This is a genomic window from Myxococcus xanthus, assembly GCF_013116825.1.
GTDB classification, from domain to species: Bacteria; Myxococcota; Myxococcia; order Myxococcales; family Myxococcaceae; genus Myxococcus; species Myxococcus xanthus_B.
Map to the genome: position 1 here is coordinate 1 of NZ_JABFNS010000077.1, position 43,996 is coordinate 43,996.

Annotated in this window: 36 protein-coding genes and 3 pseudogenes; 22 read left to right on the top strand and 17 right to left on the bottom strand. The window is 70.4% G+C overall.

Annotated features, from left to right (window positions below):
- Positions 1–368: 368 nt before the first annotated feature.
- On the top strand, positions 369–1,475 hold the full coding sequence (gene dnaN, locus HNV26_RS22030) for a DNA polymerase III subunit beta (RefSeq protein WP_171440462.1): 1,107 nt from the start codon (positions 369–371) through the stop codon (positions 1,473–1,475).
- Between the two features lie 101 nt (positions 1,476–1,576).
- Positions 1,577–2,887, top strand: coding sequence for a hypothetical protein (locus HNV26_RS22035; protein WP_171440463.1), 1,311 nt, complete (start codon positions 1,577–1,579; stop codon positions 2,885–2,887).
- 111 nt (positions 2,888–2,998) lie between these two features.
- On the opposite strand, the gene HNV26_RS22040 is transcribed toward HNV26_RS22035, so the two are convergent.
- Complete coding sequence (locus HNV26_RS22040) at positions 2,999–4,264, bottom strand: DUF1990 family protein (protein ID WP_171440464.1); 1,266 nt, start codon at positions 4,262–4,264, stop codon at positions 2,999–3,001.
- Positions 4,261–4,893 (bottom strand): DUF1990 family protein, encoded by a 633-nt coding sequence (locus HNV26_RS22045; protein WP_171440465.1) that lies wholly within the window; start codon positions 4,891–4,893, stop codon positions 4,261–4,263. Before HNV26_RS22045 ends, HNV26_RS22040 begins: the two co-directional genes overlap by 4 nt.
- Before the next feature lie 119 nt (positions 4,894–5,012).
- On the opposite strand from HNV26_RS22045, the gene HNV26_RS22050 reads away from it, so the two are divergent.
- Complete coding sequence (locus tag HNV26_RS22050; protein ID WP_253816893.1) at positions 5,013–5,306, top strand: hypothetical protein; 294 nt, start codon at positions 5,013–5,015, stop codon at positions 5,304–5,306.
- A gap of 5 nt (positions 5,307–5,311) precedes the next feature.
- On the opposite strand, the gene HNV26_RS22055 is transcribed toward HNV26_RS22050, so the two are convergent.
- Entirely contained in the window at positions 5,312–6,421 is a 1,110-nt protein-coding gene (locus HNV26_RS22055) for a DNA alkylation repair protein (RefSeq protein WP_171440467.1), read from the bottom strand.
- Positions 6,422–6,463: 42 nt separating this feature from the next.
- On the opposite strand from HNV26_RS22055, the gene HNV26_RS22060 reads away from it, so the two are divergent.
- A complete protein-coding gene (locus HNV26_RS22060; protein WP_171440496.1) occupies positions 6,464–8,533 on the top strand; it encodes a PAS domain-containing sensor histidine kinase in 2,070 nt (689 codons plus the stop codon).
- 40 nt (positions 8,534–8,573) lie between these two features.
- Positions 8,574–9,716: a DNA replication/repair protein RecF gene (recF, locus tag HNV26_RS22065; protein WP_140859988.1), complete on the top strand. Its 1,143-nt coding sequence runs from the start codon at positions 8,574–8,576 to the stop codon at positions 9,714–9,716.
- Between the two features lie 2 nt (positions 9,717–9,718).
- Here recF and HNV26_RS22070 read toward each other — a convergent pair whose 3' ends face one another.
- A complete protein-coding gene (locus HNV26_RS22070) occupies positions 9,719–10,108 on the bottom strand; it encodes a hypothetical protein (protein ID WP_171440468.1) in 390 nt (129 codons plus the stop codon).
- Between the two features lie 317 nt (positions 10,109–10,425).
- Here HNV26_RS22070 and HNV26_RS22075 point away from each other — a divergent pair, with 317 nt between their 5' ends.
- From HNV26_RS22075 to HNV26_RS22090, 4 genes are read left to right on the top strand one after another with little or no spacing between them, the layout of a single operon-like run.
- Entirely contained in the window at positions 10,426–10,929 is a 504-nt protein-coding gene (locus HNV26_RS22075; RefSeq protein WP_171440469.1) for a hypothetical protein, read from the top strand.
- The gene (locus HNV26_RS22080) at positions 10,926–11,732 is read left to right on the top strand and encodes an MlaE family ABC transporter permease (protein ID WP_171440470.1); all 807 of its coding nucleotides are present in this window, start codon (positions 10,926–10,928) and stop codon (positions 11,730–11,732) included. Before HNV26_RS22075 ends, HNV26_RS22080 begins: the two co-directional genes overlap by 4 nt.
- A 6-nt stretch (positions 11,733–11,738) precedes the next feature.
- Positions 11,739–12,557: an ABC transporter ATP-binding protein gene (locus tag HNV26_RS22085; protein ID WP_171440471.1), complete on the top strand. Its 819-nt coding sequence runs from the start codon at positions 11,739–11,741 to the stop codon at positions 12,555–12,557.
- Positions 12,554–13,762, top strand: a complete 1,209-nt coding sequence (locus tag HNV26_RS22090) for an MlaD family protein (protein WP_171440472.1) — start codon at positions 12,554–12,556, stop codon at positions 13,760–13,762. The genes HNV26_RS22085 and HNV26_RS22090 overlap by 4 nt, the downstream gene beginning before the upstream one ends.
- On the opposite strand, the pseudogene HNV26_RS38545 reads toward HNV26_RS22090, so the two are convergent.
- Positions 13,759–13,956: pseudogene (locus tag HNV26_RS38545) on the bottom strand (double-CXXCG motif protein); the annotation flags it as partial. The gene HNV26_RS22090 and the pseudogene HNV26_RS38545 sit on opposite strands and share 4 nt — an antisense overlap.
- A gap of 60 nt (positions 13,957–14,016) precedes the next feature.
- Positions 14,017–14,202 (bottom strand): annotated as a pseudogene (locus HNV26_RS39495) (TIGR02269 family lipoprotein); the annotation flags it as partial.
- A gap of 180 nt (positions 14,203–14,382) precedes the next feature.
- On the opposite strand from HNV26_RS39495, the gene HNV26_RS22100 reads away from it, so the two are divergent.
- From HNV26_RS22100 to HNV26_RS22135, 8 genes are all read left to right on the top strand, one after another.
- A complete protein-coding gene (locus HNV26_RS22100) occupies positions 14,383–15,759 on the top strand; it encodes a hypothetical protein (protein ID WP_171440473.1) in 1,377 nt (458 codons plus the stop codon).
- Between the two features lie 223 nt (positions 15,760–15,982).
- Positions 15,983–17,278, top strand: a complete 1,296-nt coding sequence (locus tag HNV26_RS22105) for a M20/M25/M40 family metallo-hydrolase (protein ID WP_171440474.1) — start codon at positions 15,983–15,985, stop codon at positions 17,276–17,278.
- Between the two features lie 200 nt (positions 17,279–17,478).
- Entirely contained in the window at positions 17,479–18,639 is a 1,161-nt protein-coding gene (locus tag HNV26_RS22110) for a pyridoxal-phosphate-dependent aminotransferase family protein (RefSeq protein WP_171440475.1), read from the top strand.
- A 212-nt stretch (positions 18,640–18,851) separates the two neighbouring features.
- Positions 18,852–19,463 (top strand): DUF2378 family protein, encoded by a 612-nt coding sequence (locus HNV26_RS22115; RefSeq protein ID WP_171440476.1) that lies wholly within the window; start codon positions 18,852–18,854, stop codon positions 19,461–19,463.
- A gap of 2 nt (positions 19,464–19,465) precedes the next feature.
- Positions 19,466–19,645 carry a hypothetical protein gene (locus tag HNV26_RS38550; RefSeq protein ID WP_253816895.1) on the top strand — a complete coding sequence of 60 codons (180 nt, stop codon included), beginning with the start codon at positions 19,466–19,468 and terminating at the stop codon, positions 19,643–19,645.
- 152 nt (positions 19,646–19,797) lie between these two features.
- Positions 19,798–20,166 carry a response regulator gene (locus HNV26_RS22125; RefSeq protein WP_171440477.1) on the top strand — a complete coding sequence of 123 codons (369 nt, stop codon included), beginning with the start codon at positions 19,798–19,800 and terminating at the stop codon, positions 20,164–20,166.
- Positions 20,167–20,267: 101 nt separating this feature from the next.
- On the top strand, positions 20,268–22,415 hold the full coding sequence (locus HNV26_RS22130; RefSeq protein ID WP_171440478.1) for a cation:proton antiporter domain-containing protein: 2,148 nt from the start codon (positions 20,268–20,270) through the stop codon (positions 22,413–22,415).
- A complete protein-coding gene (locus HNV26_RS22135) occupies positions 22,415–23,233 on the top strand; it encodes a helix-turn-helix domain-containing protein (RefSeq protein WP_171440479.1) in 819 nt (272 codons plus the stop codon). Before HNV26_RS22130 ends, HNV26_RS22135 begins: the two co-directional genes overlap by 1 nt.
- Before the next feature lies 1 nt (position 23,234).
- Here HNV26_RS22135 and HNV26_RS22140 read toward each other — a convergent pair whose 3' ends face one another.
- Positions 23,235–23,990 (bottom strand): GNAT family N-acetyltransferase, encoded by a 756-nt coding sequence (locus HNV26_RS22140; protein ID WP_253816898.1) that lies wholly within the window; start codon positions 23,988–23,990, stop codon positions 23,235–23,237.
- Positions 23,991–24,091: 101 nt separating this feature from the next.
- Between HNV26_RS22140 and HNV26_RS22145 the strand changes: the two genes are divergently transcribed.
- Both HNV26_RS22145 and gyrB read left to right on the top strand, forming a co-directional pair.
- Positions 24,092–24,550 carry a hypothetical protein gene (locus HNV26_RS22145; protein WP_011550408.1) on the top strand — a complete coding sequence of 153 codons (459 nt, stop codon included), beginning with the start codon at positions 24,092–24,094 and terminating at the stop codon, positions 24,548–24,550.
- 157 nt (positions 24,551–24,707) lie between these two features.
- Positions 24,708–27,155, top strand: coding sequence for a DNA topoisomerase (ATP-hydrolyzing) subunit B (gene gyrB / locus HNV26_RS22150; protein WP_171440481.1), 2,448 nt, complete (start codon positions 24,708–24,710; stop codon positions 27,153–27,155).
- Between the two features lie 274 nt (positions 27,156–27,429).
- Here the strand turns inward: gyrB and HNV26_RS22155 are convergent, their stop codons facing one another.
- Positions 27,430–30,183: a protein kinase domain-containing protein gene (locus tag HNV26_RS22155; protein WP_171440482.1), complete on the bottom strand. Its 2,754-nt coding sequence runs from the start codon at positions 30,181–30,183 to the stop codon at positions 27,430–27,432.
- 211 nt (positions 30,184–30,394) lie between these two features.
- Here HNV26_RS22155 and HNV26_RS22160 point away from each other — a divergent pair, with 211 nt between their 5' ends.
- From HNV26_RS22160 to HNV26_RS22170, 3 genes are all read left to right on the top strand, one after another.
- Positions 30,395–31,579, top strand: a complete 1,185-nt coding sequence (locus tag HNV26_RS22160) for a hypothetical protein (RefSeq protein WP_253816900.1) — start codon at positions 30,395–30,397, stop codon at positions 31,577–31,579.
- Entirely contained in the window at positions 31,576–32,679 is a 1,104-nt protein-coding gene (locus tag HNV26_RS22165; protein WP_171440484.1) for a metallophosphoesterase family protein, read from the top strand. The genes HNV26_RS22160 and HNV26_RS22165 overlap by 4 nt, the downstream gene beginning before the upstream one ends.
- Before the next feature lie 96 nt (positions 32,680–32,775).
- Positions 32,776–33,300 carry a hypothetical protein gene (locus HNV26_RS22170; RefSeq protein WP_171440485.1) on the top strand — a complete coding sequence of 175 codons (525 nt, stop codon included), beginning with the start codon at positions 32,776–32,778 and terminating at the stop codon, positions 33,298–33,300.
- 69 nt (positions 33,301–33,369) lie between these two features.
- Here the strand turns inward: HNV26_RS22170 and HNV26_RS22175 are convergent, their stop codons facing one another.
- From HNV26_RS22175 to HNV26_RS22215, 9 genes and pseudogenes are all read right to left on the bottom strand, one after another.
- Positions 33,370–34,542, bottom strand: a complete 1,173-nt coding sequence (locus tag HNV26_RS22175; protein ID WP_141588471.1) for a zinc-dependent alcohol dehydrogenase — start codon at positions 34,540–34,542, stop codon at positions 33,370–33,372.
- 11 nt (positions 34,543–34,553) lie between these two features.
- The gene (locus tag HNV26_RS22180; protein ID WP_171440486.1) at positions 34,554–35,372 is read right to left on the bottom strand and encodes an SRPBCC family protein; all 819 of its coding nucleotides are present in this window, start codon (positions 35,370–35,372) and stop codon (positions 34,554–34,556) included.
- Between the two features lie 266 nt (positions 35,373–35,638).
- The gene (locus tag HNV26_RS22185; RefSeq protein WP_171440487.1) at positions 35,639–37,018 is read right to left on the bottom strand and encodes a beta-helix domain-containing protein; all 1,380 of its coding nucleotides are present in this window, start codon (positions 37,016–37,018) and stop codon (positions 35,639–35,641) included.
- Positions 37,019–37,039: 21 nt separating this feature from the next.
- Positions 37,040–40,237 carry a TonB-dependent receptor gene (locus HNV26_RS22190; protein ID WP_171440488.1) on the bottom strand — a complete coding sequence of 1,066 codons (3,198 nt, stop codon included), beginning with the start codon at positions 40,235–40,237 and terminating at the stop codon, positions 37,040–37,042.
- Positions 40,238–40,314: 77 nt separating this feature from the next.
- Positions 40,315–40,740: an ExbD/TolR family protein gene (locus HNV26_RS22195; RefSeq protein WP_171440489.1), complete on the bottom strand. Its 426-nt coding sequence runs from the start codon at positions 40,738–40,740 to the stop codon at positions 40,315–40,317.
- An 11-nt stretch (positions 40,741–40,751) separates the two neighbouring features.
- Complete coding sequence (locus HNV26_RS22200; protein ID WP_011550419.1) at positions 40,752–41,159, bottom strand: ExbD/TolR family protein; 408 nt, start codon at positions 41,157–41,159, stop codon at positions 40,752–40,754.
- A complete protein-coding gene (locus tag HNV26_RS22205; protein WP_171440490.1) occupies positions 41,143–41,895 on the bottom strand; it encodes a MotA/TolQ/ExbB proton channel family protein in 753 nt (250 codons plus the stop codon). The genes HNV26_RS22200 and HNV26_RS22205 overlap by 17 nt, the downstream gene beginning before the upstream one ends.
- A gap of 45 nt (positions 41,896–41,940) precedes the next feature.
- Positions 41,941–42,650, bottom strand: a pseudogene (locus tag HNV26_RS39355) (energy transducer TonB).
- A 56-nt stretch (positions 42,651–42,706) separates the two neighbouring features.
- The coding region (locus HNV26_RS22215) for a glycosyltransferase family 87 protein (protein ID WP_253816902.1) at positions 42,707–43,996 on the bottom strand (1,290 nt) is incomplete at its 5' end.

The window sequence follows — 43,996 nt, forward strand, 5'->3', positions numbered from 1 at the left end:
GCTGTGTATAAGAGACGGGTCATGGTGGGCGTTCCGTTCTCGCTGGAGGGGGGGCCATTCTCGCTCGCCGGTGGCGAGGACGTCGCGGCGGGCGGCTTGCTACATCCGGAGACGAAGCCTAGGACAAGGGCGGCGAGCACCAGCGAGCGGCTGTTCATGACGGGCTCCAGGGGAGGAAAGAGGCGCCAGTGTGCTCCGGCTCGCTGCCAGGGGCCAGTCTGTCTCGCGAATTGGTGACTGGCGGTCAGTTGCAGGTGGACATTGATGCTCCCGCGTCGCTCAGGGTTCGTTGACGGAGGGGAGTGCAGGGGCTACATCCGGCCTCGTAGATCGGCCTTCGCGGCCGAGACCCGTAAGGACGCCCTCCGATGGAATTCCGCATCGCCGCCGACGAGCTGAAGAAGGCCCTCTACCGCGCCCAGGGCATCGTGGAGCGCAAGACGACGATGCCCATCCTGGCGAACGTGCTCGTCACCGCGAACAAGGGCGGCATCACCGTCACCGCGTTCGACCTGGACATCGGCGTCGTGTCCGAGCACCCGGCCGAGGTCATCAAGACGGGCGCCGTCACGCTGAGCGCCAAGTACGTCTTCGACATCGTCCAGAACCTCCCGGACGCGCAGGTCACGCTGAAGAAGCTGGCCAACAACTACGTGGACATCTCCAGCGGCTCGGCCCACTTCAAAATCGTGGGCATGGCGGCCGAGGAGTACCCCAAGCTGCCGAAGGAAGAGAACGCGCCCCTGGTGCAGGTGGGGGGCAACACGCTGCTGGAGATGATCAAGAAGACGCAGTTCGCCATCTCCAGCGACGAGACGCGCTACATCCTCAACGGCGTCTTCTTCGAGCCCCAGTCCACGGGCAAGGTCCGCATGGTGGCCACCGACGGCCACCGGCTGGCGCTGGTGGAGCGCGAGCTGCCGGGCGACTTCAAGCTCAAGAGCGGCGTCATCATCCCCCGCAAGGGCCTGATGGAGCTCAAGCGCCTGCTGGACGAGGCGCCGGACGCGGAGTGCTACCTGGGCTTCGCGGAGAACTCGGCGCTGTTCAAGAAGCCGGGCCTCACCATGGTGATGCGCCTCATCGACGGCCAGTTCCCGGAGTACCAGCGCGTCATCCCCAAGGAAGGGGAGAAGGTCGTCCTGGTGCCCAAGGTGCGCCTCCTGGAGAGCCTCAAGCGCATCGCCCTGCTGTCGGCGGACAAGAGCAACGCGGTCCGCATCGGCCTGGAGGAGAACCAGCTCATCATCACCGCGAGCAACCCGGACCTGGGCGAGGCCAAGGACGTGCTGGAGCTGGCCTACCGCGGCAACGGCATCACCATCGGCTTCAACGCGCGCTACCTGATGGATGTGCTCGCCGTGACGGAGACGGACGAGGTCTCCTTCGAGCTGGGTGACGAGCACAGCCCGGGCGTGCTCCACGCCCCCGGCGACCGGAGCTTCACCGCCGTCGTCATGCCCATGCGCGTGTGAGCCGGGTGGGCCCCCTCGAGCGGGCCCGCACCGTTCACTCGCGACGCGTCGGCCCCCTGGGGGGGCCTGACACCCGGCCAGTGCCTTCCTATGGTGAGGGCATGGCCACGCACCCGGACAACCTGCGCGCCCGGCTGGAGGACCGCGCGGACCTCCTGGAGGCCACGCGGCTTCGCTATCGCGCCCTACGCGGCATGCTGGCGTCCTTCTTCTGGAAGCAGCGGGTGCGCTCGGAGTTCGAGCTGCTGCTGGAGGTGGCGCGCGCGCAGGCGGAGGTGGACGCCACCCTGGCCGCGCTGAAGCGCCGCGCCGCCGCGGAAGGGTGGCCGGCGAACGCCGCGCCCATGAAGCTGATGCGCGAGGTGGAGCGCCTGCGGGAGGACGTGCGGCGCGTGGCCTTCAAGCGGCTGCCCGCGGAGGGCCGGCCCGCGACGCTGGGCGAGGCGCTGCTGAAGTTGGAAGAGACGGTGCTGGAGGCGGGGCCGCTCCTGGGGCGGCACATCTGGGCACGGGCGGTGGAGTTGTTGCCGCGCAACCTGCCGGAGCTGCGCGCCGCGTGCGCCGCCGCGGAGGTGTTCGAGCGCGTCTTCAAGCGGCCCGCGCCGGAAGGGGTGCTGCCCTTCACGGTGGAGGAGGCGGAGGCGCTTCAGCGGGCCTTGCCGCTGGCGGAGACGGCGCTGGCGGCGCTGTGGCAGCGGCTGGAGCACTTCGATACGCGGGGGCAGGTGAAGGGCTTCCTGCAGGCCCGCGTCTCGCGCGCGCCGCAGCGGGTGCCTCGCAGCGGACCGGAGCTGCTTCTGCACGCGGCCTTCTGGCGGGGCGTGGCTTGGGCGCGGCTGCGCGCCTCGTTGGAGGAACGGCTGGCCCCGGTGGTGCCCGCGGACGCCGAGGTGCCGGCGCTGTTGGTGTGGCTGGCGGCGCGCGAGGGGCGCTTCGAGCGGGGCGCGGAGCCTCGGATGGGCGGGCCGGGGCTGGTCGCGTCCGAGGCGTCTGGCTCGCAGCCGCGGACGGGCGGGGCCGTAGGGTTGCGCGGCGTGGGCGGGGAGGTGCGGCTTCCGGCCTGCGAGGTTTTTGGCGAAGGGCGCGCCGGGCTCTTCGAGCTGGCCGCGCAGCTGGCCGCGCTGTCTCGCGAGCGTCCCGTGGGCACGTGGGATGAGGAGACCGCGTGGGCGCGGCTGTGGAACGCGGCGCAGCGGGCTCGGGGCGAGCAGGGCGAGGACGTGGAGCGGCTGCGGGACGCGCTGCGGCTGTTCATCCTCCTTCGCGGCCAGGGACAGACACCCGCGCGCCTGTTCTCTCCCGAGCGGGCGCGGGTTCCCACGGTGGAAATCGGGGCCGACGCGGGGGCGGCCGTGAAGGACCTTCCCGCGCTGGTGCATGCGGCCCGCGCGGCGGCGTGGCGCGGGCGCTAGGCCGCGGCGCGGGGGCCCGCGGCTGGCCGTGTCGGGCTTGCTTTCGCGGGTGCCTGTGGCCGCGCGGCGGCGTGGCGGAGACGCTCGCCACCGCGTGCGGGGCCGAGACATTCACGCGGGCGACAGCGTGGCCTGATGCCCGCTGACGGGGAGCAGCCGCGAGGCCAGTCCCGCGAGGAGCGCGTCCTCTGTCAGGGCCACGGCCACGTCCGGAACGCCCAGCTTCTTCGTGGCGGTGCGCCGCAGTGAATAGAAGGCCCAGCTCGATGCCAGCGCCGCCAGGGCGCCCAGGGCCGCCGCCGCGAGCCGCCCGCCGCGTTGGCGCTCCGTCGTCACCGAGGCCGCGGCCAGGGCGCCCGACAACATCCGGCCCGTCAACGGCACGGCGGCGACACGCGGGGGCGCCATCGGCAGCTTGTCCACGACGAGCTCACCCACGGCGAGCAGGCCCAGCACGCGTGGCGTCCACGGATGCGCCAGGGCTCGGGCGAGCCGGTCCTCGCTGTCGGGCGGTGTCTTCGTCAGCCAGCGGCTCGCCAGCGCCGGCGCGCTCATGCTCCGCATTCCCGCCAGCACGCCCAATCCCAGGGCCCTCAACCCGTGTCCTCGATTCATGGCTTCTATCTCCTCCTCCAACTGCGTTTCTCGCCGCCCTGGCGCCCGCTGCGCGAAGAACTGCACCGGGGCCGTTCCCAGCGCATGGCCGGAGTGCGCCAGCCGGCCGTGGCTCGCGAGCTGACCGACGAGCTCCGGGTGCTTCAACGCCAGCTCGCGCACCCGCACGTGCGTCAGCCGGTGCCACGCGCGCTGATAGCGTGGAGCCACCATCGCGAAGCCCAGCCGGCTCCACCAATTGGGGAACTGGCCGGGACGCCAGGCCGCCTCGATGTGGAAGCGCACCTCGCCGCTCTCGTGCTCCTTCTTGAGCAGGAACCACTCGCGCCCGGCCTCGATGTGTCCATGGAGCGTCTCGAAGCTGAAGCCGAAGACGCTGCACGCCGCGTCGTGCTCCTCGCGCGTGCCCCCCACCCGCACGCCGCACAGGTAGCGCAGCTGCTGCCCCAGCGCGCGCAGCTCCAGCAGCACCGTGCGGCCCTGCAGCGGCTCCTCGGCGGAGAAGTGCCAGGCGACGATGCGCGGGTCGGAGAAGTCGAAGGTCTCCAGCACCTGCCGGGCGCGCTCGAAGAGTCCTCCCGGGACAGGGCTCCCTGGCGACTCGCGGCCGAGCACGCTCTCCGAGCGGACCTGGCTCCACCCGCCCTGCAGCGTCATCTCCCCGGAGACCTCCGGGAAGTTGCGCGCCAGCGTGCGAGCCCGCGCCAGCCGGGGCACCATTTCCTCTTCCGTCCAGCCGGAGAACCAGCGCCACTCAATCATTGTCTTCCGTCTCCCCGCGCCAGGAAGGTGGGCCCGTGGGCGGCGTCGCCGCCGGGCGGTTCGTCCTCCAGCTCGGTGGTGTCCGCGTGGATGACGCCATGCACCCCGTCACCGGCCGTCAGCGCGGCGCGCAGGACGAACTCGGTCCAGGTGTTGGTCTGCATGGCGTCTCCGGCGGTGACGAAGCCGAGGTAGTGGAACGTCGAGCCGGAGCGCGCCCGGCTGCGGATGTGGAAGATGACATCGTCGCGCGCGTTCCGGTAAGCGCCGAAGGTGATGCGGCCCGCCTCCGGGTGCCCGTGGAGCGTGCCGAGCGTGAAGCTCTGGGCGTCCTGGTGGATGACGCGCACGGCGAAGGTGCCCGCGCCCTGAATCTTCACCGTCAGCGCGTCGCCCAGCGTCAGCGGCTGGCCCTCGCGTTCCGGGTGTCCGCGCTCGAAGACGCAGAGTTCGGACGGGGCGAACTCGGCGAAGCGCACGGCCACCCAGCGCATGAGCTCCTTGGGGGAGACCCGGCAGTCGCGGATGACCGCCCAGTAGTCGCGCTGGAGCAGGGGGCCTGCCCCTTCTTCAGGGAGCTGCAGTTCGCCTGACGGGTTGACGTCTGTGTGCATGGAGTCGCTCGCCATCTCGCCCTTTGCCTCCATCGGTCACACCATGATGGGGACCTCTCCGCTGGGCTGCATGGCGCGGCCCGGCGGAAGAGCGCTGCATGCGGCGGGCCTGCCTGCCCGCCCTGGGAGGGAGCATGGAGACGGACGTCAACCCGGCGAGCCGGGCTTCAGAGCATGAGTACCTGGACGTGCCCCCGGTGGTGCGAGCGGAGCACGCCGAAGCGTCACTGACGCGCTTGATTGAACAGCAGACGGCGAAGGTGCCCTCGCACGTGTTCCTGGTGGCGAGCCTCGCTGCGATGGGCGTTTCCTTCGTCTTGGAGGTGACGGGCCGCTCGCGCCCCAGCCGCTTCATTGGCCAGTGGGTGTCACCTCTGCTGGTGATGGGCGTCTACAACAAGCTGGTGAAGATTTTCGGACCGCGGTGAGGAACCTAGCCGTCGACCTGAACCACGCCCAGCGGCAATCCCTGCCCGTTCACCAGGGCCTCGAAGCGGTGCGGCCCGGCGTAGTGCTTGCGTGTGGAGAGCTGCGCGAAGGAGACGCGCTTGCTCACCGTCTCCGCTTGTCCCGGGCCAAGCAGCAGCTCGCGCACCTTGAACACCTTGGGCCGTGCCTCGCCGTTCGCCTTCTGGAAATGCACCGCGAGGTCCACCACCAGCGTCTGTTGCTGCTTCGAGCGGTTGGTCACCTCGAAGTGGACCTCCACCGTGTCGCCCAGCGCCGCGCGGCGGGGCAGCTTCGTCACGCGGGCCTCGATGCCTGACGGCGGCCGCGCGCCCACCACCGCCAGCGCCGCGGGCTCTCCGCGCTTGATGGACGAGCGCAGCGCATGGCGCACCAGCCACTCCCGCTCCGGCGTGGCGTTCTTCATCCACGCCGTCGCCACCTGCACCAGCAGGGCGGGGTGGTCCTTGCCGATGTCGTTCAGGTTGTTGGCCACCGAGCGGCGCACGTACAGCGCCGGGTCGTCCTTCAGCCGCTCCAGCAGCGCGAGCACCGGCGTGGGGTCCTTCTGGAACTCGCGCAGCCGAGAGGCCCACGGCAGGCGCGTGCGCGTGCCCTCTGACACGAGCCGCCGGACATGTTCGCTCGGGTCCTCTGTCCACTCGCGCAGGCGGGCCAGCGTCTTCGCGGTGTGCCGCTCCAGGTAGGGCCGGATGGAGTACTCCGCGGTGAAGCGCTGGGTGAGCGCGTGCTGGGCGCGCATGGACGGCTCGAAGTGCTCCAGGCCGTGCTCCGCCACGAAAATCGTGTGCGGCAGATAGAAGAAGGTCGCCATGGCCCCTCCCTCCGTGGCCTCCGTCCGGGGGCCGAGCGAGCGCAGCAGCACCTCCACCGCCTCCGGGTAGTCTTGGGGCAGCGCACGGTGCATCGCGCCCGCGATATGACGCGCCCGGTCCATCAACTCATGGCCATCCAGGCCCTTCGCGGCCTCTCGGATGAACGCAGCGCGAGGGAAGGTAGGCGCCGCGGCGTGGAGTGACGCGCCAAGGCGTTCGACGAGCCGCGCATCGAAGAAGGTCTTGAGGTGGTCAGCCATGGGGCGCGCATCCTGGCATGGGCTCGCCGCTGCACCAGCACCATGTGCGTGCCAGGGGACCGTGGTGGGCAGGCGGCTGGACAACGGTGGACTGGGCAGCCCGGGGTGGCTCTGCTAGGCCCTGGCCCCGTGGCGACGCGAACGGGCCAGCACTGGAGTCAGGACACGCGCAGCAGGTCCGTGGTGACGGAGCCCCGCTCCTTGCGCGAACAGCTCGCCGAGGTGCCGGATTCGCTCGCGCTGCTCGAAGGGCTGTTCACCCATTCGCCGGTGCCCTACGCCGTCTTCTCCTCGGACGGACACTGTCTGCTCACCAACCCCGCCTTCCTGGCGATGTTCGGCGCGGCGCCCCCACCCGAGTACAGCCTCTTCAAGGACGAGCTGCTCGCGCAGCTGGGCTACGCGAAGTTGCTCCAGCGGGTCGTGTCGGGCGAGCGCGTCCAGACGCCGGTCTTCTGGTACGACGTGAAGGAGTTGGCGCACGTCCGCGCGCCCGCCGAGGCGCGGCGCATCGCCATCTCCTGCACCGGCTTCCCCCTGGTCTCCTCCAGCGGCGGCGTCACGCACCTCGCCGTGGCGTACAAGGACATGACGGCGGAGCTGGCGGCCCGTGAGGCGGCGCTGGTGGAGCGGCGCAACCTGCTCCAGGTCTTCACGCAGGCGCCGGTGGCCCTCAGCGTGCTGCGCGGCTACGAGCTGCGCTACGAGTTCGCCAACCCGCTGCTCCAGAAGCTCATGGGCGGACGCGAGCTGAACGGGCGCACCCAGGAGGAGGCCATTCCGGATTTGTCCCCGGAGCTGCTGAGCCTCCACCGGGGCGTGCTGGAGACGGGTGAGCGCGCCACCGCGCGGGAGTACCCCGTCACCATCGACTACGAGGGCGCCGGCCGCGTCGAGACCCGGTTCTGGAACATCATCTTCGAGCCCCTGCGCGATGAGCGCGGCCTCGTGGACGGCCTGGTGACGTTGGCCTTCGACGTCACCGAACAGGTGTTCGCGCGCCAGGCCGTGGAGAGCCAGCAGAAGTGGCTGGAGGCCGTGCTCGACCTGATGCCCATGCCGGTGGTGATGGCGGACCCGGCCAGTGGCGACCTCAACTTCTCCAACGCCGCGGCGGACCGGCTCTACGGCCTGCACATCCCCAAGGACGTGCCCGCCACCGCGTATGGCGACCACTTCCACGTCACGGACCTGGAGGGCCGCCGGCTGAGCGTGGATGAAATCCCCTCCAACCGCGCGGCCCGGGGCGAGCGGCTGGAGGGGCTGGAGGTCCACTGGCACACGCCCGCGGGCCAGTACGCCCTCAGCATCTCGTCGGAGACGCTGCCCGCCATGCATGGCCACCCATCCGTGGTGGTGATTCCCTTCCTGGACATCACCCGCCTGAAGACGGTGGAGCAGCACCTCCAGGAGGCCGTGCGTGCCCGTGACGAGTTCCTGTCCGTGGCCAGCCACGAGCTCAAGACGCCGCTGACGTCACTGGGGCTGCGGCTCCAGTCCTTCGTGCGCGCCATCCACGCGGACCCGGAGTCCGCCTTGGCCCAGCGTCACGGGCGCGAGGTGGAGGCCATGCGCCGGCAGGTGACGCGTCTGGCCGAGCTCGTGGACGGGTTGCTCGACGTGTCGCGCATCAGCACCGGCCGGTTGAAGCTCCGGTTCGAGCCGGTGGACCTGCCCTCGCTCGTGCGCGAGGTGGCCACGCGTTTCGAGCTGGAGGCCGCGCGCGCTGGCTGCGAGCTGCGCGTCACGCGGGCGGAAGGGCTCGAAGGGGTGTGGGACCGGCTGCGGCTGGAGCAGGTGGTCTCCAACCTGCTGTCCAACGCGCTCAAGTACGGCGCGGGCGCACCGGTGCACATCGACGTGGCGCCAGGGGGCATGGGCGCCCGGCTGTGGGTGAAGGACCGGGGCATTGGCATCGACTCGGAGGCCCACGCGCGCATCTTCCAGAAGTTCGAGCGCGCCGTGTCCGAGCGGAACTACGGCGGCATGGGCCTGGGGCTCTACGTGACGCGCACGCTGGTGGAGGCCCTGGGCGGCACCATCCAGGTGGACAGCCAGCCCGGCGAGGGCGCCACCTTCGTGGTGGAGCTGCCGCTCCAGCCCGCGAGATAGGTCCCCCGCCGGGGAGCGGAGAGGTTATACGGAGGGGGCCGTGCGCCTCCTCGCGCTTCACGTCCACGACTTCCGGAACCTCCCCCAGGTCCAGCTCACGCCCAGCGCCCACGCCACCATCGCGGTGGGGCAGAACGGGCAGGGCAAGACGAACCTGCTGGAGGCCCTCTACTTCCTGGCCACGCTCAAGCCGCTGCGCGCGGGGCGCCTGTCGGAGCTGGTGCGCTGGGGCTCGCAGGGCGCGCGGGTGACGGGGCGCTTCCTGCTCAAGGGCGCCGAGCGTGAAATCGCCGTGGAGGTGGGCGGCGGCACGCGGCAGGCCTTCGTGGATGGGAAGAAGGCCTCCAGCCTGGAGGACTACTTCGGCGGCGTGTCCGTGGTGGCCTTCACGCCGGATGACCTGGAGGTGGTGAAGGGCGGTCCGGACTCACGGCGCGGCTTCCTGGACCGGGCGGTGTTCAACCGCTTCCCCGCCTTCCTGCGCGAGAGCCGCGAGTACGCGCGGGCCTTGAAGAACCGCAACCGCCTGCTGCGCGAAGGGCACACCGTGGACGCGGTGTATCTGGAGGCCTACGACGAGACGCTGGCGAAGGCTGGCGCGCGCATCTATTCGCGGCGGCGCGCGCTGATGGCGGAGCTGGCGCCCAGGGCGCAGGCGACCTTCGCCTCCATTGGCCGCACGGTGGACCCGGCCGTGTACAACTACCGCCCCGCGCACCTGGAGGGCGACTTCGCCGCCGCGGACGAAGCGGCGCTGGCGGCCATGCTGCGGGAGAGCCTCTCCGCGCGCCTGCGGCGGGACATGGAGCGGGGCTTCACCTCGGTGGGGCCGCACTCGGACGACGTCTCGGTGACGCTGGGAGGCCGCAGCGCGCGGGCCTACGCGAGCCAGGGACAGCAGCGGGCGCTGGTGCTCGGCTGGAAGATCGCCGAAATCGAGAACCTGGAGGCCGCGATGGGCTTCCTGCCGCTGCTGCTGCTGGACGACGTGTCGAGCGAGCTGGACCCCGAGCGCAACGCCTACCTCATGGGCTACCTGGCCCAGAGCGGCGCGCAGGTGGTGCTCACCACCACGGATGGCTCGCTGGTGCGGGGCGCGGCGGCGGACGACACGCTCTGGCTCGACGTGCACGGCGGGCAGGTGGCGGTGCGCGCGGACGCCGAGCCGCCTCCCGCCAGCTGAGGTCACGGCGTCACGCGCCGACGGTGCCAGGGCCAGTGGACGTGGAAGCGCCGCTCCCCGTGGTGCGGCACGTCGCCCGGCGCCACGTGCTTGAAGAAGGGGAAGCGGTACTCCGCCCAGAGCACGCCGTACGCTACGGCGAAGAGAAAGGTGGCCAGCGGCAGCCACCACGACGTGCCCACGGCGAGCGCGATGACAGTGAGCAGCAGCAGCGCGACGCCGATGCCCAGCGACACGTCGCGCAGCCGCTTGGACTCGCTGAAGGCCAGCCCCATGGACACCACGGACAGGAGCAGCACGGAGACAGCCAGCCAGTAGCTGTGCCGTGTGTACAGGTTGGCGATTCCCAGCAGGAAGAGGCCGAGGCCGAATATCGCGAGTCCGCCGTCCATGAGGGTCCTCCTTGTCCGCGTGTCGAGCGTGGGGCACTGCTGTCCGAGCCGGACGGCTTACGTGCGTCAGGTCAAAGCTGGGGTCGCGCGGCGTGGCCGGGGACTGCCCGCGGATGGACGCTCGCGCAGACTGGTTGGTGCCATGGCGGACGGCCGGCGCACCTCGGGTGGCGGGAATGTGACGTGCCAGGATGGATTCAGAGGTGTGACAGTGGACGTTTGGCCCCCACCGCACGACATGGAATTCCTTGCAGGTGCGCGGCTTGTGACGCATGACTTGGTCGCAGGGCCGGAAGAGAGCCACGAAGAACGGTGCCATGCCGCGGATGACGTTGCTGTGCCTGCTGGTGGTCATGCCCCTGGCGGGCTGTCACAGGACGACGTTCGAGGATTCCGTCCTCACCAAGCCCGCCGTGCGCTACCGCATTGGCAAGCTCCCCGCGTATTGGGAGCAGGTGCGGCTGGAGGACAACGACCTCGCCTTCGCCGAGGAGGGCACCGGTCGCGCGCTCTCCGTCAACGCCACGTGCCAGGGGCATGATGACCCGTCGCTCCAGGTGCTCACCCGGCACCTGCTGGCGGGCTTCACGGACCGGCAGGAAATCGCTGAACAGCGCATCCCCATGGATGGGCGCGAGGCCCTGCGCAGCCGCCACCTGGCGAAGATGGACGGCGTGCCCGTGCAACTGGAGTTGGTGGTGCTGAAGAAGGACAACTGCGTGTTCGACTTCACCTACGTGGCGCCGCCAGGGCTCGCGGACGGGCGCATGGCGGACTTCGACGCGCTGCTGGCCGGCTTCGAATCGGAGCGCAAGGGATGACGACCCGGCAGCCGGAGGTGGACGCGGCGGCGTCCGGGCCCCCGAGCCTCATGGACCGCGCGAAGGAGCGCCTGGAGTCACTGGGCGCCCTGTCGCGGATGACGGGGCAGGTGTTCAGCCGCGCGGTGCGTCCGCCCTATGACTGGCGCGGGCTCGTGTTCCACACGGAGTCGCTGGGCGTGCGCTCGCTGCCCATCGCCCTGCTCACCGCGATGTTCGCGGGGCTCGTCATCTCGTTGCAGTTCGGCTACTTCCTGTCGCGCTTCGGCGTGCAGTACACCGTGGGCCGCGTGGTCATCCTCACGCTGTTCCGCGAGCTGGCGCCGGTGCTCACCGCGCTCACCGTGGGCGCGCGCATCGGCAGCGGCATCGCCGCGGAGCTGGGCGCCATGACGGTGACGGAGCAGGTGGACGCCATCCGCGCGTTGGGCGCCGACCCGCTGCGCAAGCTGGTGGTACCCCGCGTGCTGGCGTGCCTGATTGTGCTGCCGGTGCTCACCGTGTTCGCGGACGTCGTGGGCCTGGTGGCGGGCGCGCTGGTGGTGAACTTCCAGTACGCGATTACGCTCAACCTCTTCTTCCAGGGCGCGCTGGACGCGGTGCTGATGCCGGACTTCGCCTCGGGCGTGTTCAAGGGCGCGGTGTTCGGACTCATCATCGGCCTGGTGGGCTGCTTCCGCGGGCTCACCGTGGAGGGCGGCACGGAGGGCGTGGGCCGCGCCACCACCCAGACGGTGGCGACCACGTCCGTCTCCGTGTGCCTGGCGGACTTCTTCATCACCCAGCTCACGCTGAGCCTGTGACGTGCCATGCGCTCCTCGTCCCAGACCCCTTCCGAGTTCGCGTTCCAGCCGCCCCGGCCGGGTGAGCAGCTCATCTACTTCGAGCACCTGACGAAGGCGTTCGGCGCCAAGCGCGTCTATGACGACATGGACCTGGACGTGCGCGCCGGTGAGACGCTGGTGGTGATGGGCGGCTCGGGCACGGGCAAGAGCGTGCTGCTCAAGTGCCTCATCGGACTGCTGTCGCCAGACACCGGGCGCATCCTCTTCCAGGGGCACGACCTGACGCGCTTCACGGAGGAGCAGTTCATTCCGGTGCGCCGGCACGTGGCCATGGTGTTCCAGGGCGCGGCGCTCTTCGACTCGCTGAACGTCGGGGAGAACGTGGCGTACCCGTTGCGCGAGCACTTCCCGGACATGCCGGCGGACGAGGTCCGTGCCCGCGTGGCGGAGAAGCTGGCGCTGGTGGACCTGCCCAACACGGAGCGGCTGATGCCGGCCGACTTGTCGGGCGGCATGCGCAAGCGGGTGGGGTTGGCGCGGGCCATCGCCACGGAGCCGGAGGTCATCCTCTGGGATGAGCCCACCACGGGCCTGGACCCTGTCACCACACAGTCCATCAACGTGTTGATCAACTCGATGAAGACCCGGCTCGGTTGCACTTCCATCGTCGTGACCCACGACATGGTGAGCGCGTTCACCGTGGGAGACCGCATCGCCATGCTGGCCAATCGGAGAATCGTGCAGGTGGGGAGTCCGCGGGAGATGCTCCACTCCACCGTCCCGGAGGTGCGTGCCTTCCTCGACGCGCGCCGCGTGGAGCTGTTCCCCGGAGGCGCGCCGTGAGCCTGTTCTCTCCCGCTGGAACCGAGCGCCGCCTGGCGCTGCGCACGGGGCTGTTCGTCGCCGTCGGGCTGGCGGTCGCCAGCGTGGTGGTGATGGTCATCGGCCAGCAGTCGCGCCTGTTCGAGCGCAAGACGATGTATCGCGCCTACTTCGCCAACGTGCAGGGCCTCAGTGACGAGTCGCCCGTCTGGCTCGGCGGTCTCAACGTGGGGCGGGTGACGGGCATCGTCTTCTCGCCCGACCCGAATGACCCGCGGCTGGAGGTCCAGTTCCAGGTGTCGTCGCGCTACACGGACCGCGTCCGTCAGGACTCGGTGGCGCAGTTGTCCAGCATGGGCGTGCTGGGCGACAAGGCGGTGGACATCTCCCTGGGCAGCCCCACGTCACCGCCGGTGGAGGCGGGTGGGGTGCTCAAGTCGTCCACGAGCGGTGACTTGTCCGCGCTGCTCAACGGGGCGTCGCAGGTGATGGAGAACTCGGTGGCCATCAGCAAGTCGCTGCGGGCGGCGGTGGACACGTACGCCAACCCGGAGATGGCCAACGACGTGACGCGCGGCGTGGCGGCGCTGCGAGCGCTGCTGGAAGAGGTGGAGAAGGGCGAGGGCGTGCTGCACGCGCTCGTCTACGACAAGCAGGCCGGGCGCGAGGTGCGGGGGCTGCTGGCCAACGCGTCCAGCGCGGCGGCGCGGGTGGATGGCGCGTTGGGCGAACTGGAGGGGATTCTGCGCGAGGTGCGCACGGGAGATGGCACGGCCCACGCGCTCGTCTACGGCCAGGACGGCGCCAAGGCGCTGACGGAGCTGGGGGCGGCGGCAGGGCAGCTGGCGGGGCTCATCGAGGATGCGAAGAAGAGTCCCAACGGGGCGGTGCACCAGTTGGTGTACGGCGACGCGAGCGGCATGTTCGCGGACCTGGGCAGCGCGGCGGCGGACCTGAAGAAGATTACGGCGACCGTGGCGAAGGGAGACGGCACCGTGGGCGGGCTCATCAGCGACCCGACGGTGTACGAGGACCTGCGCGAGGTGATTGGCAACGTGAAGCGCAACCGCATCCTCCGCGCGCTGGTGCGCTTCTCCCTGAGCAACCGGCAGGACTTGGAGCAGGTGGGCAAGGTGAAGGGCGTGGAGCCACGCTCCGAAGCGCCAGTCGCGGCTCCGGCGGGGACGCCCCCCTCTGCGCCTGGGGAGCCTGCGGCCCAGCCCTAGCCTGGGCGGACGGAAAGCTCGCGGGACGCGATGTCGCTGAGTCGAAGCTGCTTCACGGCTTCGACGAACCGCTCGGTCGCGACGATGACCGTCTTGAAGTCGCGAAGGCGGACGAGGTCGATGTCCTCGGGCAAGGTGCCTGCGGCGAGCACGGCGGACTCGGATGGGTAGCCGTTCCGGTGGCTGCCACACCAGGGACAGGGGGACTGCTAGTCCGGAGTGTGGCTGGTTGGATGCAACGCTCCGTGCACGAGGACCTCCAGGCCGCATTCTGCGGCTCCTGCGCAGACCCACGTGACACACCGGTCCACGCGAGTACATGATTCGCCTTCTCCGTGTGGCACTTGTCCCCATGCATGTTGGGATTTTTGCGCGGTGTGCCCACATCCCGTGAAGACCAGCGCGAGGAACCACGCGACGAGTGCCCGGTTGCTGTCCATTCATGCCCCCCGGCGCTGGTGCCATGCCACCCGTGGCAGCCTATCCAAACGTGACGCAGAGCGCCCCGGTGCCACCATGCTTTGGTATTGAGCCTGCTTCTGGCTTTCCTGCTTCCGAGCCACTAAGACGGCGGCCCTCCAACGCGCCGCTGCCGGAGCGCGCGAGGAGGCCCCGCCGCGATGAGCTCATCCGCTGTTTCCTCCCCTGTGGCTTCCGCGCCCGCGCGCCCCACCTCTCGCAGCTGGGCGGGGCGGGTGCTGCTCTTCGTGGGCTTCTTCGCGGCGCTGGCGGCGTTCCCCGTCTACACGCCCTTCGACTCCAAGCTGACGCTCCCCACCACGCTGTCTCTGTTGCGTGAAGGGAACCTCGACCTGGACGAATACGCCCCCACCTTCAAGTCGTACCGTCACGGCCTCTACGAGCGTGACGGCCACCTCTACAACTACTTCCCCCTGGGGCCTTCCCTGGTTGCCGTGCCCATGGTGGTGCTGGTGGATGGCTTCGTGCGCCTCGCCACGCCCGTGGGCACGCTGCACCCGGCCCTGGCGAAGCCCCTGGCGCATTGGCGCCACATCTACGACGCCACCGGCGGCGTGGACCTGGATGCGTGGAACGGCCCGCAGCGCCTCTTCGCCTCCGCGCTGACCGCGCTCGCTGGCGTCGTCATGTTCATGCTGGGCACCGCGCTGCACCTGTCCCGCCAGCGCGCGCTGCTGCTCGCCGCCGTCTTCGTCTTCTGCACGCCGCTGCTCTCCACCGCCAGCCGCGCCCTGTGGCAGCACGGCCCTTCGCTGCTGTGCCTCACCCTGGTGCTCCTCAGCCTCGTCCGCGCGCGCGAGGCTCCGCGTCACGTGGCCTGGGCGGGCATTCCCCTGGCGCTCGCCTACGTCATGCGGCCCACCAACAGCCTCTCCGTGCTGGTGCTGTCGCTCTACGTGTTGTGGACCTACCCACGTCAGGCCTGGAAGTTCTTCGCGGGCGCGCTCGCGGTGGCCATCCCGTGGGTGGCGGTGAACCTCATCCACTACGGCTCCGTGCTGGCGCCTTATTACGAACCGCAGCGCCTGGAGCTGTCCGCCTCTCGCGTGGCCGAGGCCCTGGCCGGCAACCTCGTGTCCCCCGCGCGCGGGCTGCTCGTGTTCACCCCCGTGCTCCTCATGAGTGCCTGGGGCCTGTGGATGGACCTGCGCGCCCGGACCTTCACCCGGCTGCATGCCGTGCTGGTCGCGGTGGTCGCGCTGCACTGGGCCGCCATCTCCACCTTTCCGCACTGGTGGGCGGGGCACTCGTATGGCCCGCGCTTCTTCTCGGACATGGTGCCCTACCTCGTCTTCTTCCTCGTCCCCGTGGTGCGCGCGCTCCAGTGGAAAGGCCCCGAGGCCCGGCGCGGCTTGACGGCCACCTTCGCGGTGCTGGCCGTGCTGAGCCTGGTCCTCCATGTCCACGGCGCCAGCTCGCGCGCGGTGTACCGGTGGAACAGCTTGCCGCTCGACGTGGATGAGCACCCGGAGCGGCTCTGGGATTGGTCCGACCCGCAGTTCCTCGGCCGGCGCTGAGCCATCCGCCGCGTGCGGGCCGCGCCAGCGCGCGCGTCAGGTGCCCCGCCACGTCCGTGCCGCCGCGCGCGTCGGAGCCCCCAGGTGGAGCGCCGCGTCACCCGGGCTGTGCGGGCCACTTCGTCCACCGCGCCACGATAGGCCCGCCCGTGCCCCCGTATCGGCATCGGCGCCTGTTCGTTTCCGGTGACTTCCACCTCGCGCCTGGGCTCCAATCCGTTTCATGAAAGCTCTTGCCCTGCGTGAGGACCGCTTCCTCGACGTGCTCCGGCGGCTCATCGCCCTGACTCCGAAGCTGCAGAACAACCCTGGCGCGGGGCTGGTGCCCGAGGAGCGGCTCGCCGCGCAGGTGGTGCTGGACACCCTGGCGCCGCACATCGAGAGCGGCTTCATCCAGGCGGAGTCCGTGGCGGGGCCGGGCCAGGCGTCGCGCCCCTGTCTGGTGCTCACCGTCCCGGGTGAGGGAGAGGGCGCCATCGGCTTCGTCGGCGCGCACTTCGACGTGGTCCCCGCGGACCAGAAGGCGGAGGGCTGGGAGCGCAGCCCCTTCGAGCTGTGGGAGGGCCCCGGCGGCGTGCTCTACGGGCGCGGCGTCACCGACTGTCTGGGGCACGTCGCCGTGCTCACCGACCTGCTGGCCCAACTGGCCGAGCGCAAGGTGCGCCCCAGCCGCACGCTGAAGGTGGTGCTCATCTCCAACGAGGAGTCCTCGGAGCTGCCGGGCCTGGGTCTCAACTACGTGGCCGAGCAGGGCATGCTCAAGCCGCTCGACGGTCAGCCCGTGTACTGGCTGGACAGCGCCAACTTCGGCCCCACGTTGGGCACGGCGGGCGTGTCGCTGTGGGAGCTGAAGGTGACGGGCGTGGGCGGCCACTCCGGCATGCCGCAGAACTGCGTCAATGCGCTGGAGCTGGGCATGGCCGCGTCGCTGGAGCTGGCGCGCTTCTTCCACGAGCGCTTCCCGCCCACGGAGGACGAGAAGCGCTGGGGCTTCCTGTCGTCCTCCAGTCTCAAGGCCACCGTGGTGGAGGCGCCCAACACCAAGGAGACGAAGGTGCCCGCCGACGTCGTCCTGCGCGGCGACATCCGCCTCACGCCCTTCTACGACCTGGCGGAGGTGCAGAAGGCCGTGACGGACTACATGGCGGAGCTCGACGCCCGGCTGGAGCGCGACGACGCCCCCGCGCACTTCCCACGCACCCGCACGGCGGGCGGCAAGCGCGGTGAGCTGGCGTTCCGCTTCCAGGGGGAGGGGACCGAGGGCATCGCGTGCCGGCTGGACTCGGAGGGCCTGCGCGCCCTGAAGGAGGCCATGCAGGTGGTGCGCGGTGTGTCGCCCACGCCCTTCTCGCTCACCGGCTCGCTGCCGCTCGTGAGGGACCTGCAACGACAGGGCTGTGACGTGCAGATTACGGGCTTCGGGGACATGCAGTACTACCACGCCCCCAATGAGCAGGCCCGGTTGGAGGACTTCCGGCAGGGCTTCGCGATTCTCCGCGAGCTGCTCGTCCGCCTCTGAGGCGGGGCGCGTCTGGTGGCGTGCTGTTCGGAAATGTCGGGGGTTTTTGCGCGGCGAATGTCCCGACATTTCCGAACAGCGAGCACCGGACACTCCACCAGAGCACATGTGCGTGGACAGCGCGGCCGGGGACCGCCACAGTCGGTCCGGGCCGCGGGCACCTCCGCTCGCGGCGGCTGCGCGAGAGGAGTGGTGACGCCGTGAGAGACTTGCTGATGATTCCAGGGCCGGTGGAGTTCGAGCCCGAGGTGCTCCAGGCGCTGGGCGCGCCCACCCTCAGCCACACGGACCCCGCTTTCATCGCCGTCTTCGGCCGGGCCCTGAAGCGGCTTCGGGAGGTGTGCCTGGCGCCCTCCGCGCAGCCCTTCGTGGTGTCCGGCTCCGGCACGCTGGCCATGGAGCTGGCGGTGGCCAACCTGGTGGAGCCCGGGGACGCGGCCCTGGTGGTGAACACCGGCTATTTCAGCGACCGGATGGCGAAGATTCTCGAGCGCCACGGCGCCCTGGTGACGCACGTGCGCGCCCCGCCGGGGGACGTGCCCTCCCTGGACGCGGTGGAGACGCACCTGTCGAAGGGGGGCTTCAAGGTGCTGTCCGTCACCCATGTGGACACGTCCACGGGCGTGCTCGCACCCGCGGAGGCGCTGGTGCGGGCCGCGCGCAAGCACGGCGTGCTGTCGGTGGTGGATGGTGTGTGCGCCACCGCGGCGGAGACCTTCCGCCAGGATGCGTGGGAGGCGGACGTGTACCTCACGGCCAGCCAGAAGGCAGTGGGGGTTCCTCCCGGCCTGGCGCTGCTCACCGTGGGCCCGCGCGCCATGGAGGCCTGGCGCAAGCGCAAGACGCCGGTGGCCAGCGTCTACGCGGACTTCGCGGAGTGGCTGCCCATCATGGAGGCGTACGAAGCGGGAAAGCCGGCCTACTTCGCCACCCCGCCAGTGAACCTGGTGGCCGCGCTGGACGTGAGCCTGGGGCAGATTCTGGCCGAGGGCATGGACGCCCGCTTCGCCCGGCACCAGCGGATGGCGCGGGCCTTCCGCGCGGCGTGGAAGGCCATGGGCCTGCGCCTGTTGCCCGCTTCCGACGCCGTGGCCGCCAACACGCTGAGCGCCGTGTACTACCCGGATGGCATGGACGCGGCGCTGGTGGGCGGTGTGAAGGGGCAGGGCGTCGTCGTCGCCGGCGGCCTCCACCCGGACCTCAAGACGCGCTACTTCCGCGTGGGCCACATGAACCGTGTGGGGCCCGCGGACGTCCTATCCACGGTGGGGGCCCTGGAGCGCGCGCTCATCGCCGCCGGCCACCGCTCGGAGCCCGGCGCCGCCGTGGCCGCCGCCCAGGCGTCCCTCATCGCGGGCTGAGCCCGGCCTGGGGCATCCGCCCCTGTTCGTTGGCTGGCGGATGCTCCTCTCGGCCCGCGGGGCGAACCGGGTTTGGTTCGACAGTACCGGAAAAATATGCGACTGTTGGCTTCCCGGAAGTGGGGGGAATCTTGTGAGCCCGGAATCATCCGCGAAGTGAGGTGGCGGTGTGTTCCCCGGGCGCCTTGGAAGGGCCCCTCGGGGAGATGACCATGTACGCGGGTTACGAATCGAGCGCGGGTGGTGGCGCGGCCTGGGAGCTGGAGTTGCGGCGTCTGGCGGCCTCCGACGACGACATGGCGCGTGGGATGTTCTTCCAGGGCACGCTGGACGTCGTGGGTTTCCTGGGAGGTGAAGGCGCCGTGGCCCGCTGCAAGGGGGTGGCCGGCATCTGGGAAATCAACCTCCTCCACATGTACCCCATCACCCGGTTCCTCCGGATGTCATCCACGGCGGCGCGGCTGTTGGCCCCGCAGTTGGACGGCTTCGAGGGCGTGCTGCGGCGCATGGGAACCCAGGCCACGGTGGACTTCGTGGCGTCCGTCTTCGGGCGGGAGTTGATGCGAGCGGCCAGCGGCAAGCCGCGGCTGCTGTTGCAGTCGCTGGGAGAGGCCTACCTCGCCGCGGTGACCTACGGTGAGCGCTACCCGTTGTGGACGGGGGAGACGAGCGCCCGCTTCATCATGCGGCGTGACTTCATGCCCGCCGCCTACCACGAGGGCGTGCTGCACGGCGTGCTGGAGGCGGTGGGCGCGCGTGAGGTCCGGGTCCAGGGTCGCCAGGTGGGGCTGCTCGACAGCGAGTACGAGCTGTCCTGGAAGTAGGCGTGGCGGCGAGCCCGGGCGTGCTGGTGGAGGGCGACCCGCCCCGGCCGGCCGGCCCTGACGGGCTGCGCCGCATCCGCGCGGACGCGCACACCCGGATGCTGCCGGTGGCCAGCCTCTCCGCGTCAGCGGAGGTGGCTGTCCCGGCGCGTGGGTCACATGGGCCGTGTTCAGGTGGCTGACAGAGGGAACGGAATTTCAGAGGACCCGGTGAAGCGCGCCTTCGAACGCTTCGGACGGGCGGTAAGCTCGCGCTCTTCATGTGGGCCGGGTCGCGCGAAGGGGGTCGCGCGCGCTTCGCCCTGGATTTGCCGTTGGAGAAGGAGAGGCGTGAGTGAGCCGGCCGTTGCTGGTGGTGGATGACGACGCGGACCTGCGCGAAGCCCTGGAGGAAGTGCTTCGTGACGCGGGCTACACGGTGCTGGGGGCCAGCAATGGCAAGCATGCCCTGGAGGTGCTGGGCGCGGCCACGGAGCTGCCGGGGCTCGTCCTGCTGGACATGATGATGCCCATCATGGACGGAGGCGGGTTCGCGCGGGCCATGCGCCAGGTGTCCGCCTGGCGGGACATCCCGGTGCTCGTCTTCTCCGCGTCAGCGAATGCTCGCCAGGTCGCGGATGAGATTGGCGCTTGCGGCCACCTGCGCAAACCCGTGGACGTGGAGACACTGCTGGACGCCGTCAGCCGCCATCTGACGACGTGAAGCAGGCAGGCGGGTCCTGTTTGACGCTCCGCGTTCCCTCCGGTTGACGCCTCGAAATCAGGTTGGTAAGTGCCAGCTTAACACTTTACGTGGAGGGCCGGATGCACACCAACGCGCTCGCGCTGCTGATCTTGCAGCTCATCGTCATCATCGGCTTGTCGCGGCTCATCGGCCGCGGCGCGCGGTGGTTGGGACAGCCGTTGGTCATCGCGGAGGTGGTGGCCGGTATCGTCCTGGGGCCCTCGCTGCTGGGCTGGCTGGCGCCGGACATCATGAACGGGCTGTTCCCGGCCTCGTCCATGCCGGTGCTGACGATGCTCAGCCAGGTGGGCCTGGTGCTGTTCATGTTCCTCATCGGCCTGGAGCTGGACCCCCAGTTGCTCAAGGGCCGGGGGCACGCGTCGGTGGCCATCAGCCACTCCAGCATCGTCGTCCCCTTCGCGCTGGGCGCGGGCGCGGGCGCGCTGTGGCTCTACAAGAGCCTGTCGTCGCCGGAGGTGCCCTTCACCTCGTTCGTGCTCTTCATGGGCGTGGCGATGAGCATCACCGCCTTCCCGGTGCTGGCGCGCATCCTCACCGAGCGAGGCCTGCTCCAGTCGAAGGTGGGCACGGTGGCCATTGCCTGCGCGGCGGTGGATGACGTCACCGCGTGGTGCCTGCTGGCCTTCGTCGTCTCCATCGTCCGCGCGTCCAGCCTGACGCAGGCGGCGCTCACCACGGTGATGGCGCTGGGCTACATCGCCTTCATGCTGATGGTGGTGCGGCCCTTCCTCGCGCGCCTGGGGGCGCGGGTGGCCAGCCGTGAGGGGCTCACCCAGAACGTGGTGGCGGGCACGCTGGTGCTGCTGCTGGCGTCCGCGGGCGTGACGGAGCTCATCGGCATCCACGCGCTCTTCGGTGCCTTCCTCTTCGGCGCGGTGATTCCGAAGGAAGGCCGGCTGGCGGAGACGCTGGCGGAGCGGCTGGAGGACGTGGCGGTGGTGTTGCTGCTGCCCATCTTCTTCGCCTTCAGCGGCCTGCGCACGCAGATTGGCCTGCTGAACACCGCGGAGGACTGGCTGACGTGCGGCGTCATCATCGTCCTGGCCTGCCTGGGCAAGTTCGGCGGCAGCGCGGTGGCGGCGCGGATGACGGGCCTGCGGTGGCGCGAGGCGAGCGCCATTGGAATCCTGATGAACACGCGCGGGTTGATGGAGCTCATCGTCCTCAACATCGGCCTGGACCTGGGCGTCATCTCACCCCAGCTGTTCACGATGATGGTGCTGATGGCGCTGGTGACGACGTTCATCACCACGCCGCTGCTGAAGTGGATCTACCCGCTGGAGGAGATTGCCCGCGAGCGCGTGGTGGTGCCGCTGCTGGTGGAGCCGGGCCCTCCGCCCTACAGCGTGCTGATGTGCGTGTCGCACGGGCAGGCGGGGCCGGGCATGGCCACCCTGGCGCGCTCGTTGACGGGGCTTGATGAGGGCGCGCAGCTTCACGCGCTGCACCTGGTGTCCCCGGAGCGCGCGTCCCTGCGCCCGGCGCAGCAGCGGGCCCCCGAGGAGGACAGCGCGTTGATGCCGCTCTTGTGGCGGGCCGTAAGCCTGGGGCTCTCCGTGCGGCCGTTGTCGTTCGTCTCCGCCGAGCCGGCCCAGGACATCTGCCGCACGGCGAAGGCCCGGCGCGCGGACCTGGTCCTGCTGGGGTGGCACAAGCCGCTCTTCAGCCAGACGATGCTGGGCGGCACGGTGCGTGGGGTGATGCAGGAGGCCAGCGGCCCGGTAGCGGTGCTGGTGGACCGGGGCCTGTCGGACATCAAGCGCGTGCTGGTGCCCTTCGCCGGAAGCCGGCATGACCGCGCGGCCCTGGCCCTGGCCCGGCGGCTGAGGAAGCAGGCGGGCGCCGAGGTGACGGTGCTGCATGTGACGTCGGACCTCGGCGGCAACGGCGGAGCCCGGGCGCAGGTGGAGGCGCTGTTCCCGGCGAACGAGGGCGGCGTGACGTTGAAGGAGGTGCGCAGCGACGCGCCGGACGAGGCCGCCCTGGGGGAGTCGCGCCATGGCTATGACCTGGTGATTGTCGGCATCGGCGCGCAGTGGGGGCTGGAGGACAAGGTCTTCGGCTTGCAACGCGAGCGCATCATTCGGGACGCGCCGGGCTCGCTGCTGGTGGTGTCTGACGCGTCTCCCGCCACGGCGGCGGAGCCCACCTTCGACGCAGCCAACGACGGGGCCACTGCGGTTCGGGTGCTGCCCGCGAGGAGCTGATGCACCTGGGAGCCACCCTCCGGCTGTTGCGCACGGATGCGGGCCTGTCGCTGCGGGACCTGGCGCGCCGTATCGGCGTGTCCAGCGCGTACCTCAGCCGGGTGGAGAACGGCGTGGACGCGCCACCCACGCCCGAGCGTCTGTCGGCCATTGCCCGTGAGCTGCGAGTCCCGTCCTCTCTGCTGATGGACGTGGCCAACCGGATGAGCCCGTCCGTGGCCGCCTACATGGAAGAGGTGCCGGGCGCGGGAGCCCTCTTCCTGGACATCGCTCAGCGGCGCCTGTCCGGGCTGCAACTGGCGCGTGTGCGCGACTTCCTGGACGCGGAGTTCCCCGCGGCCCAGGGGCGGCGCGACGCGCCCGTGCCCCCGCTGGCGCCCCTGCTGGCGCCGGAGCGGGTGGTGGTGCAGCTGTCCTGCGCGGGTTGGGACGACGTCCTGGACGTGGTGGCGGAGCGGCTGGCCTCCTCGCAGCCCGGCATGGACGTCGCGCGGGTGGTGGGCGGCCTGAAGCGGCACCGGGAGGAGTCCTCGTGCGCGGTGGGCGGCGGGGTGGCCGTGCCACACTCCTTCCTTCCAGGTGCGGTGCCCACCGCGGCGCTGGTGACGCTGGCCACGCCGCTCGCGGGCGATACCCCCGACGGCAAGCCGCTCCGCGTCGTGGTGGCCATCCTGGACGCCGAGCGGGGCAACCCCCAGTTGGTGCGGCTGGCACATCTGGCGCGGCTGGCGGCCCATGGGCTGGCGGACCGGTTGTTGGGGCTCAGCCAGCCAGCCCAGGTGCTCTCCCGTCTGGAGGAACTGGAGGCGCTGCGCTGACTCAGCGGCTCGTGCGGCCCCAGGTCTCCCACGCGCCCAGGTCCCGGTAGCCCAGGCGCTGATACAAGGGCTTCGCCTCCGGCGTGGCCTCGAGCACCGCGGCCGTCATCCCCCGGCTCCGCGCCTGGTGGTGCAGCCCGCGCATCACCTGCGCGGCCAGCCCCCGGCCCCGGGCCTCGGGCACCGTGGCCACCATGTAGATGCCCGCGGTGTCGCCCACGTCCCGGGCCATGCCACACGCCAGGGCCACGCCCGCCTCCTTCGCGACCAGCGTGTGCACGGGCAGCCGGGGCGGCCGCAGCCAGACGTCGAGCTGGCCCCCCAGCTGGCCCCACGTGCGCTTGTTGATGGCGACCATGTCGTCCTGCGTCTCGGATGACTCCAGGGGGATGTCCGGCGGGGCGTCCGGCACGTCCCCCAGCACCAGGCCCAGGGTATCGGACCGGACCGCGTCGGGGGCGAAGCCGGCGTCCTCCAGCACCCGCCGGCCCTCGGTGTCTCCGGGCAGCAGCACCACGCGCCAGCCGGGCAGGTCCAGGCGCAGGTAGAAGTCCGTCAGGGCGGGCAGGGCGTCGCGCAGCGCTCCCGGGTCGTGGAAGAAGGCCTGCTGGGCCCGCGAGAGCTCCGGGTGTCCCGGCAGACAGAAGGCGTCCACGCCTGGCAGGCCCAGGTGCCGCAGCGTGCCTCGCTCCCGCTGAAGGTGCTTGAAGGCGATGACGTTCGACAGCAGGCGCGCGGACAGCTCGGCATTCGTCATGGGGCTCTGGAGCGTAGGGCACGCTCCGCCCGGCGGAGAACAGACGCAGCGCTCAAAACCGCGCACCGGGGCGCCGGGAGGATTAGGGTGCAGGGGCACCCATGAGCAGCCCGCGCTTCTACGCCTTCGACCCTCGCGCCACCCGCATCGCCCTCTTCGTGGGGGCCTGCGTGCTGGCCGTCCTCACCGCCTGGGCCCTGGCGGATGCCCGGGCCGAGGGTGGCGTCCAGGCCATGGCTCGCGCCGGCGTCTCCGCGGGGCTGATGTTGACCTTCCTGGTGTCCTTCCACCGCCTGCGGCCCCGCACGGGCTGGGGCGTCACGGTGGACGCGCGGGGCGTGCGCGTGGCCCGGCCCTTCAGTCAGAAGGAGCTGGACCTGCACTGGGGGCAGATTGACCACGTGCGCCGGATTGGCCGGAAGGGGAGCGTGCTCGCCCTGTTCCTCAAGGAGGAAGGCCGGGTGCTCGTCACCCGGCATCTCTTCGCCCGCAAGGCTGTTTTCGACGAGTTGATTTCGGCGCTGGAGGACCGCCTCCCGCCGCCCCGTTTCGACGCCTGAACACCCCGTTCCCCGGGGCGGCCTCCCAGGCAGGCGGCCAGGCGGATTTCACGAATGTTTACGCAGCCTTGCGAGTCCTCGTTAACCTTGTTCGACGTGCCTTGAAGTGGTACGCACGAACCTGTTGCAAGGCTCCTTTTCCCAAGGACAGCTTCACATGGAAAAGACCCCCGCTACCGGCTCGGCGGTTGCTCCGCCGCCCGTGGAGTATGGGACGGACAGCATTACCAAGCTCGAGGGCCGCGAGGCGGTCCGGAAGCGCCCCGGCATGTACATCGGCGACACGATGGCCTACGGGCTCCACAAGCTCGTGTACGAGGTCGTCGACAACGCGGTGGACGAGTCGCTGGCCGGGCACTGCACCGACATCGAGGTCGTCATCCACGTGGATGGCTCCCTGAGCGTGCAGGACAACGGGCGCGGCATCCCCGTGGGCCCGCACCCCAAGTTCCCCGGCAAGGACACCCTGGAGGTCGTCCTCACGGAGCTGCACGCCGGCAGCAAGTTCGGCAACGGCGCGTACAAGGTCTCCGGCGGCCTCCACGGCGTGGGCGTCACCTGCGTCAACTTCCTCTCGGAGTGGTTCAAGGTCCGCGTCCACCGCAACGGCACTGTCTATGAGCAGTCCTACGCGCAGGGCGTCCCGGACACCCCGCCGCGCGAGGTGGGCACCACCGACAAGCGCGGCACGCACATCGCCTTCAAGCCGGACGCCACGGTGATGGAGTTGGTGGAGTTCAACTTCGAGACGCTCAGCCAGCGTCTGCGCGAGCTGGCCTTCCTCAATGCCGGCCTGCACATCGTCATCCGCGACGAGCGCACGAACAAGGAGCACGACTTCAAGTTCGACGGCGGCATCTCCTCGTTCGTGGAGTACCTCAACAAGTCGAAGCAGACGCTCCACGACAAGCCCATCGCCTTCAGCACGGAGCGTGAGGGCGTCACGCTCGACATCGCGATGCAGTGGAATGACGGCTACGACGAGCGCATCTACACCTTCGCGAACAACATCAACACCCACGAGGGTGGCAGCCACCTGTCCGGCTTCAAGGCGGCGCTGACGCGCACGCTCAACAGCTACGCGGAGAAGGGCGGCCTCTGGAAGGACCTCAAGGAGACGCCCACCGGCGAGGACGCGCGTGAAGGCCTGTCCGCCGTCATCTCCGTCAAGCTGACCAACCCCCAGTTCGAGGGGCAGACGAAGACGAAGCTGGGCAACAGCGAGGTGAAGGGCCTGGTCGAGCAGATGGTGAACGACCAGCTCGGCTCCTTCCTGGAAGAGACGCCCGTGGTCGCCAAGAAGGTCGTGGCGAAGATTGGCGACGCCTGCCGGGCGCGTCTGGCCGCGCGCAAGGCGCGTGAGACGGTGCGCCGCAAGGGCGTGCTGGACGGCGGCGGGCTCCCCGGAAAGCTGGCGGACTGTCAGAGCCGGGACCCGAACGAGAGCGAGCTCTACATCGTGGAGGGCGACTCCGCAGGTGGCTCCGCGAAGCAGGGCCGGGACCGGCGCAACCAGGCCATCCTTCCGCTGCGCGGCAAGATTCTCAACGTGGAGAAGGCCCGCTTCGAGAAGATGCTCACCAGCGCCGAAATCGTGACGCTGATTACGGCATTGGGCACGGGCATCGGCGCGGAGGACTACGACCCGGAGAAGGCGCGCTACCACCGCATCATCCTGATGACGGACGCCGACGTGGACGGCAGCCACATCCGCACGCTGCTGCTCACCTTCTTCTTCCGGCAGATGCCGGAGCTCTTGCAGAAGGGCTACCTCTACATCGCGCAGCCGCCGCTCTACAAAGTCACGCGCAACAAGAAGGACCAGTACGTCAAGGACGAGCACGCGCTGAACGAGTACCTGCTCAAGATTGCCTCCGAGCACGCGCGGGTGCTGACGCCCGAGGGCGAGCTGGGCGGCGCGGAGCTGAAGGCGCTGCTGGAGAAGGTGATTACGTACGAGGAGCGCCTGGAGAAGCAGGCCAAGCGCCGGGACGCGCGCGTGGTGGACGCGCTGGTGCAGGGCGCGCGGCTGTCCGCGGAGACGCTGACGGACGAGGCCGGCCTGGAGGCGGCGGTGAAGGCCGCCTATGACACCTTCGAGCGCCGCATGCCGGACGTGCTGGGCCGCGTGCGCCACGAACTGGTGCAGGACCCCGAGCACCACACCAAGAAGCTGGTGTTCCACACCGACGTGAATGGCGCCATGCGGGAGACGGTGCTCGACCACGCCTTCCTGTCGTCGCCGGAGTACCTGGAGCTGTCGTCGCTGCGTGACGCCTTCGTGGCGCTGGGCAAGCCGCCGTACAAGGTCCGCGTGGACGCGGGGGAAATCACCGTCTTCTCCGTGCAGGAGGTGCTCGCCGCCGTTCGCAAGGACGCGCAGCGCGGCCTGGGCCTGCAGCGCTACAAGGGTCTGGGTGAGATGAACCCGGAGCAGCTCTGGGACACGACGATGAACCCGGCCACGCGCACGCTGCTCCAGGTGCGGGTGGAGGACGCGGTGGAGAGCGACGAAATCTTCTCGCTGCTGATGGGCGAGGCGGTGGAGCCGCGGCGCGAGTTCATCGAGCGCAACGCCCTGGACGTGCAGAACCTGGACATCTGAGTCCGTCCCGAGGAAAGACGCGTGGGCCCGGTGCCCCTCGGCCCCGCGCCCACGTGCCTTTCCCGTCCTTGTCGAGCCGGGCCTCCGCGCTGCCGGGCCCTCGTTAGCCCTTACGTCAGGAAGCCGGCCCCCCGCGCTGAAGCCACGGGGCGCCGGTCCACCGGAAGGTAGTCACCGTTCCTCCGGCCCAGCCCGGCGTCCTCCGCGGCGCCGCGAGTGCCCGCCTCACCTGTTGGCGCCCCAGGGCGTGTGCGGCGGGCTGCCTGTGCGGCTGTTACCGCTCCGAGCGGCGTGAGCCCTTCAGGGCCTCCGCGCGCTCCTTGCCGGACATGGCCGTCACGTCGACGATGTCCACCTCGAAGGCGCCCCGGTTGTCGTTCACCTGCATGTCAGGGAAGGTGCAGTGCAGGTTCTCCGTGCCCGTGAGCTGGTAGCGCTTGCCGGTCTGGAGGATGCGGTGGGTGGCGCGCACGGATTCGGGCGCCGGGCCGCGCTCCATGCACAGCACCTGGCGGACGCGGCCGTTGGGGCCGGAGCGCAGCTCCGCGAAGTCGTCTCGCACGGTGAGCAGGTAGGTGGAGTCCGGGTTGAGGCCGCGCAGCACCATCTGGTGCTCGGGCTTCAGCGGCACCGCGTTTTCCTTCGCGTCGAAGGTGAACGCGCGCGGCGGCACGTAGGCGGACTGGCGGACGTTGACGCGGATGGCGCCGCTGTTGTCGTCCAGTCCGCCGTCATCCAGCGCGAAGACGTGGAGCTTCCGAGCGCCCTTGATGGTGCGCGTTGACGCGCCGAGCAGGCCGAAGCTGCTGTCCACCGGACCGTCACCCTCGATGAGGTAGGCCAGCGTGCCGGAGGCGGTGCCCCGGCCCTCGGCCAGGGACGCGCTGCCCTGCGTCCACACCGAGTACGTCGTGCCGGGGTTCAGCTCGATGCTGGCGGTGTTGTATTCGGGCAGGGGGACAGCGTTGTACTGGGGGCGCAGCACCAGCACGCGGGTGGGGTAGCCCACCTCGTGCATCGTCCGCTGCGGCGTGTCCTCCTCCACGGGCCCGCCTTGTGCGACCGCCGCCTCCGTGCTGGCGCCCGCGTCTTCTTGCGCGCCGGGGCCCGCGTCCTCCGGCGTGGCGGCGCCTTCCGCCACCACCACGGCGCCCGCGTCCTCTGGCGCCGCTACGGCCCCTTCGACTGGAGGCGGCGGGGGCGCGGTGACGGGCTTCAGCTCCGCCGTCAGCGGCTTCACCAGGTTTGACGTGGGTGTGAAGCGCTTCGTCCAGGGCAGGTGCCCGGGCAGCGAGAGGGCCAGCGTGTTGGCCTCGCCAATCTTGACCTCCACCATCATTGGCGTGACGCCCTTGAGCACCTGGTCGTTGAGCCGCACGGTGGCGCCCGCGGGCTTGGAGGCGAGCCACAGCGTGGTGGTGGACACGTAGTCGAACGTGGACTCGCTCGCGATGACGAGCTTGTAGAACACGCCGACGAGGAACAGCGCGGCGGCGGCATAGACGACGGACATCGTCACGACGCGCGCCTTCTCCTTCCCCTTCGCCACGCGCGCGGCTTCTTCGCGCGCCAACGTGTCCCGGGCGTCGTCCACGGAGGTGCGGTAGCCCTTGCCAGTCCAGGTGCCCACCGGATGCGCCTCGGTGGTGGGCTCCTGGCCCTTGGCGGCGGGCACTTCGATGGGCGTGTCGCGCGGCGCGGCCTGGGTGGGGGCGGGCACATCACCTGCGTCAGTGCTGGGCTCTTCGTCCAGCGCCGGCACCGGGGGCTCGGGGCGCTCGGAGGTGTATGTCCTGCGGACGCCACCCTCGGAGCGGGGGAGCTGGGACTGGGTCGCCCGCCGCACGCCGTTGCTCGTGGGACGGCGCGCTCCCGGGGGGCTCGCAGAGGGGCGACGGCCTCCTTCGCTGCCGGGCCGTCCGCTGTCACTGCCCGGGCGGCTGCGCACGCCGGGGCTGGAGCCCCGCGGGGCGTTGCTGGACGGGGGCCGCGCGCGTCCCTGGGACGACGCTTCGGTGACGCCCGTCTGCCAGGCGGCGAGCTGCTCCTGGAAGGCGGGGGACACCTCCACCCGGCGCCCCTCGGCGGCCAGCTCCTCCGGGAAGAGGTGCGCCATGAGCTGCGACAGCAGGGTGGGGGTGAAGCGCGGGTTGTCGCGGTAGAGCAGCTCCACCAGCGACTCGCTCAAGTCCTTCGCCGTCTGGTAGCGCGCCTCTCGGTCCAGCGCCATGGCGTGGGAGATGACCGTCTCCACGTCCTCGCTGACAGTGGGGTTGAGCGCGGACGGCGGCGGGCGGTCGCCCACGAGGATGCGGGGCAGGACGGTGACGAACTCCCCTTCGTAGGGGCGCTTGCCGCACACCATCTCGTAGAGGACGACGCCCGCGGCGTACACGTCGGTGCGCGCGTCCAGGTCCTGCCGGCCCTGGGCCTGCTCCGGGGAGAAGTACGGGTACTTGCCCTTGAGGGTGCCGGGAGACGTCTTCGCCTCCACCGCGCTCGTCACCTTGGCGATGCCGAAGTCGATGACCTTGACCTCGCCCTCATAGGAGATGAGGACGTTGTCAGGGGACACGTCGCGGTGCACCAGGCCCAGCGCCTGCCCGTCTTCGCCCACGTGTCGGTGCGCGTAGTCCAGGCCGTCACACAGCTTGCTGGCCACGTGGAGCGCCAGCGGCTCCGGAAAGGACGCCATGCCCATCCGCTGGGCGCGGCGCAGCACCTTGGACAAGGGCTGGCCCTGCACCAGCTCCATGGCGATGAAGTACTGCCCGTCCACCTCGCCGAAGTCGAAAATCTGCGCGATGTTGCTGTGGCTCATGCTGGCCACCACGCGCGCCTCGCTGATGAACATCTCGACGAAGTCCGCATCGTCGACGAAGTGCGGGAGGATCTGCTTGATGACGCAGGGCTTGGTGACGCCCGCCGCCCCCGTCATCCGCGCGCGGTAGGTGACCGCCATCCCCCCCGCGGCGATCTTCGAGAGGAGGACGTATTTACCGAATTGCTGAGGGCTGTTTTCCGCCACGGGGTAGGAGCATACCTTCCTTCCTGGGAAAGTCCCGGTTCCGGGTTGAACTCTGCGTGAAGTTTTTCAGGGTTATCAAGGTGTGAGGCTTCACATTTCTTCACGCGGGGCGCCTGCCGTGGGCCCTCCCGGCGCGGTTATCTAGCGGACCTGCCTGCGCTTGCCGGCGGGCGGGGGCGGCTGGCCCCTCGCTGAGAAAGAGGCGTGGCCGATGGTGTCCGAGCTCCCCCTTCGCTCGCGGTGGGGCGCCGTGTGTCTGAGTGGAGTGCTGCTGTTCTCGACGCCGGGCCTGGCCCGCGCTGGGGACGGGAGCCCGGAGGTCCCGGTGGATGCGCCCCTCCAGGCGCGCGTGGGGCTTTCCCAGCAGTCGTTGGCGCCGGTGCCCCCGCTGCCCCAGGAGCGCCCCGATTTCAAGCCGCTCGCGGTGGCGGTGGCGGTGGTGCCGGGGTTGCTCTTCCATGGGCTGGGGCCCCTGGTGGCGGGGGACCGTCACACCGCGAAGCGGCTCTTCGCGCTGGAGGGCGCGGGCCTGGGGCTCATCGCGCTGGGCGGGGTGCCCATTGCCCTCACGGGCGCCTCCCGGCGCACCATTGCTCCGCTGTATGCGGTGACGCTGGCGGGCTTCAGCGTGCTGGGCATCTCCGCGCTGGCCAATCTGTATGCGGTGACGGCGCCGGCGTTCGACGCGGGCGTCGCGCCGCCCCTCCTTCCTCCGCTGGAGTTGGAGGTGGGCTATCAGTATGTGAATGACGCTGCGTTCGACTACCGCCACTTCGTCACGGTGGGGGCGCAGGCCCGCTTCGACTCGCTGCGCCTGCTGGGCTCCGTGCGGGTGGACCCTGCCGAGGGCAACACCCAGGTGCGTCTGGGCGGGGCGTGGCGGCTGTTGGGCGCGCCGGAGCGCGCGCTGTCGGGCACGGATGGCAGCGCGCTGGACGTGGAGGCTTTTGGCCAGTTCCACCGCTACCCCACCGAGGGCTTCGCGCTCATCAGCGGAGAGGTGGCGCTGCGGGGCCGGCTGGCCATGTCGCGCATCAGCCCGGCCATGGCGGGCTCCTTCGCGGAGGTCAGCGTGGGCACGTCGGCGGAGGCCTATACGTACCCCGGCGCGGTGAGCGACGGGAGCCTGCACGAGCAGCTGCTCTTCACCTTCGGCTACGGCGTGTGGCTGGGCCGGGGTGGGCCGCTCCGGGGCGAGGCGATGCTCTATTACGACCACCGCAAGGACTCGTTCGCGGGGGGCATCCGCTCGCGCGGCGGTGGAATCGTGGGCGCCTTTGGCCTGAGGGGCCGGGCGCTGCTGACGGATGACTGGGGTGTCGCCGCCGAGGTGCAGGGAGGCGGCGCGCTCGTGGGCCGGCTGTCGTTGATTCGTGCCCTGGGAGGTGAGCGGTGATGCGCGTGGGAGTGGTGGCGGCGCTGGTGGTGGCGGGGTGCGGCATGCGGCCCGCGGAGAACCGCGCGATTGCGGATTCCAAGGTGGGCCAGGCGCGGCAGGGTGGGGTGACGCTGTCGGTGGCGGACGGGCTGGCGACGGTGCGCGAATTGGCGCCGGGCACGCTGGTGCTGTGGGGCAACGCGCCGGCCTTCACCGCCCGCATCGACGTGGGCGCCCAGGCGCCGTCCGACTGGCTGGTGACGGTGCGCAACGCGATGCCGGACGCGGTGCTGGTGGCCGAGGAGGAAGGGGGCGCGCCGCTGGCGCAGGAGGCGCTCCCGCAGGCGCTGCCCACCGTGAAGGTGTGGCGCGTGGCGCTGCGCGCGGGGACGAAGGCGCGGCTGTCCGTGGCGCCGCCGGATTCCGAATCGCACGAGCCCTTCCGCTTCCTCGCGCTGGCGGACGTGCAGGAGGCCCTGCCGCGCGTCGGGGATATCTACGCGCGCATGCGGCGGGACGACGCGGCGCGCTTCATCCTCTTCGCGGGCGACCTCACGGAGTCAGGCACGCGCGATGAGTTGACGGAGTTCCAGGAGCGACTGGAGGCGGGCTCGCGCATCCCGCTGTACGCCACCCTGGGCAACCACGAGACGTTCACCCGCGACGCGGCCGAGTACCACGCGCTGGTGGGGCGCGGCAGCCAGAGCTTCGTCTTCAAGGGCGTGCGCTTCTCGGTGGTGGACTCCAGCAACGGCACGTTGGACCCCGGCGTGGAGGAGCAATTGGAGGGGTGGCTGGCGGCCTCGCGGGACGGCACGCACGTGGTGGCCATGCACGTGCCGCCGCAGGACCCGGTGGGCCTGCGCGGCGGCGGCTTCGCCAACCGGGGCGAGGCCGCGGGCCTGGTGGGGAAGATGGCGCGCGCCGGCGTGGACCTCACGCTCTACGGGCACATCCACTCCTACTATTCGTTCGCCAACGCGGGCATCCCCGCCTTCATCTCCGGCGGCGGCGGCGCCATTCCGGAGACGTTCGACGGAGTGGGCCGTCACTACCTGTCCGTGGATGTGAGCGCGGACGACGGCTTGCAGCAGGCGGCGCTGGTGCGCGTGGATTGATCCGCAGGGGTGCTGTTTTAGCCTACCCTCTTGATCTGACACTGAACATCTGGGCAGATAGGGCCACCTTCCCGCAAGGAGCCAGGAGGCCCGCGCATGTTCGACTCGAACGAGAACGACCCCATTTCCCCGGCGCTGCGTGCGCTGCTCGAGCTGTTCACCACGGAGCTGGCGGAGGTCCGCTTCCCGGACATGAACGGGGAGGTGCTGGACGCCGCGGCTGAGCAGGTGCGGGCGCAGGCGGAGGCCGTGGCGCGCGCGCAGGCGGCGCTGGATTCCGCGCGGCAGGCGCTGCATGAGAGCCAGGAGGCGTTGCTCCAGAAGGGCCAGCGGGCGCTGGCGTACGCGCGGGTCTTCTCCGAGGAGAACGTGGAGCTGAGCGCGCGCCTGGACGGCATCCACCTGCCGCGCGCGGCGCGCAAGGGCGCCCGGGCCGACGGCGGAGCGGCGGACTCCGCGAGCGCGGCGCAGGGCAACGATGAGAACGCGCCCCGCCGCCGGGGCCGTCCTCCCAAGGCCCGCGCCGCCGCGGGTGCGTCCCTGTTCGCGGATGGGGCCTCGCCGGAGGCGCTCGCCGCCTCGGCGCACCACACCGGCAACGGCATGTTGTCCGAGGCCTGAGCGGGCCGCGGATAAACGAAGCCGCCCGGTGTGTCGCGGCCACCGGACGGCCTCGCGAGGACTGGCGCATCAGTTGGGCAGGAACACCGCCCGGACGCAGCCGTCCTGCTTCTTCTTGAAGAGCTCGTACCCCTTCGGCGCGTCCTCCAGGGAGAAGCGGTGGGTGGCGAGGAAGGACGGGTCCAGCTCGCCCTTCACCACGTGCTCCAGCAGGCGCGGCAGGTACTTCTGTCCGTGCTGCTGGGCGGAGCGGACCGTGAGGCCCTTGTTCATGATGGCGCCCAGGGGGAACGCGTCCATGAAGCCGTAGACGCCCACCACGGACAGGATGCCGCCCTTGCGGCACGCGAGGATGGCCTGCCGCAGCGCCTGCCCACGGTCCGTTTGGAGCCGCATCGCCTGTTTCGCGCGGTCATACGCGGCGCCCACGCCCGTTCCGTGGGCCTCCATGCCCACCGCGTCGATGCAGGCGTCGGGGCCTCGGCCGCCGGTGAGCTCCTTCAGCACGTCGAGGACGCTGTCCACCTCTTCGTAGCTGATGGTCTCCGCGCCCACCTTCTCCCGCGCCAGCTTCAGTCTTTCGGGGAAGCGGTCGATGCCAATCACCCGCTCGGCGCCGAGGAGGAACGCGGCCTTCTGCGCCATCAGCCCCACGCCGCCGCAGCCCCACACGGCCACCGTCTGGCCGGGTTGGATGTCGCAGAAGTCCGCGCCCATGTAGCCGGTGGGCACGGCGTCGGAGAGGAACAGCGCCTGTTCATCCGTCACGCCTTCGGGCACCCGGAAGCAGTCGTTGTCCGCGTGAGGGACTCGGACGAACTGCGCATGCGCGCCCGCGTAGCCGCCGAAGGCGTGGGTGTAGCCGTAGATGCCCGCCGTCTGGTAGCCGAACAGGGGCTCCTGCAATTCGCCCTTGGGATTGGTGTTGTCGCAGAGGGACCAGAGGTCGTGCTGGCAGTACCAGCAACTGCCGCAGCCGATGAAGGACGGGACGACGACGCGGTCACCCACCTGGACCTTCTTCACCGCGGGGCCCTTCTCCACGACGGTGCCCATGAACTCGTGGCCGATGACGTCTCCCTTGCGCATCGTCGGGATGTAGCCGTCGATGAAGTGGAGGTCGGAGCCGCAGGTGGTGGACATCCTCACCTGGAGGATGACGTCGTGCGGGTTGACGATGCGAGGGTCCCCCACCGTCTCCACGCCCAGGTCGTTGATGCCGTTCCAGCAGAGTGCGCGCATGGGCAGGTCCCTCAGAAGGAGTAGCCGCCCTCGCGAGCGGCGGGGTTGGGCCGGGTGGTGGGAATCTCGCCCGTCTCGACGAGGCTCTTGAAGCGCTTGAGGGCCTTGAGCGCGAGCGCGGCGGGCACGGCGCCGAGCAACTGCACGGCCTTCTCGCCCACGACGCCGCCCGGTGGGTCGAAGACGAAGCGGAGCGTCACTTCCGTGCCCCAGTCCCGCGGCGCGGGGCGGAAGCGCACCCAGCCTTCGTTGGGCAGGGCCGTGTCCCCCACGGATTGCCAGCGCAGCAGCTCACCCGGGTTCTCCTCCACCACCTCCGCGTCCCATTCGAGCTCCGCGCCGAGCACGCCCGGCACCTTCCAGTGCTGCAGGCCCTCGCCGGAGGAGGTGACGTCGGCGAAGTGTCCCATCACCTGGTTGAGCGTCTCCGCGTCGCACCAGCGGCGATACAGCGCCTCCGGCGTGCCTTGGATGGTGATGGAGCGCTGGAGCACCGTCAGTTCGACGGTGGCGTCCCGGCCACGTTGCCGGCGGAGCTTCCGGACGATGACGCCGTGCTTGTGGACGTAGGGTTCCTGCTCGGTCCGGGTGCCGCGGAAGAGCAGGCCGCCCCCGGCCAGGGCCATGGCCACGCCGCCCAGCTTGCCTCGCCGGAGGCCCAGCGTGAGCAGGGCGCCGCCCGCGAGCGCGGAGACGAGCTGCGGGAGGCGCTCCTCCGAGGTGCGCTGGAGGCCGCGGCCAGGCCGTCCCCACCACTGGCTTCCGAGGCGTCCGCCACGTGGAGACACAGCGGGAAGGCGGGCTCCTGGCTGCTGAATCGTGTCACGCATGGCGGTGGCTCCTCCTGGGCAGGCAGGGGTCGAGCCCGCCACCGGAAACGTTGGGGGAGCCACCGGGGATGACAACCCCGTGGGCGCGTGCCGCGCGGGGTGAGGGGCCCAGGGCCGCCAGCAGGCTCCGGGCCCTTCAAAGGCCACGGCCCGGCCGGGTGCCGTCGCCGGAGCCCCCCTCCGCGCGCCGCACTCGACCGGGCCATGGGACCGGGCTCACCACCCGCGTTCGGTGGAGGGGCCCGGCTCAGCTCTGCGTGGGGACGTCAGTCCTGCGGGAAGGCCGTCCAGCCGGCCAGCCAGTTGGTGGTGCCCACCGCGCCGACGAAGCGCGCGGAGGTGTCGAAGCCCGCCGGCGGCGTGGCGGCGGCGTCCGGGTTGAGCGCGGGCGAGCCGGCCACCGGCATGAAGTTCGGCGCCGTCAGGTTGGTGGCGTCGGTGAGCTGAGGATCCACCACGCGGTTGTTCAGCGCGGAGGCGAGCACGCGCTCGGGCTCGTTGAAGTTGGACACGTCCGGGTTGGTGATGTTGCCGCCAGCGTCCACGGTCGGGTTCGGCGCCGCGGGGATGGAGACGTGGTCGCCGCGGTTGTTCCAGAAGAACGTGTTGCGCAGGTACAGCTCCGGCGTGGCCGCGTTCCACAGGGCCGCGGAGGCCGTGCCGCTCACGTCCACCGCCAGGTCGGCGAAGTGGGCCACGATGACGTTGTTCAGCTTCCCGCCCGCGCCGGTGTTGAACACCATGCCCGACTGCGCGGGGCTGGTGCCCGCCGGACGGCCGGAGCCGATGAAGGTCGCGTTCCAGATTTCCGGCGCGGACCGCGGCGTGGCCGCGTTGTCGTTCTTGTTGCCGGAGGCCTCGATGCCGAAGTTGCCCACCACCGCGTTCTGCTGCGCGATGAAGAACTGGATCTTCCCGTTGTAGCCCAGGTCGTAGTCCAGCGAGTCATCGTCCGTCTGGGTGACGACGGCGTGCTTCAGGTTGGCCGAGCCGCCGAAGAACTCCACGCCATCATCCGCGCCCCGGTGGACCTGGATGTAGTCCAGGTCGGTGTCCGAGCCGCAGCCGGCCACGGTGAGGCCGTTGAGCTCGTTGTCCTCGGACAGCTCGAAGCCGGCGAACTCGATGCGCGCGTAGTTCAGCTTGCCGCAGTCATGCGCGTCGTTCGGGTTGGCGCCGCCACCGTACTGGGTCAGCGGGTTGTTGCCGGAGGAGAAGAAGCCCTCCACCGTGTTCTCGCCGCCCGCCACGTTGATGCGGCCCTTGCCGAGCAGCACCACGCCGCCCCAGTTACCGGGCTCGCGGCTGCCCACGGGCCGGGAGCTGGTGAAGACGATGGGGGCCTGCGCCGTGCCCACGGCGTGAATCTTCGCGTTGCGGGTGATGATGAGCGCGCTGCCCTGGTCGCCCAGGATGCGGGTGCCCGGCTCGATGGTGAGCGTGCCGCTCTCCACGAAGATGTAGTTCTTCAGCGTGTACGTGACGCCTGCCTTCCACGTGGTGTCCTGGGTGATGTTGGCGGACACGTTCTCGGTGGTGTCCGTCGGCGGCGGGTTGGGGTTGTTGGGCGTCTTGTCGTCGTCGCCGCAGGCAGACGTCAGGGAGAGGGCGGAGAGCGTCAGGAGGGAGGCAAAGAGGCGCTTCATGGGTGTGCTTCCTTCTGCGGGTTAGAGGGACCAGCCCAGCGACGCGCTGAAGGCGACGCCGGGTTTGTACGTCTGCACGTCCACCGACTCCTGGCGGAGGGTGACGCTCGAGTTGAGGAGGTTGGCCGCGGTGAGCTTGAGCTGCGCCGAGCCGAGCTGCTGGGTCAGCGAGATGTCCACGCGGTGGAAGGGCACTTCGTAGATGTCCGGCAGACCCTGGACGCCCACTTCGCTGATGCGGCGGCCATACACGTTGTAGAGGACGGTCAGCTCGGTGCCGCTTTCGGGGCGCGAGTAGCCGACGTTGAGGTTGATGACGTATGGGGACTGGCCCTGGAGGGGACGGTTCCGGTTCGTCTGCGCGCCCACCACGTTGGAGTCACCGAGGTCCACGTCGGACTGGATGAGCGTGAGGTTGGCGCCCACGCGCACGGCCTTCAGCGTCTCCGTGAGGCGGGCCAGCGACGCGCGCGCCTCCAGTTCCAGGCCGTAGGTGTTGGCGCCCGCGGCGTTTTCGAAGCTGAGGTCCCCCGACTCGGGGTTGCGGATGACGCGCTCGATGGGGTCCTGGAAGCGCTTGTAGAAGGCGCTGGCAGCCAGGACTTCGTTCTCACCGGCGAACCACTCGACGCGCGCGTCGATGTTGTGGATGCGCGTCTGGAGCAGGTCCGGGTTGCCGGACACGTTCCGGCGGCGCACGAAGTCGAAGTAGATGAACGGCGCCAGCTCGCGGAAGGTGGGCCGCGCCAGCGTGTAGCTGTAGCCGGCGCGCACATTCACGGTGGGCGTCAGCGCGTAGATGGCGTTGAAGGCCGGCAGCAGGTTCATGTACTCGGAGCGGTTCTCCGTGCCGGAGGCGCCGGTGAACGGGTCCTTCAGCGTGAGCTGCTGGGTGGAGGACTCCACGCGCAGGCCGCCCACCAGGCGGAGGGCGTCTGTCGGCTGGACGTCCGCGGACGCATAGCCGGCGAAGATGCCCAGGTACGCGTCATAGGCATCGTCCGGCCGGGTGTTCTCGCGCACGCGGATGCCGGTGCCCAGGTTCTCCGGGGCGAAGAGCTGCTCGGGGGGGAGCGTGCGGTCCACCGGCGTGGTGCCCAGCAGGTAGCGGAAGCGGCGCGCCCCGAAGTCACGGAAGGACACCTGGGTGAGCCCGCCCACCTTCAGCCGGGCGGCGGAGAGGGGAACGGTGACGTTGACGCTGCCGCCCGTGGACGTCTCGCCCAGCTCGGCGAAGAAGCGCTCGCCGCTGTTGGGCTGGTTGGGGAAGGTGGGCGTGCCCGACGGCGCGGAGAGGTTGTCGCTGTAGAGGGTGTCGCGGGTGTCGGGCTCGTCGCGGTCCACGCGGGACAGGTTGGCCTGCCAATCCAGCTCCGCGTCCCCCAGCAGACCCAGGCGGTGGAAGCCTCGGAGCTGGTTGAAGAAGAGCTGCCGGCTGACGAACTGCAGGCGCGTGCTCTCATAGCTCTCACCGCGGACGATGTTGCTGCCGCGCGCGGTGAACGTGCGGGTGTCGGTGCCGCGGGTGTAGAGGCCGAACCAGGTCAGCTCGTTGTCGCGGTCCAACTGGAAGCCGACGCTGCCCAGGCCGCTGAGGCTGGCCGTCTCGAAGCCCTGCGTGCTGCGGGCCGCGTCGCGGGCGTTGAGCGCGCCCGTCTCGTCGCGGTCGACACGGGCGAAGGTGCCCTCCTGCACGCCGTCGCGGTGGCCGTAGTTGGCGCTGGCCAGGTAGCCCAGCCGGCTGTTGCCGAAGCGCAGGGTGTCGCCCATGGACACGCCCAGGCCCATGTTGGGCAGCGCGGTGGTGCGGCGCGCCTGCCAGATGTTGGGGAAGCTGCGGTACTGCTGCTCCAGTACGTCGCTGGACTCGCCCGACATCCCCAGGCCGCTGTCGCGCGGAATCGCGTTGGGGAGCTGGCGGCTCCCGCTGGGGAAGCCCAGGTCCTCACCGAAGCCGCCTTGCGCCTGGCTGTTGCGCTCGCGGAACGTCGTCTCGGAGTCGCCGCCCAGGCTGATGCGCGGCTTGAGCTCGAACTCGCTCGGGTAGGAGTTGGTTTCGATGAGCAGCGTGCCGCCGGCGAAGGTGCCGGGGAGCTCCGGTGTGTAGCTCTTCACCACGTTGAGGTTGGCGAGCAGGCTGGTGGGGAAGATGTCCAGCGGGACGCTGGGCTCGTCCGGCTCGGTGCTGGGCAGCAGCGCGCCGTTGAGCAGCGTGGTGCTGTAGCGGCCACCCAGGCCGCGCAGCAGCACGTAGCGGCCGTCCACCACCGTGGCGCTCACCACGCGCTTCACCGCGTCGGAGGCGCTGGAGTCCGGCGTGCGCGCGATTTCCTGCGCGCTGATGGCGTCCGACACGGCGGCGGCCTTCTTGCGCTCCTGGAGCAGCGCGCCCTCGGCCCGGCGGTCCGCGCGGGCCTCGACGACGACTTCCTGCACCGCGCCTTCGTCCGCGCCGAGCGCGACGTCCAGCTTCGTCGCCTTGCCCTTCGTCACCACGACGCCGGTGATGCGGCGGCCCTGGTACACGTCATAGAAGACGCGCAGGTCGTACTTCCCGGGCGGCAGCGCGACCCGGTAGAAGCCATCCAGGTCGGTGAGCACCTGCTTCTGGGCGCCCGCCACGACCTTCACGGTGGCCTCGATGAGGCCCTCGCCGTTGGCTTCGTCCGTCACGCGGCCGTAGATGCCGGTGAAGCCCGGGGGCGGCACGGCGGACTCGGCCAGCATCGCCTCGTCGCTCATGGCCTCCATGGACTCATCGGCCGGCGCCGCGGGCTGCTGCGCGGTGGGGTCGGCTTCGGTGCCGGGCTGCTGCGCGGTGGGGTCGGCTTCGGTGCCGGGCTGCTGCGCGGTGGGGTCGGCTTCGGTGCCGGGCTGCTGCGCGGTGGGCGCGGCTTCGGTGCCGGGCTGCTGCGCGGTGGGCGCAGGCTCCGTGCCTGGCTGCTGCGTGGAAGGATCATCCGCGGTGGGCGGAGCGGCAATTCCAGACGGCTGTGTCGCGGTGTCCGTCGGCTGCGACGGTTGGGTTTCCTCGGACGGGGGAAGGGGTTGCGTGACGGGGGCGACCGCGGGAGCGGGAGCCGAGCCCGGAACGCCGGGCGCCTGTGCGAACACGGGCGTAGCTGTCATGACAAGCGCAGCCAGAATGGCGCGCAAGGGGGCGGTGCGAGACAACACGACACTCCTTGCCGAGGTGCGCGTAGAGAACGCGACACGCATGGCATCTGGATGAAGGGGCTGTGACGATTCAGGCGGCGGACCGCAAACTTGGTGTCACGGTCCGCCGCGGCACTGCATCAATCCGCGAGCTTGTCCGGCAGCACGCCGACCGTGATGTCCCCGCCTCGCGCGAGGTCCAGCACGTCCATGGCGGCGCCGTACGGCACATCGTCACTGGCGTCGAAGAACACAATCTTGTCCGGGCGCGCGTTGAGCATGCGCTGGAGCCGGGCCACGACCTGGTCGCGGGGCACTTCTTCCCGGTTGATGCGCAGCACGCCGGACTTGTCCACCGTGAGGACCACCGGTGGCTTTGCATCGGGAGGCGGCGGAGGGGCCTCCTGGTCATCGCCCTTGGCGGGCACCGTCATCCACATCTGCTTCGTCATCAGCGGCGTGACGACCATGAAGATGATGAGGAGGACGAGCACCACGTCCACCAAGGGCGTCACGTTCATCGCAGGGCGGATGCTGGCCTTTCCGCCTCCGAGGTCGAATGCCATGGCGTGCGCTCCTAGTTCTTCTGCTTGTCGACGACCTGCAGGTTGATGCCGGGGAAGCCCAGCTCCTGCATCGCCTTGAAGAGGCCGCGCACCTCGGAGTAGCGCACGCCCCGGTCGGCCTTGAGCACCACGGGCGAGTCCGGGTCCTTGGCGCGCACGGCCTTCAGCTCGGCCATGAGCGCGTCGCGCTTGAGCTCCTTGCGGTCCAGGAAGAAGGCCCCGGTCGCGGACAGGCTCACCGTGGTGGGCGTCAGCTCCTTGTTCTCCTTGTCCGGGTTCGTCGCCGTGGGCAGCTCCACCGCGGCGCCGGACTCAATCTGGGGCGTGACGACCATGAAGATGATGAGGAGGACGAGCACGACGTCCACCAGGGGCGTCACGTTCATCTCCGGCGTCAGGCTCCTACGCGGAGTGGACATCGCGGGACTCCTTGCGAGCGGCCAGCTCCGGGCCCGTGGCCACCGCGGCGCCGTTGGTGGCCACGGGCTTTTGCGGCCCCAGGTCCTCCAGGTAGTCCATGAACTCGCTCCGCGCCGCGTCCAGGGAGAGCTGGAGCGAATCCGCGCGGGTGGAGAGGAAGTTGAACATCAGCACCGCGGGGATGGCGACGAGCAGACCCAGCGCCGTGACGACGAGCGCCTCGGCGATACCGGCGGACACCGCGCCCAGGCCGCCGGAGCCCTCCTTGGCGATGCCGGAGAAGGCCTCGATGATGCCCACCACCGTGCCGAGCAGACCGACGAAGGGCGCCACCGAGCCGACGGTGGCGAGCACGGACATGCCGCGGCGCACGTCGGCGCTGACGCGCTCGTTGATGCGGACCAGCTCACGGCGCGTGAGCTCCACCGGTCCCAGCTTGCCGGCCGGCACGCGGGACTTCGCGAGGAAGTGCTTCATGCCACCGCCCAGCAGCATGGCCAGGTGGCTGCCCTTGGTGGCCTCCGCCTCCTTCACCAGCGCCTCGTGCTGGTGCTGGGTGAGGAGCGGCCCGGCGCGGGACGCGAACTGCTTGGAGATGGAGCGCGAGCGGAAGAAGACGAAGAGGCGTTCGAAGAACACCGCGAGGGACGCGACGGCGAAGAGGATGAGGGTCCACGCGATGCCCAGCGCGAACACACCCATGTGGTTGTAGATGTCCCTGAGATTGAAATTCATGACGGGTTGCTCCTGGGGGGCAGGTGCGGGTGAGGCCTTTTCGGCTTACGACTTGAGACGGAACGGAACCTTGAAGATGCGGAACACCGCGGTGGGCTGACCGCCGACGACCGCGGGCTTGAAGCGCCACGTCTTCGCGGCGGCCATGGCCGCGCTGGCGAAGGGCTCGTCGCCGCGCATCACCTTCAGTTGGCTGACGCGGCCATCCACGCCCACCACGCCCTTGAGGATGACCATGCCTTCCAGGCCCTTGGAGCGGGCCTCGGAGGGGTATTCCGGCGTGAGGTTGGAGGACAGGGGCTCTGGCGGCGTGCCGGACTCCGGGAGATTGATGGGCGCGACGCGACCGCCACCACCGGCGAGCGTGTCACCGCCGGGGACGCCGCCCACCACACCGCCGGGAACGAGCGCGCCGGTGCCTCCCACGGCGATGGGCGCGGCGGCCACGGTCTCCGTCGCGGCCTCGGGCGGCTTCTCCAGCGGCACTTCCTTGGGAACGACGATGGGCGCGGGCGCCACGGCGGGCGAGGCCGGCGGCGGCGCCTTCGCGGCGGCGGACGGAACACCACGTCCGTGCCCTTCTTCTCTTTGATGACTTCCGTCACCTTGCCGGCAGCGGTGACGGCGGCGATGCCCATCAGCGCGAACACGGCGACGGACGCCGTAGTGGAGAGCGCGAACCGCCGCGCTGATTGGACGTCCGGGCCGCTGTCGAAGGTCTCGAACATGACTGGACGCGCATATAGCGACGCCATGTGTCGGGCCTGTCCGGGGCCCGTGACACTTTGCTTCCATCAACTTGACGGGAGCGTCACGGCGCGAGCCCGCCACCAAAGCAACGTGGCAGGCGTGACACGGCGTCGGCGTCCGCCACCGCTCGCGGTGCGCCCACGCGGCGCATCTGAAACAGCAGGGCGATCAGCAACGCGGTGTAGACGAGCGCGAAGGGGCGCCACAGGAGGACGTGGCGGCTCCATTCCGCGCCCAGTCCCGAGTCAGAGACCAGGACACCCGTGAGGGCGATGAGCGCCACCAGCACCAGGTTGGGCCGGTGGCGGCTCTCCACCGCGGCGCGGATCAACGGCCAGGCCAGCACGTAGTTCGCGCGCCACGCCAGCGGTGACAGCAGGGTGACACCCAGGCAACACACGGCGATGAGGTCCGCCGGCCCGGGTCTTGCCCACACCACGGCGGCGACGAAGAGGACCATCGCCACGGCCTGCGCCAGCGACATGTCACCCGGGGGCACCACGGTGTTGGGCGGGTACACCAGCGCGAGCAGGACGGTGGGCAGGCCCTGGGTGTTGGACTGGAGCGCCCAGGGCGGCGTGGTGCGCGCCAGGGTGTCGCTCCACAGTTGGAACTGGACCAGCGTGCCGTCCCAGCCGTAGCGGGCGAGCGTGGGCAGGGTGAGCATTCCTCCCACCACGGCGGTGGCGCCGATGACGCGCCAGTGCCGGCGCCACAGGAAGAAGAGGCCGACGAGGGCGGCGGGCGGCTTGAGCAGGAAGGCGACGGCGAAGGCGGCGCCAGGGCGCCACACCTGTCCGCGTTCGGCGCCGAGCGTGCACAGGAGGATGAGCAACAGGATGACGGCGTCCACCTGGCCGTAGAACAGCTCGAAGGTGAAGGCCGGCAGCAGGGCCAGCGTCGTCAGCGCGGGCGCCCAGGCCCAGGGCGTGGCTTCCCCCGATGAAGGCGTGGCGCGCATGGTGAGGCGGGCCACGGCGGCGAGCGCGGCGATGGAGCCCAGGTTCCACAGGGCCACGGCGGCGCGCGCGGGGAGCAGGGTGAAGGGAAGGAACAGCGGCGCGGTGATGGGCGCGTACTTGAACGGCATGTGGCCGTCGGACAGGCGGTAGATGTCCGTGGCTTCCCAGAAGCGCTCCGCCGCCATGAGGTAGACGCGGAAGTCCACGCCCCTGCGGGGATGCTGACCCACGGCGATGGCGGCCACGGCCAGGACGGCCAGCACGAGCCACCAGGCCCAGCGCGCCCAGCGCGCGCTCACTCCAAGGGATGTCCCCTCACCCTCGGCCGGTGGGGGGGATTCGGAGCCGGAGGGCCCCGGAGCGACGGCGGTCATCGGTAGGGAGGGGTG

Excerpts from the sequence above, each read along its gene's own strand:
- dnaN (WP_171440462.1), top strand. The coding sequence starts at position 369 with ATGGAATTCCGCATCGCCGCCGACGAGCTGAAGAAGGCCCTCTACCGC.
- HNV26_RS22035 (WP_171440463.1), top strand. The coding sequence starts at position 1,577 with ATGGCCACGCACCCGGACAACCTGCGCGCCCGGCTGGAGGACCGCGCG.
- HNV26_RS22040 (WP_171440464.1), bottom strand. The coding sequence starts at position 4,264 with ATGATTGAGTGGCGCTGGTTCTCCGGCTGGACGGAAGAGGAAATGGTG.
- HNV26_RS22045 (WP_171440465.1), bottom strand. The coding sequence starts at position 4,893 with ATGGCGAGCGACTCCATGCACACAGACGTCAACCCGTCAGGCGAACTG.
- HNV26_RS22050 (WP_253816893.1), top strand. The coding sequence starts at position 5,013 with ATGGAGACGGACGTCAACCCGGCGAGCCGGGCTTCAGAGCATGAGTAC.
- HNV26_RS22055 (WP_171440467.1), bottom strand. The coding sequence starts at position 6,421 with ATGGCTGACCACCTCAAGACCTTCTTCGATGCGCGGCTCGTCGAACGC.
- HNV26_RS22060 (WP_171440496.1), top strand. The coding sequence starts at position 6,464 with ATGTGCGTGCCAGGGGACCGTGGTGGGCAGGCGGCTGGACAACGGTGG.
- HNV26_RS22070 (WP_171440468.1), bottom strand. The coding sequence starts at position 10,108 with ATGGACGGCGGACTCGCGATATTCGGCCTCGGCCTCTTCCTGCTGGGA.
- HNV26_RS22075 (WP_171440469.1), top strand. The coding sequence starts at position 10,426 with ATGCCGCGGATGACGTTGCTGTGCCTGCTGGTGGTCATGCCCCTGGCG.
- HNV26_RS22080 (WP_171440470.1), top strand. The coding sequence starts at position 10,926 with ATGACGACCCGGCAGCCGGAGGTGGACGCGGCGGCGTCCGGGCCCCCG.
- HNV26_RS22085 (WP_171440471.1), top strand. The coding sequence starts at position 11,739 with ATGCGCTCCTCGTCCCAGACCCCTTCCGAGTTCGCGTTCCAGCCGCCC.
- HNV26_RS22100 (WP_171440473.1), top strand. The coding sequence starts at position 14,383 with ATGAGCTCATCCGCTGTTTCCTCCCCTGTGGCTTCCGCGCCCGCGCGC.
- HNV26_RS22105 (WP_171440474.1), top strand. The coding sequence starts at position 15,983 with ATGAAAGCTCTTGCCCTGCGTGAGGACCGCTTCCTCGACGTGCTCCGG.
- HNV26_RS22115 (WP_171440476.1), top strand. The coding sequence starts at position 18,852 with ATGTACGCGGGTTACGAATCGAGCGCGGGTGGTGGCGCGGCCTGGGAG.
- HNV26_RS22130 (WP_171440478.1), top strand. The coding sequence starts at position 20,268 with ATGCACACCAACGCGCTCGCGCTGCTGATCTTGCAGCTCATCGTCATC.
- HNV26_RS22135 (WP_171440479.1), top strand. The coding sequence starts at position 22,415 with ATGCACCTGGGAGCCACCCTCCGGCTGTTGCGCACGGATGCGGGCCTG.
- HNV26_RS22140 (WP_253816898.1), bottom strand. The coding sequence starts at position 23,990 with ATGACGAATGCCGAGCTGTCCGCGCGCCTGCTGTCGAACGTCATCGCC.
- HNV26_RS22145 (WP_011550408.1), top strand. The coding sequence starts at position 24,092 with ATGAGCAGCCCGCGCTTCTACGCCTTCGACCCTCGCGCCACCCGCATC.
- gyrB (WP_171440481.1), top strand. The coding sequence starts at position 24,708 with ATGGAAAAGACCCCCGCTACCGGCTCGGCGGTTGCTCCGCCGCCCGTG.
- HNV26_RS22160 (WP_253816900.1), top strand. The coding sequence starts at position 30,395 with ATGGTGTCCGAGCTCCCCCTTCGCTCGCGGTGGGGCGCCGTGTGTCTG.
- HNV26_RS22170 (WP_171440485.1), top strand. The coding sequence starts at position 32,776 with ATGTTCGACTCGAACGAGAACGACCCCATTTCCCCGGCGCTGCGTGCG.
- HNV26_RS22175 (WP_141588471.1), bottom strand. The coding sequence starts at position 34,542 with ATGCGCGCACTCTGCTGGAACGGCATCAACGACCTGGGCGTGGAGACG.
- HNV26_RS22180 (WP_171440486.1), bottom strand. The coding sequence starts at position 35,372 with ATGCGTGACACGATTCAGCAGCCAGGAGCCCGCCTTCCCGCTGTGTCT.
- HNV26_RS22185 (WP_171440487.1), bottom strand. The coding sequence starts at position 37,018 with ATGAAGCGCCTCTTTGCCTCCCTCCTGACGCTCTCCGCCCTCTCCCTG.
- HNV26_RS22190 (WP_171440488.1), bottom strand. The coding sequence starts at position 40,237 with ATGCGTGTCGCGTTCTCTACGCGCACCTCGGCAAGGAGTGTCGTGTTG.
- HNV26_RS22195 (WP_171440489.1), bottom strand. The coding sequence starts at position 40,740 with ATGGCATTCGACCTCGGAGGCGGAAAGGCCAGCATCCGCCCTGCGATG.
- HNV26_RS22200 (WP_011550419.1), bottom strand. The coding sequence starts at position 41,159 with ATGTCCACTCCGCGTAGGAGCCTGACGCCGGAGATGAACGTGACGCCC.
- HNV26_RS22205 (WP_171440490.1), bottom strand. The coding sequence starts at position 41,895 with ATGAATTTCAATCTCAGGGACATCTACAACCACATGGGTGTGTTCGCG.